59 protein-coding genes and 3 pseudogenes (1 of these 62 running past the window's edge) are annotated in these 55,067 nt (G+C 61.1%); 19 read left to right on the top strand and 43 right to left on the bottom strand.

The window, feature by feature from the left end:
* From BBTA_RS37185 to BBTA_RS37160, 6 genes are all read right to left on the bottom strand, one after another.
* Positions 1–603, bottom strand: the 5' portion of a protein-coding gene (locus BBTA_RS37185; RefSeq protein ID WP_041751854.1) for an isoprenylcysteine carboxylmethyltransferase family protein. Its footprint begins 72 nt before the window's first position; the window shows 603 of its 675 coding nt (coding positions 1–603); the start codon lies at positions 601–603; its stop codon lies off the left edge, out of view.
* On the bottom strand, positions 603–860 hold the full coding sequence (locus tag BBTA_RS37180) for a DUF2933 domain-containing protein (RefSeq protein WP_011930949.1): 258 nt from the start codon (positions 858–860) through the stop codon (positions 603–605). Before BBTA_RS37180 ends, BBTA_RS37185 begins: the two co-directional genes overlap by 1 nt.
* 153 nt (positions 861–1,013) lie before the next feature.
* Positions 1,014–2,906, bottom strand: coding sequence for a DUF4396 domain-containing protein (locus BBTA_RS37175; RefSeq protein WP_011930948.1), 1,893 nt, complete (start codon positions 2,904–2,906; stop codon positions 1,014–1,016).
* A gap of 32 nt (positions 2,907–2,938) precedes the next feature.
* Positions 2,939–3,469 carry a DUF305 domain-containing protein gene (locus tag BBTA_RS37170; RefSeq protein ID WP_256374725.1) on the bottom strand — a complete coding sequence of 177 codons (531 nt, stop codon included), beginning with the start codon at positions 3,467–3,469 and terminating at the stop codon, positions 2,939–2,941.
* On the bottom strand, positions 3,444–4,043 hold the full coding sequence (locus BBTA_RS37165) for a cytochrome c (RefSeq protein ID WP_011930946.1): 600 nt from the start codon (positions 4,041–4,043) through the stop codon (positions 3,444–3,446). Before BBTA_RS37165 ends, BBTA_RS37170 begins: the two co-directional genes overlap by 26 nt.
* A 51-nt stretch (positions 4,044–4,094) precedes the next feature.
* Positions 4,095–4,394: a copper-binding protein gene (locus BBTA_RS37160; protein ID WP_041751806.1), complete on the bottom strand. Its 300-nt coding sequence runs from the start codon at positions 4,392–4,394 to the stop codon at positions 4,095–4,097.
* A 1,236-nt stretch (positions 4,395–5,630) separates the two neighbouring features.
* Between BBTA_RS37160 and BBTA_RS40515 the strand changes: the two genes are divergently transcribed.
* A complete protein-coding gene (locus BBTA_RS40515; RefSeq protein ID WP_041751805.1) occupies positions 5,631–5,885 on the top strand; it encodes a hypothetical protein in 255 nt (84 codons plus the stop codon).
* A gap of 90 nt (positions 5,886–5,975) precedes the next feature.
* Here the strand turns inward: BBTA_RS40515 and BBTA_RS37150 are convergent, their stop codons facing one another.
* The 9 genes from BBTA_RS37150 to BBTA_RS37115 form a co-directional block, all read right to left on the bottom strand.
* On the bottom strand, positions 5,976–6,458 hold the full coding sequence (locus BBTA_RS37150) for a DUF411 domain-containing protein (RefSeq protein WP_011930942.1): 483 nt from the start codon (positions 6,456–6,458) through the stop codon (positions 5,976–5,978).
* 214 nt (positions 6,459–6,672) lie between these two features.
* Complete coding sequence (locus tag BBTA_RS39485) at positions 6,673–6,927, bottom strand: hypothetical protein (protein ID WP_011930941.1); 255 nt, start codon at positions 6,925–6,927, stop codon at positions 6,673–6,675.
* A gap of 113 nt (positions 6,928–7,040) precedes the next feature.
* Complete coding sequence (locus tag BBTA_RS37145; protein ID WP_041751804.1) at positions 7,041–7,682, bottom strand: NrsF family protein; 642 nt, start codon at positions 7,680–7,682, stop codon at positions 7,041–7,043.
* Positions 7,679–8,236 carry a sigma-70 family RNA polymerase sigma factor gene (locus BBTA_RS37140; protein WP_011930939.1) on the bottom strand — a complete coding sequence of 186 codons (558 nt, stop codon included), beginning with the start codon at positions 8,234–8,236 and terminating at the stop codon, positions 7,679–7,681. Before BBTA_RS37140 ends, BBTA_RS37145 begins: the two co-directional genes overlap by 4 nt.
* Positions 8,237–8,304: 68 nt before the next feature.
* Positions 8,305–11,514: an efflux RND transporter permease subunit gene (locus tag BBTA_RS37135; protein ID WP_011930938.1), complete on the bottom strand. Its 3,210-nt coding sequence runs from the start codon at positions 11,512–11,514 to the stop codon at positions 8,305–8,307.
* Complete coding sequence (locus BBTA_RS37130) at positions 11,511–12,944, bottom strand: efflux RND transporter periplasmic adaptor subunit (RefSeq protein ID WP_011930937.1); 1,434 nt, start codon at positions 12,942–12,944, stop codon at positions 11,511–11,513. Before BBTA_RS37130 ends, BBTA_RS37135 begins: the two co-directional genes overlap by 4 nt.
* Before the next feature lie 82 nt (positions 12,945–13,026).
* Positions 13,027–13,419, bottom strand: coding sequence for a FixH family protein (locus BBTA_RS37125; RefSeq protein ID WP_011930936.1), 393 nt, complete (start codon positions 13,417–13,419; stop codon positions 13,027–13,029).
* Between the two features lie 101 nt (positions 13,420–13,520).
* Positions 13,521–13,886 carry a hypothetical protein gene (locus BBTA_RS37120; RefSeq protein ID WP_011930935.1) on the bottom strand — a complete coding sequence of 122 codons (366 nt, stop codon included), beginning with the start codon at positions 13,884–13,886 and terminating at the stop codon, positions 13,521–13,523.
* Between the two features lie 102 nt (positions 13,887–13,988).
* On the bottom strand, positions 13,989–14,264 hold the full coding sequence (locus BBTA_RS37115; RefSeq protein ID WP_041751852.1) for a metal-sensitive transcriptional regulator: 276 nt from the start codon (positions 14,262–14,264) through the stop codon (positions 13,989–13,991).
* Between the two features lie 50 nt (positions 14,265–14,314).
* Between BBTA_RS37115 and BBTA_RS37110 the strand changes: the two genes are divergently transcribed.
* Positions 14,315–16,729, top strand: coding sequence for a heavy metal translocating P-type ATPase (locus BBTA_RS37110; RefSeq protein ID WP_011930933.1), 2,415 nt, complete (start codon positions 14,315–14,317; stop codon positions 16,727–16,729).
* A gap of 134 nt (positions 16,730–16,863) precedes the next feature.
* On the opposite strand, the gene BBTA_RS37105 is transcribed toward BBTA_RS37110, so the two are convergent.
* From BBTA_RS37105 to BBTA_RS37085, 5 genes are all read right to left on the bottom strand, one after another.
* Positions 16,864–17,580 carry an amino acid ABC transporter ATP-binding protein gene (locus tag BBTA_RS37105; RefSeq protein ID WP_049795548.1) on the bottom strand — a complete coding sequence of 239 codons (717 nt, stop codon included), beginning with the start codon at positions 17,578–17,580 and terminating at the stop codon, positions 16,864–16,866.
* A 100-nt stretch (positions 17,581–17,680) separates the two neighbouring features.
* Positions 17,681–18,763: an amino acid ABC transporter permease gene (locus BBTA_RS37100; RefSeq protein ID WP_011930931.1), complete on the bottom strand. Its 1,083-nt coding sequence runs from the start codon at positions 18,761–18,763 to the stop codon at positions 17,681–17,683.
* Positions 18,764–18,767: 4 nt separating this feature from the next.
* Positions 18,768–19,883, bottom strand: coding sequence for an amino acid ABC transporter permease (locus BBTA_RS37095; RefSeq protein ID WP_011930930.1), 1,116 nt, complete (start codon positions 19,881–19,883; stop codon positions 18,768–18,770).
* A gap of 65 nt (positions 19,884–19,948) precedes the next feature.
* On the bottom strand, positions 19,949–20,968 hold the full coding sequence (locus tag BBTA_RS37090) for a transporter substrate-binding domain-containing protein (RefSeq protein WP_011930929.1): 1,020 nt from the start codon (positions 20,966–20,968) through the stop codon (positions 19,949–19,951).
* A gap of 2 nt (positions 20,969–20,970) precedes the next feature.
* Positions 20,971–22,218 carry a PLP-dependent aspartate aminotransferase family protein gene (locus BBTA_RS37085; protein WP_011930928.1) on the bottom strand — a complete coding sequence of 416 codons (1,248 nt, stop codon included), beginning with the start codon at positions 22,216–22,218 and terminating at the stop codon, positions 20,971–20,973.
* A gap of 79 nt (positions 22,219–22,297) precedes the next feature.
* On the opposite strand from BBTA_RS37085, the gene BBTA_RS37080 reads away from it, so the two are divergent.
* The 7 genes and pseudogenes from BBTA_RS37080 to BBTA_RS39475 all read left to right on the top strand — a co-directional run bounded on the left by BBTA_RS37080 (position 22,298) and on the right by BBTA_RS39475 (position 26,080).
* The gene (locus tag BBTA_RS37080) at positions 22,298–23,230 is read left to right on the top strand and encodes a LysR substrate-binding domain-containing protein (RefSeq protein WP_011930927.1); all 933 of its coding nucleotides are present in this window, start codon (positions 22,298–22,300) and stop codon (positions 23,228–23,230) included.
* A gap of 212 nt (positions 23,231–23,442) precedes the next feature.
* Positions 23,443–23,619, top strand: coding sequence for a sigma factor-like helix-turn-helix DNA-binding protein (locus tag BBTA_RS39480; RefSeq protein ID WP_083780814.1), 177 nt, complete (start codon positions 23,443–23,445; stop codon positions 23,617–23,619).
* A pseudogene (locus BBTA_RS41715) lies at positions 23,616–24,042 on the top strand (NrsF family protein); the annotation flags it as partial. The gene BBTA_RS39480 and the pseudogene BBTA_RS41715, both read left to right, overlap by 4 nt.
* Entirely contained in the window at positions 23,988–24,233 is a 246-nt protein-coding gene (locus BBTA_RS41710) for an NrsF family protein (RefSeq protein ID WP_011930925.1), read from the top strand. The pseudogene BBTA_RS41715 and the gene BBTA_RS41710, both read left to right, overlap by 55 nt.
* 111 nt (positions 24,234–24,344) lie before the next feature.
* Entirely contained in the window at positions 24,345–24,614 is a 270-nt protein-coding gene (locus BBTA_RS37065; RefSeq protein WP_041751803.1) for a hypothetical protein, read from the top strand.
* Between the two features lie 347 nt (positions 24,615–24,961).
* Positions 24,962–25,104: pseudogene (locus BBTA_RS41750) on the top strand (GDCCVxC domain-containing (seleno)protein).
* Positions 25,105–25,555: 451 nt separating this feature from the next.
* A complete protein-coding gene (locus BBTA_RS39475; protein WP_011930923.1) occupies positions 25,556–26,080 on the top strand; it encodes a hypothetical protein in 525 nt (174 codons plus the stop codon).
* Positions 26,081–26,403: 323 nt separating this feature from the next.
* On the opposite strand, the gene BBTA_RS37055 is transcribed toward BBTA_RS39475, so the two are convergent.
* Together BBTA_RS37055 and BBTA_RS37050 are read right to left on the bottom strand one after the other, a co-directional pair.
* The gene (locus tag BBTA_RS37055; RefSeq protein WP_041751802.1) at positions 26,404–27,381 is read right to left on the bottom strand and encodes an ABC transporter substrate-binding protein; all 978 of its coding nucleotides are present in this window, start codon (positions 27,379–27,381) and stop codon (positions 26,404–26,406) included.
* Positions 27,382–28,784: 1,403 nt separating this feature from the next.
* Positions 28,785–30,194 (bottom strand): DUF2130 domain-containing protein, encoded by a 1,410-nt coding sequence (locus BBTA_RS37050; RefSeq protein ID WP_011930920.1) that lies wholly within the window; start codon positions 30,192–30,194, stop codon positions 28,785–28,787.
* Between the two features lie 262 nt (positions 30,195–30,456).
* Between BBTA_RS37050 and BBTA_RS37045 the strand changes: the two genes are divergently transcribed.
* Genes BBTA_RS37045 through BBTA_RS37035 form a run of 3 tightly spaced genes read left to right on the top strand, consistent with a single transcriptional unit; the run spans position 30,457 to position 33,230 of the window.
* Positions 30,457–31,194 (top strand): HNH endonuclease, encoded by a 738-nt coding sequence (locus tag BBTA_RS37045; protein ID WP_041751801.1) that lies wholly within the window; start codon positions 30,457–30,459, stop codon positions 31,192–31,194.
* Between the two features lie 18 nt (positions 31,195–31,212).
* A complete protein-coding gene (locus BBTA_RS37040) occupies positions 31,213–32,622 on the top strand; it encodes an SEC-C domain-containing protein (protein ID WP_011930918.1) in 1,410 nt (469 codons plus the stop codon).
* A 5-nt stretch (positions 32,623–32,627) separates the two neighbouring features.
* Positions 32,628–33,230, top strand: coding sequence for a hypothetical protein (locus tag BBTA_RS37035; RefSeq protein ID WP_011930917.1), 603 nt, complete (start codon positions 32,628–32,630; stop codon positions 33,228–33,230).
* Positions 33,231–33,278: 48 nt separating this feature from the next.
* Here the strand turns inward: BBTA_RS37035 and BBTA_RS37030 are convergent, their stop codons facing one another.
* From BBTA_RS37030 to BBTA_RS37010, 5 genes are read right to left on the bottom strand one after another with little or no spacing between them, the layout of a single operon-like run.
* A complete protein-coding gene (locus tag BBTA_RS37030) occupies positions 33,279–34,658 on the bottom strand; it encodes a metallophosphoesterase (protein ID WP_011930916.1) in 1,380 nt (459 codons plus the stop codon).
* Positions 34,658–34,957 (bottom strand): hypothetical protein, encoded by a 300-nt coding sequence (locus tag BBTA_RS37025; RefSeq protein WP_011930915.1) that lies wholly within the window; start codon positions 34,955–34,957, stop codon positions 34,658–34,660. The genes BBTA_RS37030 and BBTA_RS37025 overlap by 1 nt, the downstream gene beginning before the upstream one ends.
* Positions 34,958–34,960: 3 nt before the next feature.
* Entirely contained in the window at positions 34,961–35,956 is a 996-nt protein-coding gene (locus BBTA_RS37020) for a caspase family protein (protein ID WP_011930914.1), read from the bottom strand.
* Between the two features lie 7 nt (positions 35,957–35,963).
* Positions 35,964–36,335 carry a TIR domain-containing protein gene (locus BBTA_RS37015; protein ID WP_011930913.1) on the bottom strand — a complete coding sequence of 124 codons (372 nt, stop codon included), beginning with the start codon at positions 36,333–36,335 and terminating at the stop codon, positions 35,964–35,966.
* 26 nt (positions 36,336–36,361) lie between these two features.
* The gene (locus BBTA_RS37010; protein WP_041751800.1) at positions 36,362–36,844 is read right to left on the bottom strand and encodes a toll/interleukin-1 receptor domain-containing protein; all 483 of its coding nucleotides are present in this window, start codon (positions 36,842–36,844) and stop codon (positions 36,362–36,364) included.
* Positions 36,845–37,083: 239 nt separating this feature from the next.
* Between BBTA_RS37010 and BBTA_RS37005 the strand changes: the two genes are divergently transcribed.
* Positions 37,084–38,241: a Fic family protein gene (locus BBTA_RS37005; protein ID WP_041751846.1), complete on the top strand. Its 1,158-nt coding sequence runs from the start codon at positions 37,084–37,086 to the stop codon at positions 38,239–38,241.
* Positions 38,242–38,293: 52 nt separating this feature from the next.
* Here the strand turns inward: BBTA_RS37005 and BBTA_RS37000 are convergent, their stop codons facing one another.
* Positions 38,294–39,181, bottom strand: coding sequence for an ImmA/IrrE family metallo-endopeptidase (locus BBTA_RS37000; protein ID WP_011930910.1), 888 nt, complete (start codon positions 39,179–39,181; stop codon positions 38,294–38,296).
* A 2-nt stretch (positions 39,182–39,183) separates the two neighbouring features.
* The gene (locus tag BBTA_RS36995; protein WP_011930909.1) at positions 39,184–39,510 is read right to left on the bottom strand and encodes a helix-turn-helix domain-containing protein; all 327 of its coding nucleotides are present in this window, start codon (positions 39,508–39,510) and stop codon (positions 39,184–39,186) included.
* Between the two features lie 151 nt (positions 39,511–39,661).
* Here BBTA_RS36995 and BBTA_RS36990 point away from each other — a divergent pair, with 151 nt between their 5' ends.
* The 3 genes from BBTA_RS36990 to BBTA_RS40505 all read left to right on the top strand — a co-directional run bounded on the left by BBTA_RS36990 (position 39,662) and on the right by BBTA_RS40505 (position 41,032).
* Entirely contained in the window at positions 39,662–39,871 is a 210-nt protein-coding gene (locus BBTA_RS36990) for a hypothetical protein (protein ID WP_011930908.1), read from the top strand.
* An 11-nt stretch (positions 39,872–39,882) separates the two neighbouring features.
* Entirely contained in the window at positions 39,883–40,602 is a 720-nt protein-coding gene (locus BBTA_RS36985) for a toll/interleukin-1 receptor domain-containing protein (RefSeq protein ID WP_011930907.1), read from the top strand.
* 118 nt (positions 40,603–40,720) lie between these two features.
* Positions 40,721–41,032, top strand: a complete 312-nt coding sequence (locus tag BBTA_RS40505; protein ID WP_148221663.1) for a hypothetical protein — start codon at positions 40,721–40,723, stop codon at positions 41,030–41,032.
* Here BBTA_RS40505 and BBTA_RS36980 read toward each other — a convergent pair.
* The 7 genes and pseudogenes from BBTA_RS36980 to istA all read right to left on the bottom strand — a co-directional run.
* Positions 41,027–41,335 (bottom strand): annotated as a pseudogene (locus BBTA_RS36980) (SOS response-associated peptidase family protein); the annotation flags it as partial. The gene BBTA_RS40505 and the pseudogene BBTA_RS36980 overlap by 6 nt on opposite strands.
* A gap of 62 nt (positions 41,336–41,397) precedes the next feature.
* Positions 41,398–42,465: a relaxase/mobilization nuclease domain-containing protein gene (locus BBTA_RS36975; protein ID WP_244424512.1), complete on the bottom strand. Its 1,068-nt coding sequence runs from the start codon at positions 42,463–42,465 to the stop codon at positions 41,398–41,400.
* On the bottom strand, positions 42,462–42,980 hold the full coding sequence (gene mobC / locus BBTA_RS36970; protein ID WP_041751799.1) for a plasmid mobilization relaxosome protein MobC: 519 nt from the start codon (positions 42,978–42,980) through the stop codon (positions 42,462–42,464). The genes BBTA_RS36975 and mobC overlap by 4 nt, the downstream gene beginning before the upstream one ends.
* Positions 42,981–43,407: 427 nt before the next feature.
* Entirely contained in the window at positions 43,408–44,388 is a 981-nt protein-coding gene (locus BBTA_RS36965; RefSeq protein ID WP_041751798.1) for a ParB/RepB/Spo0J family partition protein, read from the bottom strand.
* Positions 44,378–45,139, bottom strand: a complete 762-nt coding sequence (locus BBTA_RS36960; protein ID WP_041751797.1) for a ParA family protein — start codon at positions 45,137–45,139, stop codon at positions 44,378–44,380. The genes BBTA_RS36965 and BBTA_RS36960 overlap by 11 nt, the downstream gene beginning before the upstream one ends.
* Positions 45,140–45,396: 257 nt before the next feature.
* A complete protein-coding gene (istB, locus tag BBTA_RS36955; protein ID WP_011930901.1) occupies positions 45,397–46,257 on the bottom strand; it encodes an IS21-like element helper ATPase IstB in 861 nt (286 codons plus the stop codon).
* Positions 46,257–47,564 carry an IS21 family transposase gene (gene istA / locus BBTA_RS36950; RefSeq protein ID WP_011930970.1) on the bottom strand — a complete coding sequence of 436 codons (1,308 nt, stop codon included), beginning with the start codon at positions 47,562–47,564 and terminating at the stop codon, positions 46,257–46,259. The genes istB and istA overlap by 1 nt, the downstream gene beginning before the upstream one ends.
* 489 nt (positions 47,565–48,053) lie before the next feature.
* Here istA and BBTA_RS36945 point away from each other — a divergent pair, with 489 nt between their 5' ends.
* Both BBTA_RS36945 and BBTA_RS36940 read left to right on the top strand, forming a co-directional pair.
* The gene (locus BBTA_RS36945) at positions 48,054–48,314 is read left to right on the top strand and encodes a WGR domain-containing protein (RefSeq protein ID WP_041751842.1); all 261 of its coding nucleotides are present in this window, start codon (positions 48,054–48,056) and stop codon (positions 48,312–48,314) included.
* A gap of 105 nt (positions 48,315–48,419) precedes the next feature.
* Positions 48,420–48,725, top strand: a complete 306-nt coding sequence (locus BBTA_RS36940) for an HU family DNA-binding protein (RefSeq protein ID WP_041751796.1) — start codon at positions 48,420–48,422, stop codon at positions 48,723–48,725.
* An 18-nt stretch (positions 48,726–48,743) separates the two neighbouring features.
* Here BBTA_RS36940 and BBTA_RS41045 read toward each other — a convergent pair whose 3' ends face one another.
* The 3 genes from BBTA_RS41045 to BBTA_RS40495 all read right to left on the bottom strand — a co-directional run bounded on the left by BBTA_RS41045 (position 48,744) and on the right by BBTA_RS40495 (position 50,161).
* The gene (locus tag BBTA_RS41045) at positions 48,744–48,887 is read right to left on the bottom strand and encodes a hypothetical protein (RefSeq protein ID WP_011930896.1); all 144 of its coding nucleotides are present in this window, start codon (positions 48,885–48,887) and stop codon (positions 48,744–48,746) included.
* Between the two features lie 63 nt (positions 48,888–48,950).
* Entirely contained in the window at positions 48,951–49,262 is a 312-nt protein-coding gene (locus tag BBTA_RS36935; RefSeq protein ID WP_041751795.1) for a DUF736 domain-containing protein, read from the bottom strand.
* Between the two features lie 716 nt (positions 49,263–49,978).
* The gene (locus tag BBTA_RS40495) at positions 49,979–50,161 is read right to left on the bottom strand and encodes a hypothetical protein (protein WP_041751793.1); all 183 of its coding nucleotides are present in this window, start codon (positions 50,159–50,161) and stop codon (positions 49,979–49,981) included.
* A 148-nt stretch (positions 50,162–50,309) separates the two neighbouring features.
* Between BBTA_RS40495 and BBTA_RS36920 the strand changes: the two genes are divergently transcribed.
* Positions 50,310–50,510 carry a hypothetical protein gene (locus tag BBTA_RS36920; RefSeq protein ID WP_011930893.1) on the top strand — a complete coding sequence of 67 codons (201 nt, stop codon included), beginning with the start codon at positions 50,310–50,312 and terminating at the stop codon, positions 50,508–50,510.
* Positions 50,511–50,681: 171 nt separating this feature from the next.
* On the opposite strand, the gene BBTA_RS36915 is transcribed toward BBTA_RS36920, so the two are convergent.
* From BBTA_RS36915 to repA, 4 genes are all read right to left on the bottom strand, one after another.
* Positions 50,682–51,101 carry a hypothetical protein gene (locus BBTA_RS36915; protein ID WP_148221661.1) on the bottom strand — a complete coding sequence of 140 codons (420 nt, stop codon included), beginning with the start codon at positions 51,099–51,101 and terminating at the stop codon, positions 50,682–50,684.
* A 102-nt stretch (positions 51,102–51,203) separates the two neighbouring features.
* Positions 51,204–52,436 carry a plasmid replication protein RepC gene (gene repC / locus BBTA_RS36910; RefSeq protein ID WP_011930891.1) on the bottom strand — a complete coding sequence of 411 codons (1,233 nt, stop codon included), beginning with the start codon at positions 52,434–52,436 and terminating at the stop codon, positions 51,204–51,206.
* A 197-nt stretch (positions 52,437–52,633) separates the two neighbouring features.
* The gene (gene repB, locus BBTA_RS36905; RefSeq protein ID WP_041751792.1) at positions 52,634–53,653 is read right to left on the bottom strand and encodes a plasmid partitioning protein RepB; all 1,020 of its coding nucleotides are present in this window, start codon (positions 53,651–53,653) and stop codon (positions 52,634–52,636) included.
* Positions 53,650–54,864, bottom strand: coding sequence for a plasmid partitioning protein RepA (gene repA / locus BBTA_RS36900; RefSeq protein WP_041751841.1), 1,215 nt, complete (start codon positions 54,862–54,864; stop codon positions 53,650–53,652). The genes repB and repA overlap by 4 nt, the downstream gene beginning before the upstream one ends.
* Positions 54,865–55,067: the final 203 nt, after the last annotated feature.

Raw genomic sequence — 55,067 nt, 5'->3', positions numbered from 1 at the left:
CTCGGTGGCGTACCGGTCGTATGCGGCGCCGAACTGCGCTCTCGCATCCCGCTCCTCGCCGCGCGCCAGCTTCACGTACATGACGGTCAGCACCGGAAACATCGCCAGCGTGAGGATCGTCGGCCACTGCAGCAGGAAGCCGAACATGACGAGGATGAAGCCGACGTACTGCGGGTGCCGGACGTAGCTGTAGGGGCCCGTGGTCGCGAGGCCGCAGGTCTGCTGCGCATCGTACAGCACTCTCCACGCGGCGGAGATCAGCACGAAGCCCGCGCCGATGAAGATGAAGCTCAGAATGTGGAACGGCCCGGCGTGCGGATTGGTCTTCCAGCCGAACATCATCTCGAGCAGGTGGCCGGCATCGTGCGAGAACCAGTCGACGTTCGGGTAGTGCGACTGCAGCCAGCCCGAAAGGAAGTAGATGGTGAGCGGGAAGCCGTACATCTCCACGAACAGCGCCACCAGGAAGGCGCTGAAGGCGCTGAACGAGCGCCAGTCGCGCGAGGTCTGCGGCTTGAAGAAGCTGTAGGCAAACAGGATGAAGACCACCGAATTCACGATGACCAGACCCCAAAGGCCGTAGGCTGGCGCCGTATCGTGCATCACTTGCTCCTTCCGTCCGTCGGCTGGTTTTCGGCGTGATGATGGCCGTGGCCGCCGTGGTGCATGAACAGGTGCATCAGCGGGCAAGCGAGCAGCGGCAGCCAGATCAGAAGCCCAAGCACGTGCGCCCTATGTTCGGTGAACAGCAGCGCGCCGGCGATGATCAGGAATCCGATCAGAACCAAGCCGGCCTTGGATTTAGTGGACATGCCCTGTTGAGGGCGTTCTAGATGCGCGGGATGGTCCTGCACCGACATGGGTTGCTCCTATCGCGTTGACCGGAGCTTAGCGGCGCCGTTGCCATAATTGTTGAGCTAGATCAACGGCGCGCCCTGAATCCTCGGTCGCCGCCAATGACGCAAGCTCCCAATTCCGTCACGCAGGCAGCTGTCGCAGTCGTCGGCCGCGATTCAGGACTGAACATCCAGAACCAGCATCAACCCACCTCCCCCCTTCTGCTCGACGTTGTTGTTGGCGGTATGGTGCGGGATGTGACAATGCACCAACCACTTGCCCGGCTTACGCGCCGTCCAGATCACGTCGTAGCGCTGGCCGGGACCGACGTTGACGGTGTCGGCCTGGTATCGCGCGCTGTCCTGCAGGGTCACGCCGTCGACAGCGACGACTTCGAACGGACCGCCGTGAACGTGCATGGGGTGAACAAAATTGTTGTTCGTTCCTATGAAGCGCAGTTTGACGGTCTGTCCGACCTTCATCGGTATCGTATCGGTCGAGGGATATGCCTTTCCATTGATGGTGAAGTAATTCGGAATTTCGCCTTCCATCAGCATCGCAGGATAGGTCAGCCACTCGCGTTTGAGCCACTCCTGAAGCTGGATGGTGTAGTCGACATCTGCCCGGACTTCCGTCGAAGGATCCTTAGGGGCGATCAGTAAAGCCCCGTACAGACCGAGTGCCTGCTGCCGGTCAGGATGGTCGTGGCTATGATAGAAGTACGTCCCATGCTGGCCCACGGTGTATTCGTAGGTATAGGAACCGCCCGACGGAATCGGCTTCTGCGTGATCTCGGCCGGCCCATCCATCTCGTTCGGAACGATCAGCCCGTGCCAGTGTACCGTCGTGCTCTCCGGCAGCGAGTTGTGGAAGTTGATCCGAACGTGGTCCCCCTCCGTTAGCTCAAGGCGCGGTCCTGGTATCTGCCTGTTGTAGGCATAGGCCTCCACGGCGACGTCGGGCAAGATGTGCCATCGGATCACCGAGGCCTCGATGTCGAAGACCTTGAGGCCGTTCTCGATCCTCGGCTCGAGCGCCCGATCTCCGCGCGCGTCGGCCGGTGCGTCGTAGGATACCTGCCGCGGCGGGACCGCAGCCATATCCTTCATCGCTTCCGCCGGCAGATCGAAGGTCTTGATCATGCCTGGCGGCATGATCGCGCCCTGTACGTCTCGGGCGCTCAGCCGCAGATTGACCGAGAAGCCCGGTAGCACCATTCCCGAAATCAACAAAAAGCCGGTCACTCCGGCGAGTGCGGCGAGCTGCGGCGTCGTCGCCTCCGGCTTCATGCCGTGACCGCCATGCGATCCATGGCCGCTCGCTCCATGGTCGTCGGGGCCCTCTGCACCGTGCTGCGCGCCACGACCGCCATCCTGATGGCCGCTCCCGTGCTTTTGGGGTTTCGGGGGCTCGGTCATGAGGCCATGCTTGATGCCCTTCTTCACCATCCAGACGTTGAACGGGTAAGCCGTCGCGAATCCGACCATCACGCCAAAGGACATCACGCCCCAGAAGACGAGTTCGAACGGATCCATCGCCCGCATGTCGCGGCCCATCATCAGTAGGCTCATCGTGGGGGCCATGCCGGCCATCATGGCGTTCATGCTGATGAACTCCGGCATGAAGCTCATCTTCACGTTCTGCCAGTACGTGCCGCCCATTATCCGCTTCATGAAAAGCGACTGGAAGATAAACAGACCGAACGAGAAGCCGGCCACGTACTCGACGATGAGGTCGATCCACATCGGAAGGCCGAGCGAAGCCGTGACTACGGCGGCAAGGATGATGCCGGTCGCATCCCCCGCGACGCAGTGGATCGTGCTGCCGACCCCCTGCTTCCAAAGAGGCGACGTGAACTTCTCATGTTCGCCTGGGCGAGGCTCCTTGTCCGCCAGCACGTAGAGCAGGAGACCGAAGGGGCCCATGTATAAGGTGACAAGAATGAAGCCACACTTCATCACCGTTGGTTCGGGATTTCCGGCGAACTGGTCGTAGGCGACGTAGGCGGTCGCTGCCGCCGCGAGGACGAACCAGCCGATCAGATAATAATCGTAGGGAAAGGCGATCATCGTGGTCCTCGCGATGGCAGGGAGGGTCGGAGTCACTTGTCGTGCTTGGCGATCCACTCGTTGAGCATCTTCTGCTCCTCCTTCTGCTCCTTGATGCCTTTTTCCGCCATCTTGCGGATCATCGGGTCCTTGGTCTCTTTCAGCACGACCTCGTTCATGTCGATTGCGCCCTGGTGATGGGCGACCATCATCTTCGCCCAGGCTTTGGTAGCGTCCGAATCCTTCATGCCGCTTTGCATGTCGGAGTTCATTTTGTCCATGGCCTGTTTGTAGCCGCCCATCGCGTCTTCCGCCGATGCCGCTGCGGCGAAGGATAGGAGCACGGCGATGGCAGCGACGCTGTTGGTAAATGTCCTGTTCATGAGATCTCCTCGATTCGAGTTGCGTCCAATCGCAACCGTTCGCAACGGGTGTTGTTCCTTGTGCTTCGAACTCGCCCGCATGCGAGTAACTCCCGCATGCTGGCGAGCGTAGTCGTCGCCGCTGCCGACAGCGACCTCGGTATTTCGGGAAAGCGCAGGCGTCCGATATGCTCGGTTACTGGTTCTCCTGGTGGCCGTGATCGTGTTCGTGCCCGCGACCGTGATCCTCGCGCGGATGCTGGTGAGCGGAGTGATCGTGACTTGAAGTCTGGCCGCCGCCCGTCACCTGCACGTAGTTGTCGGCGGTCATGCCCGGCAGCGTTCGGGCAAAGGCCACGATTGACCAGATTCGCTCGTCATCGTGGGTCGGCCCGAACGCCGGCATGCCCGTCATCCGAATGCCGTTCTTGACGATCCAGAACATCTCCGAAGTCGACCAGCCCGGCCCAGTATCTTCGAGACGCGGTGGCCGCGGATTGAGGCCAACCCCGATCTCACTCGGCTCCTTGCCCGGAGCGCCATGGCAGGTCGAGCACATCTCCTCAAAGTCGCGCGCTCCCTTCGGCGCGAGCGTCGCGAGGTCTTGCGGCACCTGGATTCGATCTGCGGCGGCGCGCGTTTGCACCGATTGCCGCATGATTCGGTGCAATATGCTTCGCTCGCCGGGGAGGTTCGGCGCAAGGGCCGCGACGTCGTAGGCACCGCTCCATGCGACGAGCGCGCCGCTGAGCAGGATCAGACAGATAGTCGCCAGAGCGCCCCAGATAATCTTCATTCTTGACTTCTCTCGGCGTTGGAGGCGGAGGAAACGGCCTCCGCCGGGTCGTTATTTCTTTTCGATACGGGTGACGACGTAGCCGGACGTGTCCTGATCGATGTCGAACTTGACGTTGTCGCCAGTCTTCAGCGCTTTCAGCGCTGCCGGATCCTTCACGCGATAGATCATCGTCATGGGATCGGGCATGTCGAGCGCCTTGATCGGCCCGTGCTTGATCGTGACCTTTCCGGCTTCGGTGTCGATCTTCGTCAGTTGTCCTGTTGCGCTCGCGCTCTCGGCGTAGACGGGTGCAGAGTACAGGCTCAGGACGAACGCGACGGTAGTCAGGCTCTTCATCGGGGTCTTCATCAGATACTCCTTTGCTTTGGTTGCGGTTTGCCATCCTAAAGGGCGGGTCACATCTTCATCCCTTTCATCGATCCGCCGCGATTGGACGTAGGATTAGGCAGGCTCTTGTGGACCAGGTCCCGCCAGAGCAATTCGTTGTAGGCCGCCTGAAGGCCGCAGTTGCTGAGCAGCTTGACCCGTATGGCGATTTCGACGTCCAAAGTCCGGCGGAGAAGTCGTTTGACCGTCTCGTCGGCGACGAGTGCATCGCCGGCATCGCGGATCGAAATTGATGATGCTGCTGGCGATGTCCGCCACCGCGCTCATGCCCACGTCCGGCGAGAACGTCGCGCAGGCGGACGCATCCGGGGTCCGCGCCGACCAACGCGTCGCCGGAACGCATCCTCCGAGTACGGCAGCGGCCATACCGATGTCCGTCAGCGCCCGACGACGCCGATGATCAAGTCCTTTCGCGACCGAACGAACGGCGGCGAGATCCGCCCCAAGCTGCGCTAGCATGTCTTTTCCTGAACTGAGGATCGGCCAAACGACGAAGAGCCCTTGACGAGCGCTGCGCCACGTCTTCACGACGGTTCAGGAATTGGGAGGACGGTAGGGAGTGGGAAGCGGATCGTCCGCCAGACGCCGATATGTCTCAGCCGCGCATCGCGAGGCTGGAGCCGATGGTACCGACAGATCGATTATGAACGCCGGCAGAGCGGTCACGCAAACCATGCCGCAGCAGGTCCCGCCAGATTTTTGATGATGTTCCGCCGGGCCGGTCCCGTTTGGTGCGGAGCCGGTAACGAAGTGTTCCCTCGCGTCCGACAGGGAGGATACGGCGACGTCGGCATGATGGTGGGCGTGACCGTCGAGATGCGAGTGCACAGCCCTCTCTTCGTGCACTTGGAAGATGCCAAATCCTTGCTCGTTCTCCGTGAGGCAAGGAGCTGCAAGCGGCCCATCGGAGAAGGCAAAGGCCAGCGAAGGCGTCAACACACAGAACATATAGACGAGCGCGAGCAACCGCCCCGCCTTGATTCGCCCTGCTTTGGTCAACCGTACCAACATTCCAAGCTCATCCAGTCGAGCCGGAGGTTCTCCGAACCTAAACCCGACCCAGGCCAAATGGTTTCAGCCGAGTTACCCGCATATTCCTTGGGTTCGGTTCCCCGAATTGCCGCCCAAATTGAGATGCATCAATGTCCGTCTCCGGTTCTCTGTTTGGATGTATCACCATTCATCAGGAGAACGGACATGATCACCAGAACACTGATTGCCATCGTTGCCGCCGCCGCGCTTGCTGTGCCCGCGATGGCGCAGAGCACGGATACGGAAAAGAACGGTCACCACTATAACGGCGGCCCGAAGACCGAGGTCCCCCATCATATGGGCAAGAAGGAAACGGACAAGGTCGTCTCCTCCAAAGAGACGGTCGGCGCGTCTGGAGGCCATCACTACACTGGCGGCCCTGCCACTTCGTCGCCGCACCACATGGGCGACAAGAAGTAACGATGCGTTCGCCCAGTCGCGCCGGCGCCGAGCCGTCGCGGACGGGCGCGGCACCTTCGGTCCGTGGGCATTGGCACGCCTGCCACGACGTCAGCCGATCGCTCTGTCTCCGACGAACCGCATGAACGGCCTCTGTCCGTCGGCTCCGAACAGCATCACCGAATAGGGCGCTGGCCGGCCGCCTTCCATTCCGGGTGATCCGGTCGGCATGCCGGGGACCGCGACGCCTTTCGCATTCGGACGTTCGGCCAGCAGCCGGCGTATGGCCGCCGCGGGCACGTGCCCTTCGACGACGTAGCCGACGACCTCGGCGGTGTGACATGCTGTCAGGTCCGCCGGGACGCCGAGGCGGGTCCTGACCGATTCCAGATCGGTGGTCTGGTCCACCCGTACAACAAACCCGGCGTCCCGGAGGTGCTGCACCCAAGCCGAGCAGCAACCGCAGTTCGGATCCTTGTGCACCGTTATAGTGAATTCGTCCGCACTTGCGGTGACGGCAGATCTCCGCACGACCACCGCTGCCATGAAGCCTATAAGCAATCGACGTGTGATCGCATATGCGCCATGTCCCATATTCGGCTCCCTTTTTCAGTTCACGCGACCATCGATTCGCCTATGCCCAAGCACGCCATCAACGAGGGCTCGCCTGGCCCTCATACATGAAGGTCATAGGCTTCAGTTCATACATGCAACCGGTGCGCATCTCTTCGATATTAAAGCCGCTTCTGCGAAGGACGTCAGCAATGTCTCGATTGAGATAGCAACCGCCTGAGATGCGCCTCCTACATCAATGGCCCTTCGGGCCACCCTGGTAGCGAACTCCTGAACGGGAGGAAGAAATTGTGGGCGCCAGTGATCCTGCGCGATCATAGGCGAACGCAGCATACGGATCCGCTTGCGAGCCAGCCCTGATCGGAGTGCTCTGCCTGGCCTCATTTGGCCAATAGCTCTTGTCGGTGATAGTTGATCCCGCCTGCGCCGTCGCAGAGATCGCAAGCAGCGGCAGGAAAATGGAAATCGTGAGAAGGTGCTTTGTTGACATGTTCCGGCTCCATGACGTTGGAAGCGCGTGCGTGCGCTTCTAAAGATGAGTTCGGAGCGGAATATCAGCAAGTTACATACTCACGCCGACGTGAAATCCATCCATTGCGCTACTCACCAACGCAACAGCCGCGGTCCCAATGCTGCGCCCGCGAGGGTGCACAGCACAATCGTTCCGCCGTACCAGAGCGCAATGAACGGCAGGGAATCGTCGGTGCAATGGAGCGCATAAGACATCGCGCTCACGCCTCCGGCGACGAGACCGGCGAAAGCGCCCGCACGCACCAGATTCGTTGGCGCCGCTTTGCGCACCGCCCAAATCGAGACGGCAAAGGGCACGATCGCAATGATCGGAATCGAGAGGAGGCATTCGAGCCAATCGTCGCCCACGATCATCCGTCCCCAATGCGCGGGGGGCGCGGACCAAAGGCTGATTGCGGCGAGAACCACAACGGCGAGAAACGGCGCGGCGACGAAGAGGGGTGAAATCATTCGTTCGCCGCCCGGGCGCGCCAGCCGCATCAAGTAGATCATCGCGAGACCGACTACCCCGATCGCGAAAGCCAGCTTGATCGCGAGATAAATCAGGGCGCGGGTAGTCGTCGAGTCGGGCCTGAAGCCCAGGCCGGCAAAAGCAATGCCTAAGGCCGCGACCGTTGCGCCGGCAATTGCCACAGAAAGCGTGCGAACGACCGCATTGCGATCGACCGGCTCAACGTTCGTGCTCAGAAGCGCAACCAGATCATCTGTCTTCATGTTCGCGTGTCCCGGGCAACCAACGCGGCGAGCGCTTTGATCCCGCGGTGAATGTTCACTTTTACACCAGACTCGGAGAGACCGCATCTCCTCGCGGCTTCGGCTACGCTCAATCCATCAAGTTTCACCGCCTCGATCGCGCACTGCATGCCTTTGGGAAGTCGCTCCACCAGCCGCCGGGCGTCATGCGTACTTTCGGCATCGGCACTGTCATCATGTGCCATAACTTCATCGGCCTCGTCGATCGGCACCTCCGCGCGCGACGCGTGATTCCGACGCAGAAAATCGATCAGCTTGTAGCGCGCGATGGCGTGGATCCAAGGCGTGAGCGGTTCCTTCGGATCATAGGTATGCCGCTTGAGGTGGATCGCGAATATGGCTTCCTGGACCAAATCTTCGGCCTCCGCTACCCCCCTGCCGACGGCGCCCAACTTAGCCTTGTAGTAGGCACGCAGCCGACGGCTCAACTGATCGAGCAGCACGCGATGCGATGCAGAGTTACCGTCCAGGCTCGCAAGCATGAGAGCCTTGAGTTCGATTTCGAGGTTCGTCATGCCTCTATCTCGTTAGTTCGGCCGGCCCACGGATTTGGTTACACGTTTATCGAACCGAAAATCTGAGGTCAGAAAGTCTTTGCGCGCTTGGACAAAACGGCGAGCTCGGCAACCTTTTGTGGCGCATCAGGAGCGATCGACGGCACGGGCAGGCCAGAATCGCCCTTGTTCTTCAGCCCAGCCCCCTTCACCAGGCCGAAGATCGCCGGGATGACGATCAACGTCAGGAGCGTCGACGAGATCATGCCACCGATCATCGGCACGGCGATGCGCTGCATGATCTCGGATCCGGTGCCTGTGCTCCACATGATCGGCAGCAGACCCGCCATGATGGCGACCACCGTCATCATCTTCGGACGGACACGTTCCACCGCGCCCACCATGATGGCATCATGGAGATCCAGCCGGGTAAGCGCGCGGCCTTCGACACTGCGCCTGGCCTTCACCTCGGCCAGCGCGTGGTCGAGATAGATCAGCATGATGACGCCGGTCTCGGCGGCGACGCCGGCGAGCGCAATGAATCCGACCGCGACGGCGACCGACAGATTGAAGCCGAGCCACCACATCATCCAGATGCCGCCGACCAGCGCGAACGGCAGCGACAGCATCACGATCAGGGTCTCGGCGATGGCCCTGAAGTTCAGGTACAGCAACAGGAAGATGATGGTGAGCGTCACCGGAACCACGATCTTCAGGCGCGCTGCAGCCCGCTGCAGGTATTCGTACTGGCCGCTCCAGACCACGTAGTAGCCGGCCGGAAACTGGATGCTGTCGTTGACCGCGCGCTGCGCGTCGGCGACGTAGCTGCCTATGTCCCGATCGCGGATGTCGACGTAGATGTAGGTGGCGAGCTGCCCGTTCTCCGTCCGGATCGACGTAGGTCCGCGGGCCGGCTCGACCTTGGCCACCTCGCCGAGCGGCACGGCGCCGCCCGCCGGCATCGGCACCAGGATGTCGCTGGCGATGGCTTTGGGATTGTCTCGGAGGTCGCGCGGATAGCGCATGTTCACTGTGAATCGCTGCCGACCTTCGACCGTCGTCGTGACCGTCTGGCCACCGAGCGCGGCCGCGATGGTGTCCTGGACGTCCTGAATCAGGATGCCGTAGCGGGCGAGCGCCTCGCGGTCGGGGACGATCTCGAGATAGTAGCCGCCGATGCCCCGTTCGGCATAGGCGGAGGAAGTCCCGGGCACCGCCTTGATGACGCGCTCGATCTGCTTGGCGAGCCTGTCGATCTCTACCAGGTCCGTGCCCATCACCTTCACGCCGATCGGCGTGCGGATGCCCGTCGACAGCATGTCGATGCGCGCCTTGATCGGCATGGTCCAGGCGTTCGAGACACCCGGAAACTGCAGCGCCTTGTCCATCTCGGCGATCAGGCTGTCGACCGTCACGCCCGGCCGCCACTGCTCCTTCGGCTTCAGGTTGACCACGGTCTCAAACATCTCGGTCGGAGCCGGATCGGTCGCGGTCGCCGCCCGCCCCGCCTTGCCGTAGACCGAGACGACCTCCGGGAAGGACTTGATGATCCGGTCCTGCGTCTGCATCAGCTCGGCCGCCTTAGTGACCGAGATGCCCGGCAGAGTCGTCGGCATGTAGAGCAGCGTGCCCTCGTTCAGCGACGGCATGAACTCGGTGCCGAGCTGGCGGGCTGGCCAGATCGAGACGGCCAGGACGGCTATGGACGCGAGGATCACCAGCGTCTTTGCCCGCAGCACGCCCCTGATGACGGGCCGGTAGATCCAGATCAGGAAGCGGTTGATGAAATTCCTGCTTTCCGGAACGATCCTGCCGCGGACGAAGATCACCATCAGCGCCGGCACCAGCGTCACCGACAGCAGCGCCGCAGCGGCCATCGAGAACGTCTTGGTGAAGGCGAGCGGGCTGAACAGCCGCCCTTCCTGGGATTCCAGGGTGAAGATCGGCATGAACGACACGGTGATGATCAGCAGACTGAAGAACAGTGCAGGGCCGACTTCGGACGCCGCATCGATCAGCATCTGGACGCGGGACTCGCCGGGCTTGGCCCGCTCGAGGTGTTTGTGGGCGTTCTCGATCATGACGATGGCCGCGTCCACCATGGCCCCGATCGCGATCGCGATCCCGCCGAGGCTCATGATGTTCGACCCCAGCCCGAGCAGCTTCATGGCGCCGAACGCCATCAGCACGCCGACCGGCAGCATCAGGATGGCGACGAGCGCGCTGCGGACGTGCAGCAGGAAGACGACGCAGACGAGAGCCACGACGATGCTCTCTTCTAGAAGCGTGTGCTTGAGGGTCTCGATGGCGGCGTAGATCAGGTTGGAGCGGTCGTAGACCGGGACGATCTCGACGGATTTAGGCAGGCTGCTCGCGATCTCCTTGAACCGCTTCTTGACGTTCTCGATCACGTCGAGCGCGTTGACCCCGAAGCGCTGCAGCACGATGCCGCTGGCTACCTCGCCCTCGCCGTTCAGTTCCGCGATGCCGCGTCGCTCGTCGGGACCAAGTTCAACGGTGGCCACATCGCGCAGCAGCACCGGCGTGCCGTTGCTGGTCTTCAGCACGATGTTGCCGAGATCGTTTATGCTCTTGATGTAGCCCTTGCCGCGGATGACGTACTCGAACTCGGAAAGCTCCACGGTCCGACCGCCGACGTCCGCGTTCGACGCGCGGATAGCCTCACGGACCTTCTGCATACTGATGCCGCGGTCGCGCATCCGCTGCGGATCGAGGACAACGTTGTACTGCTTGACGAAGCCGCCGATGCTGGCGACCTCGGCGACGCCCCCGGCCTTCGCCAGCGCGAACTTCAGATTCCAGTCCTGGATAGTGCGCGTGTCCGCGAGGTTCAGTTCCTTGGACATGACGGCGTACTGGTAGACCCAGCCGACGCCTGTGGCGTCGGGCCCGATGGTGGGAGTCACGCCCGCGGGAAGGCGCGAGGCCGCGCTGTTTAGGAATTCCATCACGCGCGAGCGCGCCCAGTAGATGTCCGTCCCATCCTCGAAGATCACGTAGACGAACGACACCCCGAAGAACGAGAAGCCACGCACGACCTTCGATTTCGGCACCGTCAACATGGCCGTCGTCAGGGGATAGGTGACCTGGTCCTCGATCACCTGCGGCGCCTGGCCGGGGTATTCGGTGTAGACGATGACCTGCGTGTCCGAGAGGTCCGGGATCGCGTCGAGTGGAAGGTGGATCAGGGCGTAGAGCCCGGCGGCCGCCGCAAAGCCGGTGCCGAACAGGACGAGAAGCAAGTTGCGCGCGGACCAGGAGATGATGCGGGCGATCATTTGTGCTCTCCATGGGCGTGGCCGCTCGCAGCGTCCGGTGCCGGGTTCGCCTCGGCGAAGCCCTTCAGCGCGGCCTTGAGGTTGCTTTCCGCGTCGATCAGGAAGTTCGCCGACGTCACGACCGACTCCCCATCTTTGAGGCCGTCGCGGATTTCGACGTAGCCGCCGCCCCTACGTCCGAGCTTCACTTCGCGCGGCTCGAACCTGCCTTCGCCCTTGTCCACCAGAACGGCCTGGCGGGCCCCGGTGTCGAGCACCGAGCTATCCGGCACGGACAGGACCGGCGAGCCGTCCGCGGTGTCGATGTCGGCATCGACATACATATCCGGCAGCAAGGCCGCGTCCGGATTGGAAAGCTCGATCCGGACGCGAGCGGTACGCGTGTCGCGGTTCACCTGCGGATAAATCACGGCGATCTTTCCGGAGAAGGTCCGCCCCGCGAAGCTGCGCGCCCGGATCGTCACAGGTTGGCCCACCACGATGTTGCCGAGGTCGCGCTCGGCGACGTCGACGAGGGCCCACACCACCGAGGTGTCCGCGATGCGGAACAGCACGTCGCCGGGGTTGGCCCGCATGCCTTCGATCGCGTTGCGCTCGAGCACGATGCCGTCGCGCGGCGCCGTCCACTGCACCGTGACCGGAGCGACCTTCGACTTCTCCATCGCGGTGATGACCGGCTCCGGAACGTCGAGGTTCGTCAGGCGCTGACGCGAGCCGCGGCCGTAGGCCTCCACGCCCCCCACCACCTTCGAATTGAGCGTCGCGAGATATTCCGCCGCAGCGGAAGCGATGGCCGAACTGTAGACCTCCATCAAGGGCTGGCCCGCCTTCACCCGGGTGCCCGTGGTGACGTCGGCGATCTTCTGCACGAAGCTTTCAGCCCGCATCGCGATCACCGAGATGCGGCGCTCGTCGAGCTGGATCGTGCCGGGCGCCTTCACCGCCACGCTGATGCTGCGCCGCTCGGCGGGCTCGGATTTCACGCCCGTGCGCTGGATCTTGCCAGGCGAAAGCTTCACCGTGCCGTCGTCGGTCTCGTCGCCTTCGTACACGGGGACGTAGTCCATCCCCATCGGATCCTTCTTAGGCACCGGCGATGTGTCCGGCAGTCCCATCGGATTCCGGTAGTACAGGACCTTTCGGGAGGCGTTCGCCTGTTGCGGCTTCGCCTTCGGCGGCTCGGTCGCCGGCCCGTCCTCGTCGTAGACGGGCACGTAATCGCGGCCTTGCGCATCCTTTTTCGGCACCGCCGACCAGGACGGAGCTCCGCCGGGATCTCGATAGTAGAGCGGCTTCCGGTCTGCGGCGGCCGCCGAAATGGTTAGGTCGGCATGGGCCGGCCAGCGCCCGCCGCTGGCGTACCAGTAGCCGACCAGAGCCAAGGCTCCGCCCAGCGCGAGGGTCGTCGTCAGTAGACGCAGCGTCTTCATGGTGTGTTCCGCGCGCGATCAGGCGCGTCCGTGTGATCGAGAAAAGGAGGACATCGGGCGCCGCCGAGCGGCGCCCGAACGCTCACTTGGTCGCCTTGACCACGACCTTGCCGGTGACCGTCTCCGGCTCGCCCTGTATCTTCGCCGAGAGCGTCACCTGGTAGCGGCCGGCCATCGGCAGGTCCGTCTTGAAGGCGTAGACGCCCGGTTCCTTCGAGGGCAGCGGAGAAACGGGCGATTCCATCTCCGCCATCCCGTCGGGCGCCATGTCGACCCGGGCCTTGAAGATCACGGCGTCCGGCACCGGCTTGCCGGTCTGCTTGTTCGTCAAGCGAACGGCGAGCGTGATGTCGTCGCCCTTCTTCATCTCCGGATTGACGGGCTCGAAGGTGAAGTCGCCGGCGCCCGCAATGGCCGCCTGAGCGACGAGCGAAAGGGTGGCGGCGAGAGCCGCAGTCGTGAATTTGGAAAGCATTGTCCTGTCCTCATGAATTGATCTCGGCCGCGGCGCCCCGGGGCGCGCGCGTGGGTCATCTGCGCGTGCAAGCGTGCGTTGCGCGCAGGGCTATCGCGAGATCAGATTCGAGGAGGTCGGAAGGGTGGACTGCCGCCACGGAAATCGACGACCTGGTCCGAGGGGATGGCGATCTTGCTCGCCGTTAGGACGGAAGCGCCGAACGCGATGGGGCGAACGTCACCAAGGGCGATAGCGCCGCCGATGCAGCAGAAGCCCACTCCGCACTTGTAGCCGTCCTTCGGGGAGGTCTTTCCGTCCATCTCGTCCGGACAGCAGTCCATCGACATGTCGGCGTGGTCCGCCATCTGCATGGCGATCTTCATGTCGTCCGACGACATCGCCCGCCCCGCGGCCGACGCGCCAAGCGGCAGCATCGCCAGCGAGACGGCGATCGCGAATGCCAGGATGGTACGGACGAGCCGCATCGAGATTCACTTACCTTTCCAGCCGCTACGCGGCTTGAGTAACATATCCCGGCTCCGTACGCAGTCCTTGATCCAGGTCAAGCATTCGTGACCGCCGTCGGGTTACCTATCCACCCGACCGACGACTTCCATCAGTTCCGCGATTTTGCGGCGCTGGTCGGCCCTGTCGCCGCTGTTGATCGCGTGTTCCACGCAATGGGCTACATGATCCTTAAGAATCTCTTCTTCGACTCGGCGAAGCGCGGAGCGGACGGCGGAGATTTGGGTGACGATGTCGATGCAGTACCTGTCCTTGTCGACCATCTTCGCGAGCCCGCGAACCTGGCCTTCGATCCGGTTAAGGCGTTTCTGACAGGAAGCCTTGATGTCGCTCCGCATGAACCGTATATACCCCCCTAGGGTATTTCCCGAAAGAGACGGAGCGAACAATGGTTAAGCACGACGCCGCTATTTCCGGAGCGAACCATGGAAGTTGTTGTGCACATTCGCATTCCTCTGACGATACGGCTCCGCGCGACCATGCCCACCATCACCACAATGACGCCCTCGGTACGGTAGTAGACCCTGTTTGCGGAATGAAGGTCGATCCTAGTACCGCTCGCCACAAGATCGACCATGGCGGCAAGACCTTCTATTTCTGCTCGGAGCGCTGCCGGACGAAATTCGAAGCTGATCCTGCGAAGTACGTCCACGGGAAGGTGCAGGAGGCGCCCCCGACGGACGTGCCGAAAGGCACGATCTACACCTGCCCGATGCATCCGCAGATACGCCAGGTCGGGCCAGGCAATTGCCCCATCTGCGGCATGGCGCTCGAACCCGAACTCGCCACCGCGGACACCGGCCCGAATCCCGAGCTGATCGACATGACCCGCCGTTTCTGGGCGGGCCTGGCGCTTTCCGTTCCGGTCGTGGTCCTCGAAATGGGCGGTCACCTCATCGGCGGCCACGGCTGGATCGATCAGTCGCTGTCGAACTGGATCCAGCTCGTTCTCGCCACGCCTGTCGTGTTGTGGGCCGGTTGGCCCTTCTTCGTCCGTGGCTGGCAGTCGGTTCTGACCCGCAATCTCAACATGTTCACGCTGATCGCCATGGGCACCGGCGTCGCCTGGGTCTACAGCGTGGTGGCGACCGTCGTGCCGGGCGCTTTCCCCTCCACCTTCAGGGCGCATGAAGGAGCCGTCGCGGTCTATTTCGAGGCCGCGGCCGTGATCACGGTGCTCGTCCTCCTCGGCCAAGTACTCGAACTGCGGGCACGCGAGGCCACTTCGGGCGCGATCAAAGCCCTTCTCGACCTCGCACCCAAAACGGCACGACGAATCCGCGCCGACGGCTCCGACGAAGAAGTTCAGATCTCGGTGCTGGAGGTCGGCGACCGGCTGCGTGTCCGCCCCGGCGAGAAGGTACCCGTCGACGGCGAAATCAGCGAGGGGCGGTCATCTCTCGACGAGTCCATGGTCACAGGCGAATCCATGCCCGTCAGCAAGGAGGTCGGCGGCAAGGTGATCGCCGGTACGCTGAACCGCTCCGGCGGCTTCGTCATGCGCGCCGAAAAGGTCGGCAGCGACACGATGCTGTCCCAGATCGTGCAGATGGTCGCGCAGGCGCAGCGTTCGCGGGCTCCTATCCAGCGCCTCGCCGACCAGGTCGCTGGCTGGTTCGTTCCCGCGGTCATTGTGGTCGCGATCGCTGCGTTCGGCGCCTGGGCGGTCTATGGTCCGGAGCCGCGGCTCGCCTTCGGCCTCGTCGCCGCGGTCAGCGTGCTCATCATCGCCTGCCCGTGCGCCCTCGGGCTGGCCACCCCGATGTCGATTATGGTCGGCGTGGGGCGCGGCGCCCAGGCCGGCGTCCTGATCAAGAACGCCGAAGCGCTTGAGCGCATGGAGCGGATCGACACCCTGGTCGTGGATAAGACGGGCACCCTCACCGAGGGCAAGCCGAAGGTCGTCGCCGTGATCCCGGCTCAAGGAATCACGGATGCCGAGGTGCTGCGGCTCGCCGCCAGCGTCGAACGCGCCAGCGAGCACCCCCTCGCCGACGCGATCGTGAACGAAGCCAAGGAGCGAGGCATCCAGACGACCGACGTCCAGGACTTCGATTCACCGGTCGGCAAGGGGGCGCTCGGAACGGTCGACGGCAAGAAGGTGCTGCTCGGCAACGCGACGTTTCTGCGCTCCCAAGGAGTGGATACGTCCGCGATGGAGGCCGAGGCGGAGCGCCAGCGCGGCGAAGGTGCCACCGTCATCAACATGGCGATCGATGGCAAGCTTGCCGGCATTCTGGCGATCGCCGACCCCGTTAAGCAATCGACGCCGGAGGCGCTGCGCGCACTCGCCGCCGAGGGCGTGAAGGTCATCATGCTCACCGGCGACAACCGGACCACCGCCCAGGCCGTCGCTCGCCGGCTGGGGATCGCCGACGTGGAAGCCGAGGTTCTGCCCGATCAGAAGAGCGCGGTAGTCGCAAAGCTGCAGAAGCAGGGGCGGATCGTCGCGATGGCCGGCGACGGCGTGAACGACGCGCCCGCCCTGGCTGCCGCCGAGGTCGGAATCGCGATGGGCACTGGGACGGATGTCGCCATGGAAAGTGCCGGCATCACGCTGCTCAAGGGCGATCTCACCGGCATCGTCCGCGCTCGCCGCCTGTCGCGGGCGACCATGAGCAACATCCGGCAGAACCTCTTCTTCGCCTTCGCCTACAACGCGGCCGGAATTCCGATCGCGGCGGGCGTGCTCTATCCGACGTTCGGCCTACTGCTGTCGCCGATCGTCGCGGCGGCGGCGATGGCGCTATCTTCGGTCAGCGTGGTGGGCAACGCGCTGCGGTTGCGGACCGTCGGGGTCTGAAATGCTGCTCGACACTTGGGGGTTGGGGGGCGGAGCCACGCAGGCCGCGCATTTGCGCGCCTTCCCATTTGTGGGAAGCTCAAGCACTTCTGCTCGTTCTCCGCCGGTCGTACGCTCTGCCGGAACCGCCGTCTTCAGTGCAGGATCTGGCTGAGGAAGAGCTTGGTACGCTCATGCTGCGGGTTCTTGAAGAACTCGTTGGGGGTGTTCATCTCGACGATCTGGCCGGCGTCCATGAAGATGACGCGGTCGGCGACCTCGCGGGCGAAGCCCATCTCATGCGTTACGCAGAGCATGGTCATGCCTTCGACTGCGAGCGAGACCATGGTGTCGAGCACCTCCTTGACCATCTCGGGGTCGAGCGCTGAGGTCGGCTCGTCGAACAGCATGATCTTCGGGCTCATGCAGAGCGAACGGGCGATCGCGACGCGCTGCTGCTGGCCGCCCGAGAGCTGGCCGGGGTACTTCAGCGCCTGCTCGGGGATCTTGACGCGTTTGAGATAGTGCATCGCGATCTCCTCGGCGTCCTTCTTGGTCATATTCCTCACCCAGATCGGCGCCAGCGTTAGGTTCTCGAGGATCGTCAGATGCGGGAACAGGTAGAAGTGCTGGAACACCATGCCGACGTCGCGGCGTATCTCGTCGATCTTCTTGAGGTCGCTGGTGAGCTCGGTGCCGTCGACGATGATCTGGCCCTTCTGGTGCTCCTCCAGGCGGTTGATGCAGCGGATCATCGTCGACTTGCCCGAGCCGGACGGACCGCAGATCACGAGCTTCTCGCCACGTTCCACCTTCAGGTTGATGTCGCGAAGCACGTGGAAGTCGCCATACCACTTGTTCACGCCGATCATCTCGATCGCCGTCGCGGTGTTCAGCGAGGTCTGCTTCAGCGCCGCGGGGCGGGTGCCGGTCGGCTTGGTTTCTACCGTTGCCATGGTCATGAGGCTTCTCCTAGCGAGCAACGGGGCTGCGCCGCTCCAGAAAATCGGCGAAGCGGGCGAATGAGAAGGACAGGGCGAAGAAGATCCCGCCGATGAACAGGAAGGTCTCGGCGGCCGGCGACGGCCACGCCGGATCGGCCAGAGCGGCCTTACCCGAGCTGATCAGGTCGAAGAGCCCGACAACGAGCACGAGGCTGGTGTTCTTGATCATCACGATGATCGTGTTCGCCAAGGCCGGGATCACTACTCTGATCGCTTGCGGTAGGATGACGCGGTACTGCGTGCGCCAGAACGGCAGGCCAAGCGCCGCGGCGGCCTCGTACTGGCCCCTCGGGATCGCCTGCAGTCCGCCGCGGATAACTTCGGCGAGATAGGCCGCTGCGAAAATCGTCAGGGCGACGAGGGCGCGCACGAACTTGTCGGGGAGCAGCGCCTCTGGGAGGAAGAGCGGCAGCATGATCGAGGCGACGAACAGGATCGAGAGGAGGGGCAAGCCGCGGACGGACTCGATCGTGACGACGGCTGCGATCCGGACAGCCGGCATCGTCGACCGGCGGGCCAAGGCGAGCAGGATGCCGACGGGGAAAGCGATCCCGATTGCGACCACAGTGAGGATCAGCGTCACCGGCAAGCCGCCCCAGGCCGAGGTCGGGACCTCTTCGAGTCCGAGGCCGCCGCCCATCATCCAGACGATCAGCGCAAGCGCCGAGATCCAGAGGCCGAGCAGACGCGGCGTCCAGCTCGCCGGCCGCACCGACCAGCCGAGCAAGGCCAGGATCAGTAGGCAGACCAGAGCCGGCCGCCAGCGCTCCTCGACCGGGTAGATGCCGAACAGCAGCTGGCCCGATTTGACGTAGATGAAGCTCCAACAGGCTCCGGACGCGGCCCGGCAGGCGGCCGGGTCCGGATTGAAGAGGACGGCGTCGAGCACCAGCCAGCGCAACATCGGCGGCAGGGCGACGGCGAGCATCGCGCCGAATGCGAGCGTCAGGGCGGCATTCAGCGGCGAGCCGAACAGCAGCCTGGCGGCCTGGCGCAGCGAGGCCTGGGACGGCACCGGAGCCTCAGGCAAAGGGAGCGAAATCGTCTTCACGGGATCAACGTTCCACGATCGCGATGCGGCGGTTGTACCAATTGGCCGCGCTTGACAGGGTCAGGTTCAGGGCGAGGTAGACGCCCAGGATGATGAAGACGCCTTCGATCGAATGGCTGGACTTGCTGATGATGGTGTTCATCACCGCGAAGAAATCCGGGTAGCCGACAGCGATCGCCAGCGTCGAATTCTTGACGACGTTGATGTACTGGCTGTTGAGTGGTGGCACGATCACGCGCAGCATCTGCGGGATCACGATTAGCCGCAGGATCTTGGACCTTGACAGGCCGACCGAGCGGCCGGCGTCCCATTGCCCGGACCCGACCGACAGCACGCCGCCTCGCACGATCTCGGCGATGAAGCCGGTCGTATAGATCGTCAGACCGATCAGGATGGTGCTGAGCTCCGGCGTCAGCTCCAGCCCGCCCTGGAAGTTCGAACCCGCGAAGACGGGCCAATCCATCGAGACAGTGGCATCGGCGAACCAAAGGCCGAGCAAAAGAACGGCAACCGTGGCCCAGTTCAGGGCGGGCCGGAAGTTGCGCAGCGAACCTGCGAGCCGAGGAGCGAGGAAGAGCATCCCGGCAACGATGATCAGGACCACGCCTGCTGTTGCTAGGCTGATGTGAACGCTTGGGACCATGAGGCCGCGCATCGAGGCGAAAACGCCGGGAAGCGGACGGAGCGCGTCGGCGACCGGCGGGAGGACCTTCCACCAGAGCGAGTAGAGGAAGATCAGCAGGACGATTGGCGGCGAGTTCCGCGCGATCTCCACCCAGACCCGGCAGGTGCCGGCGGCGAGCGGATTGCTGCTCAGCCGGGTGACGCCGACGACGAGACCGAGGACCGACGAGAAGACGATGACGAGCGCGGAAACAAAAACCGTATTCGCCAGTCCGACGACGATGGCCCAGTAATAGGGATCACGCGACTTGTAGGAGAGGATCGCCTCGGAGATCACGATCCGGGATGGCATCGACAGGAAGTCGAACCCGATCGGAATGCCGCGCGTCTGCAGGTTCGTGAAGGTTGTGGTGACGAGCAGGGCCGCAGCGCCAACGACAGCCGCCACCAAGACGCATTGAATGACGATCGATCTCGTCCTGGCATCGTTGAACATGCCGCTCTCCCCTTTCCGGCTTGGACATCAAACGGGGAGCGTTCGTCACGCTTCCCCGGCAACAGCTAGTCCCAGGGGTAGGGGTAGTTCAGGCCGCCATCCTTCCAGAGAGCGTTCAGGCCGCGATCGATCTTGAGGGGGCTGCTCTTCCCGAGATTGTTGTCCCAGATCTCGGCGTAGTTCCCCATCTGCTTGACGACGTTGTAGACCCATTTGTCGTCGAGCCCGAGCGGCTTGCCGAAGCCCGGTTCCTGCCCCAAAACCCGCTTGATCTCGATCGATCCGGATTTCAGCTTCTCGTCGATGTTCCTGGCGGTAATGCCGTGGAGCTCGGCCCAGAGGAGGGCATTGATCGTCCAGCGCGTGATGTCGAAGAGCTGATCGTCCCCGCGCGCGACCGCGACGCCGTTCGGCTCGGCCGCATGGCCCACCTTGATGATGTCGTAGTCGTCCGGGTTCTTTGCCACCGAGGCCCGCTGGCCGGCGGCGGCCGTGCCATCGGTCACATAGGTGTCGCAGCGGCCGCCGAAGAAGGCATCGCGCGCCTGAATCGTCGAGTCGAAGTAGACCTTCTTCATCGTGATTCCGTATTCTTCCTCGGTCTCCTCGATCGACCTCTCGGTCAAACTGCCGCCGCCCTGCAGGCAGACCGTCTTTCCGGCGAGCTGCTTGGGATCGGTGATCTTGTCGGCCTTTCGCACGAGCAGGCCGTCGGTGTCGTAGAGCGTGATCCAGACGAAGCGCACCACCGTGTCGCGTGAGAGGGTGATGGTTGAGGTCCGCGACAGGACATCGATCTCGCCGGTCTGCAGCGCCGGGAAGCGCTGGCCGGCATTGAGCGGCACGAAGCGGATCTTGTCCTTGTCGCCGAGGATGGCCGCCGCGAAGGTACGGCACATGTCGGAATCGAAGCCCCGATAATAACCGTTCTCGTCGGGGCGGGAGAGACCCGGCACGCCCTGGCTTGCGCCGCAGCTGACATAGCCGCGCTGCTTGATCTTGTTCACGACGCTCTGCGCACCGGCGCTCGCGGTCAGACCGGCGGCGGTGAGCGCCGCGCCGAGGAGCATTGTCAACCTTGTCATGGCTATCTCCGTTCCCCTACTTTGCAGCTCTTTTCGGTTATTCGGCCGCGGTCCGGCCTGCCGTCCTCGACGCCGCCCGCGACTTTGGCAAACGGGAGGAAGGCCTGCTCCAGATCGCCGATCAGGTCATCGAGAGCTTCCAACCCGATCGACAATCGCCAGACGGGGCCGGGTGGCAGCCAGTCGAGGCTGGCCCGACCTTTCCGCGGATCATTGACCGCGATCAGCGAATGGACGCCCCCCCAGCTCGCTCCGAGCTTGAACAGATGCATCCGTCGAAGGATTTCGGCTTGCAAGGACGCGAGTTCTGGTCTGAGCACGACCGAGAAGACGGCAGCCGCGCCCGAAAAGTCCCTCTTCCAGACCGCATGCCCAGGATGGTCCGGCATGGCCGGGTGTAGGATGCGAGCGACTTCCGGGCGCTGCGACAGCCAAGTCATGATTTCCGCTGCGCTCGCGGCCGCGTGACGCATGCGGACCGGCATGGTCATCAGGCCGCGCTCGCACAACGCGCAATCTTCCGGCGAGACACCATAGCCAAGGAACCGCGCCGTATCCTTCAGCCGCCGGAACAGGGCCTGGTCGCGCACGGCGAGCGAGCCCATAAGCAGATCGCCATGACCGCCGGCATGTTTGGACAACGCCTGCATGCTGATGTCGACGCCATGGGTCAGCGGCTTGAACAGGAGGTGCGAAGCCCAGGTGTTATCGGCTGCAACCAACGCGCCAACCTTCTTAGCCACCGCGACGATCGCGGGTACGTCCTGGACCTCGAAGGTCGCGGAACCAGGAGACTCTACCCAGACCAGCCGCGTCCGCTCGTCGAGAAGCCCCGCGATCCCGGCATCAAGGAGAGGGTCATAGGTTTGCGCCGCGATGCCGAGCGGCCCGAGGAAGCGCAGGATCATGTCCCGCGCCGGACCATAGAGCGTCTCCGGCATCAGGACGCGGTCGCCACTCCGGCACACCGCCATCGTCGCCAGCGTCATCGCCGCCATGCCCGACGGCACGACGAGCGCCCTGGCCGCCCCCTCGAGCTGGGCGACATGGTCCTCGAGAAGCCGGCTCGTCGGCGTTCCATAGAGCCCATAGCTGAAGCCGTCATAGACGCGCTCCGCCCGCGTCTCGAAAGCTTGGAGGTCATCGAAAACGATGGTCGAAGCGCGCTCCACCGCCATCGCAACCGCCTGGAACGGCTGCTGCGAACGCGCGGGCGGACGAATGTGCGAGGTGTCATCTGATTTCGTCATGGGTCGACGTTAGCTCGCCCCGGCATTGCCATCCATGACCACAGCGATAGAGTCGATCCATTCTTGATATGGTTGTCCTATGAACCTGCGCGATATCGACGTCTTCCATGCGATTATGACCAGTGGTGGCGCTGGAGCGGCGGCTGCCTTGCTCAGCACCTCGCAGCCGGCTATCAGCCGTTCGCTTGCGAAGCTCGAGGCCGAACTCGGATTCAGCCTGTTCGATCGGATCCGCGGCCGCCTGGTCCCGACTCGCGAAGGCCTGCTCTTCCACGCCGAAGTGAAAGCCAACCTGGTCGGCCTCGATCGCCTCAAGCTGCGGGCCGCCCAAATCAAGGAAGTCGGCGCAGGGACCATCCGTGTGGCCAGCCTCTCGGCCCTCGGGCACGGGCTCGTCCCGCGGGCTATCACGGCATTCTCGCGCAAGCACCCGCAGGTGCGGATTAGCTATCAGGTCCGCACATCAAACGTTGTTCGCGACCTGGTGGCTTCAGGCAGCTTCGACATCGGCTTGGCAGCCGACGAGATCGACACCGACGGCGTCTTGCACAGCGTATTTACCACGCCTCGTGCCGTCTGCGTTATGCCGCAGGGACATCAGCTGGCGAGCCGGGACGTCGTCACGCCTGAGGACCTGAACGAAGTGAGTTTTCTGGCTCTCGCGCCGGAGGACACAGTGCGGCTCGCCATGGACAAAATCTTTGCTGAACACGGAGTCCAGCCCCGCATCCGGGTTGAGACGCCCTATGGCGTGACCATCGCCATCCTGGCTTCACAAGGCCTCGGCATAGGACTTGTCAATCCGTTCATCATCGCCGACAAGATGATCCAAGGCATCGCCGTTCGGCCCTTCGAGCCGGCCGTGCATTTCCGCGCCCTGCTCTTGAAGCCGCCTGGCAGCGCGAATTCCCGCCTCGTGTCAGCGTTCCTTTCCGAGCTTTATACGATCCGAAATGCCTTTGCCGTTCCGGAAGGCAACTCAAGCGAGCCGCCCGTCATGGGCACGTCCTAAGTCTTGTTGTGCATTCCTATTCCTTTCTCACGGCGGACCGGCGATTACTGGCACCGAAGCCATACTTAGCTCGCCATCTGCTCGCGGCGACGCGGGATTGAAGAAGCGTCGATCGCCGCCGGAACGGCACAAACCTGACCCTTAGCTCGCTAAAGCGGGCTTTCACGTCCGACCAGTTCTGCATGAAATCAAACAACTAGGACATCCGACGCTTGATCGGGAAGCTGCCAAAGAACATGCAATGCGCCATCGAGGCCGTCAAATTGGAAGGGCTGAGCATAGCTGAAGCGGCGCAAAGACATCGGCTCTCGGAGCCGACGGTAAAGGTCAGCATTCATCGCGGCCTCAAAGCGCTGGCAGACATGATTGCAAAAGAGGTCAAAGCATGAAGACCGATGAACTGATCGCGGCGCTCAGCAGGAATGTCGAGCCGGTTGATCGCGGATTGATCCGCCGGACAGTCGGCCTCGCCCTTGTCACCGCAGTCGTTTTGGCGCTCGGCTTAATGACGGTCTGGCTCGGCATTCGCGCTGATAGCATGACGCTTCGTGCCGCTGTGTTTCTCGCCACCAAGGTTGCCTTTGCGAGGGCAATCATCGGGATCGCGTCGATCTACTTGCTGCGGCTGGCGCGGCGGCGAGCGTCAGGCGGCTCTACTTTGGGTCGCGGTGCCGTTCGCGACTGTCATTTTGCTCGCAGCCGTCAGACTCGGATTCATGCCGAGTTCGCATTGGAGCGGTATGGTCCTGAGTGACGAATGGCTGGAATGCCTCTTGTCGATACCGGTTATAGCGATCGCGCCGTTTGCCATCCCTATTTGGGCAGTGCGGAAGGCCGCTCCGACCCATCTCGTTCGTACCGGCGCCTTTACCGCAGCGCGTTGGTCTACGCGTTGCACTGCACCAGTGATTCATTGCCGTTCGTTGCCGTTTGGTACGGCGGCACGATTGTGCTCTGCACCCTGGCAGGCGCAGTTTTGCGACCGAGGTTGCTGCGCTGGTGAGCGCAGGTTCTGCTTCACGCCAGCGTGAAGCTGTAACCGCCGGAAGGTTTGGCCCGAACTCTCTATTTAGAGGCGCGCAACGCGCTTCCGACTAACGATGGAGCCGGGACTATGCTGAAGAAAAGTCTTCTCACGATTTCGTTCTTGCTGCCGCTGGCAGCACTGTCGGCGACCGCCCAGGCGGGGTCGACGATCACCGACAAGAGCTATTGGCCGAACGAGGCAAGGCGCAGCGCACAATTCCAATCCCCAGTCTACGCGCAAGACCCCGGGCGTTCTGCAATTATGTACGACCGCGGAGCACGCATTGTGCCGCCCACGATGGGCGCGATCGAGGATCAGTCCGCCTGGCGCTATCAAGGCGGCCCGAAGGGCCACTAGCAGCGAGCTAACGACACCTGCAGCGAGGGACTGGGGAGCAATTTTGCTTCCGCGGTCTCTCCTGATTGCAGCAGCGGACTGAAAGGGAAGCGGCACCCTGATGATTATGAGCCAGCGCGTCGCAACAGCAACGAAGCTCTTCGATAGTTTGCGCGGCAGAGTGAGCAATTGTCTGGATCGATATCGCCCGGCGTCGTATGGCCGACATGATGGGAGATCGCGCACCCGCGAACTCTGCGGCGCCGGACGAGATCGCCAAAACAATCGAAGCTCGGTACCTAGACGACCTGACGCAGTTGGAATCGATCCTCACTCGTCTCGAGTGTGCCCATCAAACGGTCGAAACCATGCCGACGGTCGCATGCCAATTCTTCTACGACTGCAGGGGTCGCCGCAGCGGCTGAAACCGAGGGCCGGCGATTGCTGCGTGTTTTACTCGTTCGGCTCGCTATCCTGTCCGCCGATTCAGGCGGACGGCTGTTTCTCATAGCTGGGGATGTCATTCAGTTGCTCGCGCATCACGCTAGACTAAGCGCGGTGAGCCCTCGCGAACGCGTCCCTCGTCGCGCATTGGCGCGAGCGAGGCAAGCCGCAGTGCACAACACTCAAAGCGGCCCTTTTTACTTGCCATGCGAAACGAGCCGTCGCTCCATCGCGACTGGTTCAAATGGCTTGACTCCCTGCGTGTAGATCTCGCTTCCGCCTCAAATCTCTGCGGACGTTACACTTCCCGTTGCATCGATCTTCATCAGGGGCGCTTAAGATTGCCCACCTTTTGGGCTTGCGCGAGAACTTCTTGCGCAGGCGAGGGGCGCGTTGCCATCCAAAGAAAACGCTTTTTAAATCAGCCCCTTAGCAAGCGGTCCCAACGGCTTCGGCTTATGGCATGCGATTTGCGACACGTGGCGCAGGTTTGATCCGATACTGCCGAGGAAAAGGACATGCGAGCGTGGTTGATTGCTGCCGTTGTATCGACGGCGCTAACTGTGACGCCGGCTTCCGCGACCGTAATTATTAGCGGAGACCCCGGCGGCAAGATGCAGGACTACACGACGCACTTCCGAAAGGTGCGCGACTCGGGCGAGCCCGTCGTCATTGCGGGCACATGCGTCTCGGCTTGCACGATGGTGCTCGGACTCGTCCCCAGCGACCGACTCTGCGCCACACAGAATGCGGTGCTAGGTTTTCATGCCGCATGGACGTTCGATGACTCCGGCAGACGCGTCGTCAGCGCATCCGGGACGCAAGATCTAATGAACACCTATCCAGCTTATGTGCGCGCCTGGATCGCGCGGCGCGGCGGTTTGACCCCAAAAATGATGTACCTGCGAGGTCGTGATCTCGCCGCCATTGTTGCGCCCTGCAGCAGCTCACGCGCGGCATCTGCTTCACGCGCGAAACACTTCGGCGGAGCTCATCAAGCCGCTGATACAAATACGCCTCGCGCCAGCTTTGGCGCTCGCTGAATACCATCTGTCGCGCTGAAACATCGTTCATTCCAACCCGAAATCAAATCGGATCGTCGGGACGGACCTGCACCTGCAGGGATCTCACGTCCGCCCCGTACAAGTTAATCGGCATTGGGTTCGGACGCCGATCGGCGAGCTAAGCTATTGCTCTAACAAGCGATGGAAGGGTCAATGTTGGACGCTTATCTACATCGGGCGCTTAATCTAACCGTGCGTCTCGGTGTCGAATGGCGGATCGTTAAGCGTGCGGTTTACGCTGCTTTCGGCAAATGGGATTTGCGCCAAATCGCTACGCGGTAGCCGCTGCGGAGGTGCGCGACTTATTCGATCATTTCGTCGGCGCGCAACGAGATCGCCTGGGGGATCTCAATGTCGAGTGCTTTGGCAGTTTTGAGATTCACCGACATCAGGATTCGCGTTGGTTGTTCGACGGGCAGATCCGCGGGCTTGAGTCCATCAAGAACCTTCTTCACAAAGTAAGCCGAACGCCGGTAGGTTTCACGTCGAGAAAGGCCATAACCGATCAGACCGCCATCACGGGTGAGGTCGGCATCGACTGAGACGACTGGAATCCGATGCTGTAGAGCCAGGGCCGCGATGCGCGGTCCCAAATCCAAAATGGCGGCATCGGGCACGACCAGCAATGCATTGGGTCGTCGCGCCGCGATCGTGTCAAACGCGGCGTTGAGCTCGTTCGGTGTGCTCACCACGAAATCGTGGACCGCGATGCCAAGAGGCGCCGTCCGCACTCGCACGCTATCCAAATAGGTTACGTTCGACGGATTCGCCGGATTGAAAAAAACCGCAGTGCTGGTCGCGTTGGGAAGGAGCGCATGCAGAAATTCGACTAACTTGGGCGTTACGTCCTGATTCAATGTGGCCATTCCGGTTATGTTGCCGCCGGGCAGTGCAAGGCTTGTCACGAGACCGTTACCGACCGGATCATTTAGACCCGTCATGATTATCGGGATAACGGAGGTGGCGCGCTGTGCCGCGCCAGCCGCTGCGATCGTGGTGACAACGATCACGCGAGCACCTTGAGCAGCCAACTCGTGGGCAAATGCGGGAAAACGCTTGTAGTCCCCTTCCGCCCATCGTGGTTCGAGCACATATTCTTTGCCCTCGATTAATCCATTTTCCCGCAAGCCTTGCTTTAACGCTTGTAAGAGCGGAGCGGTCGTTTCAGCAGTACCGGCGCCCAAGAAGCCGATGCCCGCAGAGCTTTGCTGCGCTCGCACGGCGAACGGCCAAGCGAGCGCAGCGCCGCCGAGAAGTGTGACGAACCTGCGCCGCTTCATTAGCAACCTCCGATCTCGTAATGCGCCAGCTAACTCGGCTCTTGTTAGTAGGAATATGACTTAACAGAGCCATTTTGGATACGTCGCAACCGAGCTTCTGCGGGACTCCCTCGACGGCCTGCCGTGCCCTCAGCTGTTGCTCGCCGTACCGCAGAAACCTCATAATTTCGATCTGCTATTTCACCGGCGCGATCGAAGGCGCTGGGCGCGACCAAGGTCGCTCCCTACCATTCCGGGAAGATCCGAACCGCTATGCCAAGAAGCCCGAGGACCACGGGATGCGTGGCTCACAGAGCCATTGAAGGCTATGCGAACACGCATCCGGGACACTGTCTGACTGAATTTCCTCGCGAGCTTTACTCTTCACAGTGACCGTGATGCCGAACTGTACGAAGTGGTGGCTGAGCTGTTCGATCGCGTCTAGGCCGATCTGCTAGGCCGGTTGCAACGGTGCGATGAATGCTGCATAATACTAAGTTGTTGATATTGTTCGCATAATGAAGATTATGGAATATATTCCTAAAGCCGAAAGCCAGCACTACCTAGTCAGCGCCCAACCGACGCGCTCGCTTGTCTTCGCCGTACAGCGTCGCGCTGGCGCCGCTTTCGTTCCTGCTTTCGCCGAACTGGGGCTACTCCCCGAAATCCTCCTCGCCTTGTGACGCAGTGAGGTCAGTGAACTGACATCGACGGTTGCCAGTGCGTTGCGCAGGGCATCGAATTCGAACACGTCAGTGTCAAAATCATTTAGCCCGGCGAGAAATATGAACTCCTTGCGGCAGTGAGCGATGATGTGGCCCAAAAGCTCGATCCTGTCCTTGACCTCGACGAGCGACTTTGACAGCCCTTCCTTGTATACGACGTTTAACTTCCATTGAGTTTCGCCGTTTGCGTCGACGTAATCGCTGCCATCGGCAACATAGTAGTAAGGGACTGTGGCTACATCACGCTGTGATCAGTGAACCCGCGGTTCTTGCCCCAGTCGACCTGGAGGTTGCCGACATAGAGATGGATCATTGAGCCCATGGCGCCATGACCCCCGCGGTGAACGTTCCCAATATTGTACTCATTTCGCAATCTACGATGCGCAAAGCCAGCTAGTCGAGACGCATAACTCTACGCCAGCGCGCCTGTTGGTCACTGAAGCGTTACGGCGATGTCTGGACGTCGTCCATCACTTCGGCCTCCTCAAACTCGGGCCAGAGCATCAGCAGCGCGAACCCAGCTTGCTGGGGATACCACATTTCTATCTGGTCCGGGACCACCTGGCCCTGACAAGCAGAGTGCCTCGCAGGATCGCAAATATTGTCGGCCGAGCGCCTTCCTTCAGGCAGGAACCTTAAAATCGTGAATGCGATTGCACGATTCACGCGCCGACTTGGGCTCAAGATGAGGAAATCACCTTATTCAGCCGCTTCTGCGGGCGGGTTCTTGAGCTCCGCGAATTTCGCCGCCATCGTGGGGTTACCCCGGGTCAGCTTCTTGATCGTCACGTCCTGCGCCTTGTCGTTCGCAAGGCGCAGGTTTCGGTCAGCGCCGATCAACGCATCCTTCGTCTTCTGCAGATGGTCGATGGACTTATCGATTTCCGTGATCGCGGTGTGAAAGTGCCTGGAAGCGAGATCAGTGTTCTTCAAGAATCCGTTCTTGAACGTCTCCAGCTGGCTTTCGAACTGGGTGATGTCGATATTCTGCGCCTTAACCAGCGCCAGCTCGGTCCGGTACTTCAGGGAATTGAGAGAGGCATTCCGCAGCAGCGTGATCATCGGCAGGAAGAACTGCGGCCGGATGACGTACATCTTGGGATAGCGGTGGAAGACGTCGACGATACCGGTATTGTAGAGTTCGTTGTCGGGTTCGAGCAATGAGACCAGGATCGCGTACTCGCAGCCCTTCTCGGTGCGATCGCGGTCGAGCTCCTTGAGGAAGTCCTCGTTCTTGCTCTTCGTCGCTGTTTTGTCGCTCTCGTTTTTCATCTCGAACATGATCGAGATGAGCTCGATGCCGGATTCGTCCGCGTCGCGAAAGATGTAATCGCCCTTGCTACCGGTCCGCGCGTCGTTGTCTTTCTCAAAATACGCCCGCGGAAACGCCATCGAGCGCACCCGGTTGAACTCGGTCTCGCAATGCTGTTCAAGGGTCTCGCCGACCATCTTGGTCGAGAGGCGGGCCTTCATATCCTTGAGGCGTTCGATCGCGTCGTCCCGATCCTTGATCTGGGTTTCGTACTTGTCCTTCAGCGATTGCTCGGAGAGCTGCTTTTCAAGCTGGACCTGCTTAATCCCGTTTTTCAGCTCATCGCGCTCTTTTTCGATGGCACCGACGGCTTCGGTCACGGCGAGCTTCTTCTCAAGCTCGACGGCTTGAAGCTTAGCCTTGAGTTCTTGGATTTCTTTTTCCTTGGCGGCCGTGATCTTGTGCTGCTCGCTGGCCAAAAGCGCTTCAGCAAGCTCGGAGGCAGCCTTCTTCTCCCGTTCCGCTTGCGCGAGCGAGTTCGCCAGCGTGTCGCGCTCCTTTTCGACAGCACTCAGTGCTTCTGTAACCGCGAGCTTTTGCGAGACCTCACTGGCCTCCAGCTTGGATTTCAGCTCCTGAATTTCGGCATCCTTGGCGGCCGCGGTCTTCTGCAGATCGCCGCTGACCTGGGCTTTGGCCAATTCAACAGCGCCCTGTTTGTCGCGCTCGGCCAACTCCAGCCGCTCGTGCAGTTGCTTTGCGAAATCGGCGTCACGGACCTGCTTCAGGATCTCAGCGTACCCGGATTCATCGACTTTGAAGGCCTTGTCACAGTGGGGACAGATGATCTCGTGCATGGTTCCTGCCCGGAAGGGACGTTTGCTGTTTTCATTGAAAAGAGGGCATGGGGCCCACGGAATCGCCCCCGCACCTGAGAACAAAATTAGAACAGGCCAATCTGGGCGGTCAAGCGATGCGCATCGCTTCCGGGCATTTTCCCCGGTTTTTCCGATAGGGGCCGAGTTTGCGGGCAGGAGTCGAGCACCAGGCGAATCGAAACCCCGCTGACCATTGCAAAGACTAGAATTCGAAGAATCGGCGTCATGGTATACTGCGCTCATGAGCAAGCGGCACGTTGGCAAAATCTGCGTCTACTGTGGCACCGCACCTGCGGCGACCATGGACCACGTGCTGGCGCGCGAATTTTTTCCGATTAGCCGCCGGGACAACCTGCCCAAGGTCCCGGCCTGCGGCACCTGCAACGGCGTCAAGAGCGGCCATGAGCACTATCTCACCGCGGTATTGCCGTTTGCAGGCAATCATCGAGATGCGCTTGGCGTCCTGTCGACGATGGTTGAGCCGCGATTGGCAAAAAACGCGAAGCTGAAGGCCCAACTGGCCTCTGGGCAGCGGCAGGAGCTGATACTTCAAAACGGCATGCTCGTGCCGTCAATGACACTGCCGTTCGACGCGACCCGGGTCGACGAATTGTTCAAGTTCATCACGCAGGGGCTGCTGTTCCACCATTTCGGGGCGATGCTCGATCGGCAGAAGCACGGCGTTTGGGCCGGGTTCCTCAATCGACAAGGCGAGGAGATGCACCGGCAGCTGCTCGCCGGCAACGCCCGCTCCCGCATAACCGGCGATCTCGGTGCCGGCGCGCTTGTGTATGAGGGCGCGCAAGGCGTCGATTTCCCGGAGATGTCAATCTGGGTATTCCGGATCTTCGGCGGCATCCGGACCAGCGGTGATCCGCACGAGCCGGAGGCGGTGCTGAGGGTGATCGGAGGCGTAACCGTGTCGCATCGGGTCCTTCAGCGGCTCGATGCCGGACTAGAATCCCCAGTTGCGACTTAGCTGCAGGCGAGCCGCAGGATGCCGAAACGCCCGATGTGGAAGCCAAAATGGAGCGAGCCATGCCCATGCGCGTCCGGGAAAAAATACAAGCAATGCTGCTGGCAGCGGCTGCAAGGCTTTGACATCGGCAAGGCGTACGACCAGGCGATCAAGGATAATAACCTGGAGCGGGCGCTGAGCGCGACCCGCGCGGACATCACGCAATATACAATCTGGCACAAGACCAATACCGCTCCCGCGTTGGGCCGGGTCAGCGTCGGGCCCGAGCTGTTGCGGATCGACGTGAACGCCCTCGGCGCCTACGTTTCTCGCCTGTCGTGGCTATATTTCCGGCTCGGCCTCACGAAGGATTGGCTGGCGACGCTGGACCGGCTGCGCACCAACATTCAGCATCCTTCGTGGTACAGGAAGATCGTCTACTATCGGGCTATGCATTATCTGTCGCCCGGCAGTGACCGAGAGGAAGCCCGGCGGGAGCTGGCGAAGGCGGGTCCGATCACGAAGGCGGAAACGGACCTTGAGCTGCTGCAACTGTACGTCGACCTGGAGTTCGACGATCAGCCGTTCGCGCCCCGAATGGAGATTATCGACCGCATCCTCGAACTCGACGAAGATCGCGACAATCAGCTCCAATATCGCGGAGCGAAAGCGGTTCAGTACTTGATGATCGGAGACACCAAGACGGCCGAGCAAATCTTGGCCGAGGTCCTCGACATCGTGAAAGACACTGAGGCCGACGACCCCCTTGGAGCATATGAGCGGCACCTCTTCGGACGGCTCCTGCAATTGCAGGGTAACCTGCGACGCGACAAGCAGCTGCTGAAGGACTCCGCAGCGCAGTTTCATGCGCTGCTGCTTGAGGACAACTGGACGCAGGCCGGCAGGGCCGCGCTGCAGCGCGAATTGGGCGACAGCTACCGATACGCTGATGATTGGGAGCAGGCGGAATGCGCTTACCGGGAAGCCCTTCAGCTCGGATCTTCTGACCTCGACAAGGTGCACCTGGCGGAATGCCTCCTTTACCGCAAGCAGATCGAGGCCGCGAGCAAGGAAATCGACGCCGTCAAGCGGGAAACCCTGCTGTGTCATGAATTCGAGGATTTCGTCTTCGCCTATTCGGCCATTGCGATCTGGTCGACCGCGCCGGAGCGGCTGACCAAGGCGAAGACCTTACTCCAGTCACTGGGAACGGCCGAGCCGCTGTTCAATGAGCGGCGACTCAACTTGTTGCTCCGTGTGACGGAGACGCTCGCAAGCGGCAAGGCCTCGACTAAAGCGAAATCCGACAGCACGCCAGACGGCGGGCTCGCGACGGTATCCAACTTCTTCTTGCTGGAGCCGAACATCGCGGGCATCGGCATTAACTTCAACGCGATCATCAATTATCTCGCGCGCAAGAAGGCCAGGAAGAAGCCCGAGACTGAGTAGACGCGATGAAATTCACCCTCGGCGACGAGACCGACAAGGCGCTCTGCATAGCCCTCAAGCACGAATTTCTGCGCTGCGACGAGGCATTCAAGCAGTTTGCCTCGGCCGGCGAAGAGCTGATTGTGCAAGGGCAGGATCGGCGGCGAGCTTACAAGGCCTATGATGCCTACGCGAGATTCGTTCATCACCTTTATGAATTCGCACTTTGCGCCATTGCCCGTGAACGGCATGACGCCAGCACGTTGCAGGCCGTCGATGCCGACAAGTACATCGCGAGCTTTCTGCACAGGTCATTGCGGAAGAGGCGGGACGCGATCTTGGACGGCACGGCCCCCAGTTGGGAAAATCACATCAGCGCATTTCCCGAGAGCATTCCTCCAACCTTGCCTGAAGAGTTTCGTCGCGCCAGGAATATCGCGGTCGCGCATGCGGGGATCAAGCGGCCGAAACTGAACATGTCCGAGTTCTACGATCGCTACCACAAATTCCTGCACATCTTTTACAAAGATGCGCAGAGCTGGTGGGGCCGGGAGACGGACGAATTCCCCCACCTTGAGGAGATCACGGCGTTCTCTCTGATGATCTCGGAGAAGCCAGCGACCAGCTAGCGTCGAGCTGGCTCGCGCTGTCGTACAGCTTTCGGTGCAAGTCTAGAGCTAGCGAAACGCTTCGCTAAACAGCAGATCGCGGCCTTTGGCCGTGGTTTGATAATAGTCGGCTTTGCATAGGTCGGCTTCAATACTCAAAAGCGCGTAGCCATGATTGTAGACTCCGCCTCGTGTTCCCAACCTGGACTCGTCTAGCAGTGCTGGCGCGTCGTTGAGATCTGAGAGCGGCTTATATATCTCGTCAATGACTGATACAGGAACAGCGCTGTGGCCAACGCAGCGACCGCGTTCAAGGCCGGCAAACGGCTTATAGACGCTAAGCGTATGTTCATGCCCCCAGAACCACGCTGCAACCGGCTTGGTTTCTGTCAATTTCTTGAAAGCCTTTAGCAGCAGCGGATTAACCGCAGACCTCTTACCTTGGCTATCGCCACCCCCGATCGACGAAAAAGCAGAAAATAGCTGATGGTGAGAGAGCAGTATGGTTCGGCCGTTAAACTCACGGATGCGGTCGCAGTGCCAAGCCAGTTCGTCTTCTTCGATGTAAGTCAGCGCGCCGGCGACAGTCGCGGGGTTATCGTCATGCAGGCCGGTATCCATCGCCAGAAACTGCCATTTCTCATCTGCCGACCGGAGGCAGAAGAAACTGGCCGGCTGTGTCAGGGGCGCGGGGTTGAGCTTCGTAATGAGGTCGTAAAAGCCGACGCCACCGCAATACATGTCATGGTTGCCCGACAACGAATATACTGGGAGAGCCCTGTCCTTACGCAGAACGGCATTGACCGGGTTCAGAAAATTTGCCTGGCATTCAGCAGGAGTGCCCGAGTAGTAGATATCGCCGAGATGTACGACGACGTCGGTGCGCTCTTCAGCGATGCAACGCAGAACTTCCATTGCGGGCGCTGCACCGGTTCCCCAATCCCCGATTAGACCAACGCGCGCGTTAGCCTTGATCTCAATCGTTTTCGGCCCGACATCGGCTGCCCGAATATAGGGGGTCGCTTTTCGCTTCCCGTCCTTAAAGTAACTGCCGTATGCTTCAAAAGTAGTGAGCCAGGCGGGATCGCAAGTCCCGGCCTTGAATTCATCTTGCAGCTGCTGAACGGCAAGCGTGTCTCCGAGTGCCTGGGCCTTCATATAACGTAGCGCCCATTCGGCACAGACCTTGGCCATGCCTCCCTTGGATAGCTCGCAGGCCGTCGGGTTACCGTCTAGCGTGGGGACAGCATCGCCTACCGACAGGTTATATTCGCGCTCGGCGATATCGACGGCGATGTCCTGCAGCGTGCTGGACATGGATCGCTGCACGCCAAACCGGCTTTTGGCAACGGCCCTATTCTGGCCGTCGACCTTATTGGCAACCTCGGTAACGGCCGATTGATAAAGAGAAAGGAGAGGGTCACGAAAGGTCTTGAACGCATCCGACATTATTTTTCACCCGCCCCTGCAAAGTGTTCCAGCCACCGCTTAAGAAGTGGAAAATACTTACGCACTTGCTCACGATCGCTGTCCTTCTCCTCTTCGGGAAGAGCGTCATACGACGTATCGATCTGCCGGTCCCAGCGAGCTACGAGATCCGCCGGCAGCAGAACCGATCCATCAGATTGCCGCTGGCCCTTTTCGTGCAGGTATTTTTGCCAGTGAGCCCAGCGCTTGTGCTCAATCGCCGCTAGCTCTTCCACGAGGGAGTCGAAGGCTTGATCGTTTGGCGTCTTGGACATCTGCATGCCTCAGATTAGCTTATCCGCGACCAGCCGGCGATAATGCTCGCCCAATACAGTTAGCTCGCACGATTTGCTTTCCATCGCGGCGTGCCACATGTGGGGAGCGCCCACGGGACGAACTAAATTCACTCTGACGTAGTTCTGCAGCATTTTAAAAATGACATTCTTCGCAGGATCTGGTGGAGGAATGCTTGTATCGTCGCGCTGCTCCTGAGACCTTTCCGGCTCGTAAGATGGATCGAGCGGGAATTTGAACCCCGGCTTCGGAAAGTGCTTGGCCAATTGCAGCAACTCTTCGAGCGCAATGGGTGGGGCGGCTTTGCGGAGGGAGACAAATGACTTCACGTTAGTCTTGAATACGGGCCTCTGGCCGCCCCAAGGTCCCAGCGATTGGTCGATGTGCGCATAGACGCTGCCAGGCGTTACGTCGCCGACCAAGTTAGCCGCGGCGCCGTTCAGAGCGTCCACCAGCAGATTGGTGAAGACACCCGGTGCGCCGTTGCCTCCTTCGTAGGAATATTGATCTTCGGTAGAGGCCGTCAGCAACGTCATTCCCTCGCCGATCTCGGCGAGGCTGCCCTTGCCTGGCCTGTTCCCGGCGATTCCTCCGTGGCAGCTGTCGAGAATGATGATCTTGTTCTTGGCCTTTGATTCCTTTGCGAACGTCATGACGTCGCTGAGCGCTAAGCCATCGTCACCGTCACGGCAGTCACTCGCGCAAAGGAAACCGCCGGTCGCATCGACGTAGCCGTGACCAGCAAAGTACAGCAAGACGATTTCGGAATCGTCCGCGAACAGCGCCTCGATAGAGTCCCGAAGAGTCCGCCGGGTCACCAAATCTTGCACGCCGGTAGCGGTCAAAACCTTCGGCGTCTTGAAGTTCGTCGTCTCATCAGCATTGCGACAAAGCATGTTCGCAACGGCTTCCGCATCTTTGACGCAGCCGCTCAGCGACGTGAGATCCTGGTAGTAGTCGATGCCGACGATAAGCGCCTTGCGCATGGAGAGCTCAGAGTGAGTCAATGAAATTGCTGATGTTGGCGTCGCTCCAGGCGTAGGTCGTCACGCCTTGGATCTCGGTACGGTCATTGCTATAGGCCCAGATACCACGGACCTTCTTGCCCTCTTCCTTGGCACAGGCAATTTCCCATTTTTGGCCGGTCGAGTTGGTGGAGTTCTTGCTCACAAGAACGATGACGCCGTCAGATCGGCGAATCCGAGTCCGCACCTTATCTTTCCAGCCGCTGTCGTATGCCTCCTTCACCGACATGTCGATGAACTCGTACGGCGCGCGCGGATGAAGCGACTGGCCCTTCAGCAGGTCGCGCTGCTTTTCATCCTCAATGGCAAAGGCAACAAAAATAACTTTTGGGTTAGCCATGAAATTTCTCCAATGCTCAAGCTTGATTATGGTTGGCCAAGGGAAGCCTTCAGGGACGTGTGGAACGACCGGAAGCCTTGGGCACGGGCCGTGGCTCCCTGCCCCTTCTGAAGCCGGCTCTCGACCAGCAATTCCGCTCGCCTCGATTCAGCGATGTATTTATCCAGGTCGGCCTGGGTCCGCAGGTAGGGCCACTTCACCAAAAATTCCGGCACCGTCGCCCCGCCGGATACGAATGAAGCGAGAAATCGCTCTTTCTCCGTCGCTACCCCGATTTCCCAAGGTACCCACCAGGATGCCTGGGTACGTGCGCTTATGACCGCAAGGAGCTGGGTGCACTGATCCAACTGCCCGCGTATATAATCGGCGAGATCAGGACCGGTTTTGGCGAGCTGGCTGTCGATGACATCCAGATAGACGAAAAGACCATTGCTCTTAAGATACGCTGCAATGGCCGCCGCCTGCTCAGTGTCTTCCTTCTTATGCGAAATAAAGACCTTTACGGGCATTGTTCCCCCCTCCCATTGAAAGAACAATTATAGAACAAAAGCTCACCTCGCAACTACCGCGTGCGGAAATCCCCAGGTTTCTGCAATCGACAGCTGTATTTATGGGAATGCGTTGAGAAATTCTGCTGATCAAACCGGCAATAAAAGCGGCAAAGCATGGGCACCGACTATTCCTTTAACGCTTGATTCTGCTCTAGTATTTACCGGCAAAGAAAGCGGCAAATATGGACGTCTCAGCGATGGAACCCCTCCTGCCCGAGGATCGGCAGGAACTTGAAGATTTAGCGACCGATCTGTTGGCTAAGGCCAATACGTTGGCCGGACGGCTACACCCGGTTTTGCGGGCCTCGGTGGGGGACCTGGTGCGTTCGATGAACTGCTATTACTCGAACCTCATCGAGGGCCACAACACGTTGCCCATCGACATTGATCGGGCACTCAACAACGACCTTGCCAACGAGCCTGAGCGTCGCAATCTGCAATTGGAAGCGCGCGCGCACATCGAAGTGCAACGCATGATCGATCGCGGTGAGGCCCCCTCGCCTGCGCTGTCCGTCGATTTCATCGTCTGGACGCACAAAAACTTTTGCGAGCGCCTGCCGGAAGAGCTGCTCGTCGTCGACCACCCCACCACCACCAAAGAAAAGATTAGAATCGTCCCCGGCGAACTTCGGAAGGACCACGTCAAGGTAGGACTCCACATACCGCCGCCACCGGGAGACCTCCCGGCGTTCTTGCAGCGGTTTGCCGAAGGCTACTCGTCGAAGCACCTTTCGCGACTACGTAAGATTATCGGCGTTGCAGCGTCTCACCATCGCTTAGCCTGGATTCACCCGTTTCTAGACGGCAACGGCCGCGTGACTCGGCTGTTCTCGCACGCGCTCTTACGGGAGTTGGATGTCGGCTCCGAACTTTGGGCCGTTTCGCGAGGACTCGCGCGACGCGTCAACGATTACAAAGCTAACCTGCAAGCGGCAGATGAACCACGGAGAGGTGACCTTGATGGTCGAGGCAACCTAACGATGGCGGGGCTTATCGGTTTCTGCACATTCTTTCTGACGACGTGTGTCGATCAAATCGACTTTATGGCCGCGCTCCTGGAGCCGGAAGAACTGTTGAGACGCATGGAGATCTGGACCGAAGAGGAAACGCGTGCAAAACGCCTTCCAAAGGGTTCTTGGCCCCTGCTGCGTGAAGCGGTGATGGCTGGTGAATACGCGCGAGGCAATGCACCAGCGCTTACGGGATATGAAGAACGCCAAGCGCGAACGGTCCTCAATGTGCTTATTGAGAAGGGTTATCTTGTGTCGCCAACCACGCGATCACCAGTCAAGCTGGGGTTCCCAACGGCCGTTGTCGATCGATGGTTTCCGAGACTGTACCAGCCGGCCGGCTAAGTTCCTGCGAAACCCAAGGTGACCGTCGCAAATCGCAGATGCGCTTGTACGACTAGCGCCAGCGCGCTTGCTGATCCCTGAAACGTTGTGCCGACGTCCTGTCATCGTCCGCCTCTTCGTCCTCCTCGATTTCGAGCCAGAGCATAAGCAGCGCATACCCGTCTTGCTGAGGATAAACCTGCTCGAAGAGTTCTGCCCGCTGCCCCTGCTTGAGGTCGACCCAATGCTCGGGAACGATCGACGATACCTCGCTGGCGACGCGTTGGCGCAGGTCCTTCTTATAAAAGCTGGACGCGCGCGGTACGGGCTTGCCGTAGGCCACTGAAATCCACGGGAATGTTGGTCCCTTGTGAGCACGGCGGACGATGCCATCCTTGATCACGACGATAGCGAGCTTCTCGTGGTGATACCGAGCGTATGCGCGGGCGGCCGCCTCCTTGCTGACATCGAAATGTTTCGCGACCAGAGGGATGTGCGCAAGCGTCGGATCACCCTTCGGGATGAACCTCCGCAACGCGGGCGGCGGGATCAGCAGGAGGCCGGAGAACTCGTTCGCTTCCGCCTCCATGCGCACATAGCGGTCGCCTTGGTCAGTTGACCACTTGGCCATATCGGCCCGCGAGCAAAGGAATTTGCCGGCTTCAACCGGCTTATGAGACACAATCAAGAAGTGCCCCAGCTCATGCCCGATGGTGAATCTGCGGCGCCCGGAAGGCGCCGCACGGTTGACTAGGATGAAGCCGGTCGAGCGGGCGTCGTCGGTCACAAGCCCACCCTCAAAGCCCTCGGTCTCAAGCGGCGCGATCTTCTCGATATCCAGTTGCTTGGCTAGCTCTTCAATCGGCACCGGTATCGGCAGGTCTTTCTCGACGGACAGAATCTTGGTGACGAGGCCCATCGGCGAGCCCGTGTCAGCCAAATCCATCCGCGAGATCTTCATGGCTACCCCTTGGGTTTCCGATTCTTCAGGTGATCCATCATGGCCTGTATGGCCTGACGGTCGGCAGCGCTCAGTTCGTTCAATTCCCGGTACATGGCCACGACTTGCGGATCGGCATCCTCGCCGGCCGGGTTCTCGCCGATCAGCTCGGCGACGCTGACCTCGAAGCATTTCGCCAGCTTGGTCAGAAGCTCGATGGATGGATTGCTGCTTTTGCCCGTCTCCAAATCCCAAATGTGGGCCTTGGATGCACCGACGTCGTCCGCAACATCTTGAAGTGACTTCTTTTTTTTGAGCCGAAGTTCTTTGATTTTTGAAGCCAGCGCCATTCAGTTCCTCGTCGAATCGTAACGGCGCGGTTTGAGGCCGCGCCGGCTATCAGACGATTTTGTACCACGCCAGTTGACGACATGTAAACTGTACAGATATAATTGTACAGAATCGTCGACTCGGTGTCGGTGATAGAAAGGATCAGTCTTGATGACCAAACACTGCAATAACGGCCTGGATGATCGCTGCCGCGACCAGGATGGCGAAATTCGTCAGAAACGGGGTGACACCCTGGTGGGCACCTTGCGCAAGACCTACGGCCCCGACTTCGCCCCCGGCGTCCGTAGCGACATGCGCCTCGACACCTTGCGCGAGCGCATGGGCGGCACGTCGCTGTCCCAGATCGTCAAGAGCAAGTAGGAGGCAGCGACGTGTCCAGATGCACAGCACCAGTAAGGGGCCATCGCACGGCAAGCGCGGCTGCGGAGTGCCCCGCATGTGGTGGTCGCTCTCGCAGCTACGGCGGCGGCTTCAGGTCGTACCCGTCTTACACCTCGTCCTACTCGTCACCCCCCTACTCCTCGTCGGGCAGCAGTGGTGGCGGCCGAAGCAGCGGCGGTGGGTATGGCAGTCGCGTAAGGGCTAGATGGTCGCGACCCGGTTCATCCGTGCTGTACACGCCGACCGAGGTGCGCGAGCTCACCCCAGTCCGCGAGGCCGTTGAGAAGCAAGCGTCCCTTGATCTTCGAGATATGTTTCTTTGCCATGCATGGGACGACCGGCAGGGCCCGGCCAAACAATTGCACGATCTGCTTGAGGCACGAGGCGTCAAGGTATGGTTCAGCGAAAAGGACGTTGGCCTCGGCGTGCCCTTGATGCGCGCTATCGACAAGGGCCTGGCGAACTCGCGGATTGGGATCGTATTGGTGACCCCTGCCTTGCTGCAACGCCTCCCAAACGAGAGCATCGCCGACAAGGAGCTTTCTGTGCTGCTCGCCGGTGCACGTCTCGTTCCCGTTGTCCACCAGACGACGTATGAAGCTCTCCGGAACGTCAGCCCTATGCTTGCCTCGCGAACGGGCCTCGACACCGCAGAAGATTCGATGGCGGAAGTTGCAGCCAAACTCGCCGAGCTAGTTGCCCTCCCGTAGCGCGATTTCCGAGCGGACGTACGTCGGATAAGTAGCGCGGGCGCCGATGCGGGCTGCGACTGCGGCTTACGGTCGGGTACGTCTCAATCGCGCAGAGTCCTGAGCAGGCAGAGCCTCAATGAGCTATTCAAAGCGTGTTTTATTTGGTGACGATCCGGCCGATGATGCCGCACGCAGACATATCGCTGAAACTACCGCTAAATATCTTGAACCCTTCCAGTTCAAGGTCCCCACCCGACGGAGGAATCGGCGCAAGGTTGGTCCCTACTGGGATGGAGCTTGGCCATCGATCGTCGCTGCAGCCGCCAAGAAGTTGAACATTGATTCAGTCCAAATCAACGACCAACGGTGCTTCAAAACCCAGAAGGACGCCGACGCGGTAAAGGCTCTCGCAGAGACGACATTCCAAGCGCAGATCGAACGTTCATAATCCGTTGTCTTCCTTTTCCGCGCCGCGCATCACGATCTTCAAACCCACATCAGGCAACGGCCGCTGCAGGCCCTTCGCTTCAGCCCATGGCGCTCGCATCCAGACATCGTGCTCCTCATCGGTGGTGAGGATCACCGGCATGGCTTTGGGGTGGATCGGCTCGATAACCGCATTCGGCGTCGTTGTTAGAAAGCCGTAGACCAGATGCGGACCGGGCAGCGGCTTGGACTTGGTGCCCCGGTCGCCTCTGTATTCAGTCCAAATGCCGGCGAACGCGAACAGCGGCCGGTCCGCAGCGGAGGCGCTTCGATAGGTGGGAGATCATATCTAGCCCGAGAATATCCGGTTCAAGCCTGGGATGATGCCTATCTCGTCCGCTCTTCGCCTCGTGTTTCGTCGCGCTGGTCGCCCTTCTCCGCGCCGCGGCGGCGGGAATTGGCAAGTTCCGAAAGCTCGTTCTTCAGCGCATGCTGACGGGTTTCGACGGGAGGCATGTCGTTGACGAATTGACGGATCTGTCGCGCGAGCGCGTCATCGCGCGCCGTCCCAGAGCGCTGCAGCTCAGCCGCGAAGTCGAGATACCGCTGCCGGATTGCGTCCTGACGTAATCGGATCCGGGCGTCCCAAGGTCGTTCCGTCGGCTTGCCTCCCCTCACCTCACGGAGAACTTCCTCCCGCGCCAGCCGATCGACCTCCGGCGCAATCTTTCGCTTCCGCAAGGCCAGCACCGCGCCGCGATCGCCCTTTCGAACCCGTCCGCGTGTTCGCCGCGGCGTTGCCTCCGCCGCGATCCCGCGAAGCCGGAGTTCGCCAGCAAACCGCTCCCGCCAGGCCTGAAGATCGGCCTTACGCGGGTTGAGGCGCTTGCCGTCATGGCCCAGTGACCGAACGGTCAAATGGACGTGGGGATGCTTATCGTCGAGGTGCTGGACGAAGACGTAGTCGCGATTGCCCCCGAACGTCTCGATAGCAAATGCCCGAGCTGAATCCTTGACTGCGACGGCGTCGGTGCCAGCCGGCATCGACAGGATGATGTTGACCGAAAGCGATGCATCACGCCGGCGCTTGTCGTCGAGACCGGCATCGTCCTCCCAGCGTTGCTGCAGATCTTTCAATCCGGAACGACCCGCCAACGTCGAACCCTGCTCTGTCTCCGCGTCGAGCTCGCCGTTTCGCGTGATGTAGGCAAGGTGCGACTTGAGATGAGCCACGCTTTTGGTGCGACCGGTGATCTTGACCATCACCTCTGGTGCTCGGCGCACGATGCGTTCGAGCTTTGCACGCATCGCCGGCGTCAGGCGGCCGGGGGCGGCCGGATCGGGGATATCCCACTCGGCCCGTCGCGGGCGCCGATTGGGCGTTTCCCAGACATAGGAGATCGGCGGAAGTTCGGAGGCCAGGCCGGTCGGCCGCGGCGAGTAGCGCCGGCTCATCGCCACCCATCCCAATAATCTGCGTTGCCGTGCAGCGCATTACGCAGTTGCGCGAGCTCTGTTTCGATGACCAATTTGGCCTCTTGAATTGCGGACAGATCGGGCTCAACCGCCCTGCCCTGCAGCACACTGGTATTTGCGGCACGCGCGATTTGGTTGATGTTGCCGCCGATCCGGTTGAGCTCGCGAACGATCGCGCGAAGTGCCTCATGCTCGCCCGGGGAATGCTGCACTGGTGACCCCAATCGCGAACGCACCAGCGCGACGATCCAGCCGGTTCGCGTCATTCCACGCTGATGTGAAACTTCCGCGAGCTGCCGCATCTCGCTCTCGCGAAATCGCACCGTCACCTTCTCCGGCCGTCCGACCGGCAACGCCAAGATGCGCGGCGCCGGCGCAGCTAGGGCATCAGCAATGAGACGCCGCAGCAGCGCGGACTTGCCGCCCTGGGTAGCGGCAAGAACTGAGAACTGCGCCGCGACTTCGTCGGGGACGCGAAGCGAGATCAGAGCCATGCACTCCAATCCCAATCGCGATGTAATACATCGCTGGCGCGAAGCCTATCCTGCACTAGAAAACGTAGATCTCTCCACCCCCGCCATGTTGGTTCAAACCAACGAGCTTGGCATTCAAAGCTCGGCAGTTGCTGCAGCTGAGATCCAAGCCAGCCGACGATCGATGCGGACAAGAATTCCATCGGGAATGACGCAGCTGTCAGCCCCGATGCTTGCTCACCACGAACGCCGTGCGCGCAGATCGGCAACATTGGCACCGAATATGTGGACCGCGGCTTTCCAGCAGCCTGCGGCCTCTCTACAGCGCTGTGGGGGGCGCGTTCGGCCTCCGGCTGCTGCGCTAGCGCGCCATCCTTCGGATGGGAAATCCGCTGCGCCGGCGCACCAACGGCAGCAATTTTTCTGAGGAGGCTGTCCAGGGCCCGCTTCATGCGAAAAGGATCTCTTCGATTGTGATGGTCGATGCAGGAACCTCTTCCGCTTCTTTTGCGCCATCAACCAACAGCACTGCGTGCCGCGAGCCTTGAAACGCGAGTCGATCGACCAGAAGACGGCCAGTGCGACCTTGGTGACGCACTCTGATCGTTAGTGATGTGCTCATTCGCGCGGCCCGATCGCCCGAAGAGCTGGGACGCTCTTCAGCGATCGCCGCTACACGGTCTGTCTCTATGGGTCGCAATGCCGCTTGCGTTCCGACCGGACTTCGCGGTGGTTGATCTCCAGGGGGCCCCTCGCCGTCAGCATGGGAACCGCGGACCTCGGTGCGAATTTTGCGAGCCAGTTGACGGGCGTGGGCGTCGGTGAAGCTCTCCTGTGCTGCGCATAAAGTCTCGATGGCGTTGGGCTGTTCGCGCCAAGCCTGGTAGAGTTCATACACAGCACGGATTGATGAGCCGGCAAGCTTCGATCGGAGGAACTGCGGCATGCTCTGGACCGACGCGTAGCGAGACACCCAATCCCTCGGCTTGCCGAGCTTGCGCGAAATGTCAGCTTGGTTGTCACCCTGCTCCAAACGGTCCGCGATGAATGCCGCGATTTCGGGGGCATTGAGGTCATCGCGCTGGATATTCTCGATCATCTGGACATAACGATCCGCAGAACCGACCGCATGAATGAAAGCCGGGATGTCACGGAGCCCGGCGCGCTTAGCGGCACGATACCGCCTCGCACCCATGACGATCACGTACCGGCCTTCCTCGGTCGCTTGCCTCAGCACGATCGGTTGCAGCACGCCATGCTGACGGACTGATTCCGCAAGCTCCTCGAGCTTCTGTTGGTCGAAACTGCGACGAGGCTGGTCCGGATCTTCGTCAATACGGTCGATGGCGATGCAAGTCGGTTGTCCGATTGTGGCGGCACCATCTTCCGCGGCGTCGATGAGCTGCTTAAAGCTGAGATCAAGCGCCATGTGCCGGCTCGTCCATCTGCGCGACGATTTTGGCGAGAACATCGCGGATTTCCCGACCCGCCTCCTGCGCAGAGCGGCGCTTCAGCTTCCAGACCGGCAGGCGTTCCGCAACGGCCTCAGCATAGCCGTCCCTTGCAACGATCTGGCCCGGGAACACATATTTGCCCGCCTCGCGCAAGAGTTGCTCAAGATGGGTCCTTTGACGGGGCGATTTCGTGTTGAAGTTAGAAGGCAGCAACCCGAGGAACTTCGTATCCTGGCGGCCATAGCGTCTCTGCACGCCAATCACGGTCTGCATCAGACCTTTGACGCCCTTGATCGAATAGTCCTCGAGATAGATAGGGGCCAGCACATGCGAGGCCGCAACCAAGCAGCCGACACTGCGCAGTCCAAGTGATGGCGGCGTGTCGATAACGCAGGCATCGAACTGATCCGACGCGATAGCGAGGTTCTCTTGCAGAGTCGTTATGGCGGCCACATTGCTGCGATCTAGATCAGTCAGCGAGCTATCGGCCGGCGCGAGCGTTAGGGACTCGTCTTCCCGAGGTGCGACCCGTATCCCCGGCTTGAACAGATCCGCGGCTAACGTTGAACCGGCGTAGTGCCTCAACGTATCCGACGCATTGCTCTGCGCATCAACGTCGATCACGAGAACGCGGAGATCCGCTTCCGCCATGAACCAGGCCAAATGCACAGCAAGCGTCGTCTTGCCGACCCCGCCCTTTTGATTGTTGATGACAATGGTCTTCATCTTAAGGTCCCAAATGGGTCTAACGGCACGGGCGGCATTTCCTCGTCCAACATGTCGTGGCGGATGTTGGTTTGAACCAACAGCGGTTGCGAATCCGATCACCGGAACGATCCCGGAATTCATCCGGCGAATCCCCTGCCAGAAGAGTCAGGTCAGCCATAGCCATCGAGGGATTTTCTAGCGAAGCGAGACGGGATGTCAAACGCCATCCGGAACTGCCCCCTTTGCGTCATGAAGAACTGCCCCCACCATCGGGATTATGATCTCGGTTGAAGGTTGTTTCCGCCGGTGACGGGCCGGAGGGAGGCGGAGCCGACCGGAGGGCCGTCACCGGCGGTCGGCGTTTTGATGAGACCGCTCTTGCGCTTGGCTCGGAGCCGGTAGCTGTCGCCGCGGATCGTCAGCACGTGGCTGTGGTGCAAGAGCCGGTCGAGGATCGCGGTGGCGACCACGGGATCGGCGAACACGGTGCCCCATTCGGCAACACTGCGGTTCGAGGTGATCAGCATGGCGCCAGTTTCATAGCGCCGACTGACCAGTTGGAAGAACAGATGCGCCGCGTCAGGTTCCAGCGGCAGGTAGCCGAGCTCGTCGACGATCAGCAGCTTTGGCTTCGACAGCGCGAGCAGTTTCTCATCCAGACGCCGTTCGCCATGCGCCTTGGCAAGGCCTGCGACCAGTGTCGTCGCCGTGGTGAACTGCACCGTGTACCCGGCCAGGATCGCCTCTCGCCCCAGCGCGATCGACAAGTGCGTCTTGCCGACTCCGGGCGGCCCGAGCAACAGCACGTTCTCTCCGTTAGCGATCCAACGTGATGCGGCAAGGTCGCGGATCTGCTTGGGATCAATCGAGGGCTGCGCCTCGAAGTCGAAGCCTGCGAGCTCCTTCACGGCCGGGAAGTGTGCAAGCTTCAGCGCCATATCGATGCGGCGATGATCCTTGCGCGCGATCTCACGTTCGCACAGCAAGATCAGCGTCTCACGCGCCGACAGGTTCGCGCGCGCCGCCTCGTCGAGCAGGCTGTCGAGCTGGTCGCGGATGCCGGAGAGCTGCAATCGCGCCAGCATGGCATCGAGCGGATCGGTCGGTGCTTCGGTTGCCTTCTTTGCGCGCGTCATCAGAAGCTTCCCCCGATCACGGCTTCATATTCGGTAAGCGGACGCAACAACGAATGCGGTGGAGACGATCCCGGCACCGCCGCTGCAGTCTCCGGCCGGCGGACCGCGCCATTGCGCCCGGCAACACCGTCGAGATGAACCGGATCGACGATCCGCAGCCGGCGCCCCTTCGATTGCTCGTGAACCGCGACCTGGTGCACGCCATGGCGGATCCGCACCTCGCCGGCCGCGATCGTTACCGCTACGCGCTCGCCAATAAGGCGCCACGGCACCGAGTAGCTGTTCGTATCAATCTCGACGGCGCAATCATTGCCGACGACGCGGGTCAGTTCACGCAAGGATCCGAACGACGGCAGCCCGCCGAGCGGCTTCAACCGATGTATTTCGTCACGCGCGAAGCGGATGATCGGGGCCTCGCCGGTCGTGCCGTGGATACGAACGTTCGCAACCTCACGCTCCCACCTGTCGAGATGCGCCTCGAATGCTTCCCAACTAGGGAAGGAATGACCGGCGATCGCGTTCTTCTTCACGTAGCCGACGCCGTTCTCCGTCTTGCCCTTCGTGCGCGCCCGATATGGCGCGCACGCGCGAGGACGGAAGCCCCAATGTTTTGCGAAGGCTATCAGCTTGTCGTTGAACTGAACCGACCGGCTCACCGCGTCATGGCGCACGACAAGCGCGCGTGGATTGTCCATCAGCACTTCCTCCGGCACGCCGCTGAAGGTCGTGAACGTGCTCTCGAGCCCGGCGAACCAGTGCTCTTGCTTCTCGGCCCGGAACGCACGCACATGGAGCCGTCGCGAATGCCCCAGCGTCGCCACGAACACGAATGCTTTGATCTTCACCCCGCCGATCTCGACCAGACGCTCGCCAAAATCGATCTGCAGCTGCCGGCCCGGGGGCGTCTCGAACCGCGTCGTCGCCAGCGCCTCGGCCTTCAGCGCCTGGCGATAGGGCTGCACGGCGCGTTGCAGCGTTCGCCGGCTGACCGCCACGCCTTTCTCGGCCAACAGGTCCTGGCGCACCACGTCGGCATTGCCGCGATGCCGAATGAGCCTCTCGCGCAGCCAACCCTCAAGGCCATCAAGCCGTTTCGGCCGCTCAGGCGATTTGAACGGCTTCACGCCGCCCGCCGCCACGTAGTCCTTTACCGTGTGATGGCTGCAGCCCAGCTCGCGCGCAATCCGCTTCAGACCCCACCCGCACGCCCTCAGGCGCAACATCTCCGCCACGTCATCCGGCGTCTTCATCACCTGCCCCCGTGGATCACTCCACGATGAGCCTTCCGTGATTCGTTCCTCGTTCATTCGCTCTCTCCTCGGCTATCCAAGGAGGGGGCAATTCCTCATGACGCCGAGGGGGCAGTTTTCCATGGCGCGCGACACGGGAATCGTGCTCGTTGCTGGGCGCTCTGCGACGAGATCGCGAGAGGATCGTCACGCGAATGCGCGGAGACCGCCTGTGGGCTCCGGGAGCGTCGCCGCGGCGGCGCGAGTAGAGCCGTCCCCGAAGGGGCTCGCCCAAGCAGGCAAGGCTATGAGAACCGTAGGAACCTTTGAATTAGAAGCCGATCTCTTGCGGGCGGCTGTGTGATCAGGACTGCGCAATTGCAAGCTAGGCATTGCGACGCGCGCGTCCCGATGGCGACGTCTCCATTGAGGAGAGAATCAATCCGGCAATAGGACGGGCCGCGGCATTTTCCGGCGCAATGGACCTATCGATAAAATGAATCGATCTGCCCGGTCGATTCATAAAACTCATTGGACGCCGCTTCCCTCGGAAGCGAGAATCTGTCCGTGCCGAAACCCGAACCGGAACCGCTTCATCTGCGCCGCATCGATGCCGCACGCAATATGCGGCGGTTCTACGCGCTGTCCACGCAGCCCACCTTGTTCGGAGAAATGTCGCTGATCCGCAATTGGGGCCGGATCGGCACGAGTGGCAAGATCATGGTGCAGACCTTCGATGGCAGTGCGAAGGCGGTCGAAGCGTTCGAACGGCTGGAGCGTGCCAAGCGAAGGCGCGGTTACGCTGTCGCGGACGGAAACCTGTCATAGTCTGACAGTTTTCGGGGATTGCGGCTCTGCCTGTTATGCCGGCTCTATCTGTTCCACGGCGTTGGTGTCAGACGAGCAAAATCGAAACAAGACGGAGCTCGTCCCATGACAACTGCCAATGAGATCGCCGAAAAGATCGCAGCCGAGAACGACCTGACAAAGGCTCAGGCGAAAACCATCGTCGATAGCGTTTTCAAGGCGATCGCTGATGCTGCCGTGAGCGGAGCCGAGACGAGCCTTCCCGGGTTCGGCAAGTTCAAGGTCAAGGATAGCCCCGCTCGTGAGGGCCGCAATCCGTCGACCGGCGCAACGATTGCGATCGCAGCTTCCAGGAAGCTGACTTTTACGCCCGCCAAAGCCATCAAGGATAGTCTCAACGGAGGAACGATCCCTAACGACGGTGCATCGTAAGATGCAAAACGAGGGGGCTCATGCCCCCTCCTCGGCTGCGAGCGCTTCGTCGCGTTGGCGGATGAGTTCGGCCAGTTCGACCTCGAGCGCCTTGCGCTCCGCTGGCATGAACACGCATTCGCGCAGCTCAGCGCGCAATTCTTCAATGGTGTCGACGGTCATGATCGCATCTCCGGTAGAAGGGAAGCGGGTCCCGCCTTGCGGCGGAGCCCGCTGGCTGGAGCTTCAGTCCCGGTTCGGCCTAGACCAGATCAGCTGGACGCCCTCTGCACCTTCGACTTCGATCAGGGTGGCGTAGATCGGAGCCGGGAAGCTCGGATCGTCCAGCTTGACGGAGAGGTAGTCGCGCTCGGTGTCCTTGGCGGTCTTCTGCCAGGCGGCGCCCAACTCGACGTTGCCAGAGTAGATGCGGAAGTGCGGTCCCTTGTCGGATGGGTTGTCGACGCGGATCAGCTTGGCCTTGACGTTGAGGTTGAGCGTCTTGATAGCGCCAGAGAAGCCATTGCCCGTGGAGGTGAAGGTGCCGATGGTAGCCATTGTCTCATACCCTTGGTTTTCTCGGGCCGCGCCTATCGCGACCTCGATGGCGGTCGTGAGACCGGAGGCGATCGACCTGCACCCACAGGGCCGAAATGAAATGGAGGGCGGCCGGCAGCGACTTTCTTGGACCGCGAGGAATGGTGCGCAGCGCCAGGGGAAGAAAGTCGAGGACGGACGTTGCAGGGACAAGATCGAGAGCCCGCGAAGCGGGATCGCCCTTCGGTCAGACCAGCCTCTATCGAGGACGCAGATGGGTGCGCCCATCGCGAAAACACATGGAATGAAGACAGGCGGCCCGAATCCGTTCGGCCATTCGGATCTCAGGCAACGGGCGTGGCAGCAAAACGCGGCTCACCTTAAGCAGTCCACCTAAGCGCCGCGTCATCACCCGCAATGGAAACCGTCGCTGTCAGCAACGTCGGCGCACCTGTCGAACTCGCCATCGCAGGATCGATAACAAGGCTGGCGACGTACTCGCCATCTGGAAGCAACCCCGCCCTCCGCATCCATGCGACCGACACGCCCTGCGAGGCGTGAAACAGATGCTAGCGTCGCTGGACATGCCGGCCTCCCGAGTCAGGGACGATTCCGCCGGCACGCGCGATGGAACGAAGTTGGGCGTTCGGGTTGCAAGGCCACAGCGTTGGAGAGGGCTGTGAGCACAATCGGCCTCTGCAGCAATCCGGTTGCCGGGCTCGATTTCAACTCGAACACTATTTGGCCGGCGGTCGCAGCGGGCTTTCCGCCCACTTCCGGGCGGCGGGATCGCGCAGCGGATCGTCCTCGCAGACCAGGCAGACGTAGCGCGGCCGGCCGGGCGCGACGTCGTCGAGCACGGCCCTCAACGGCTTACCGCACTTCGGGCACAGCTTCCGGCTGAAGTAGAGCGGAGTCATGGTTTTTGCCTGCCGGGACCAGCTTAGTTCCCCGTGCGCGGCGAGCACAAGTAGATCGACGAAAATTGTCCGCATGCACCAGACCGCTTGACGCGGAGCGCGTCTCACACTGAAATCCGGTTTTCAGTGATGTTGCGGGGATGGCGTCATGGAAGAATTTTTCAGGGGCTTCGCGCAGCGGGCGCGCGATCTGGCGGAGAACGCGGACCCGTTCACCAAGCGGCGGCTACTCGACCTAGCCCAGCGATACGATCTCAAGAGCAGACCGGGAGCCCCGGGCGGTCGGACCCTTCCGCCGCCGCGCGCAACGCCGCCGACGGCGCTGTTTTCCGGCTCCGGCGAAGCTTAAGACTAGTCGGAGCGCGGCCCGGTCGTCGGTATTCTATGTTTTCATCGACCGCGACGAGTGTTCGCCGGACCGTCCTGACCGGTCCGGGTGTCGGCCGCCCGCGGTCGCGGTGCTCGCGTTAGTACAAGCTGGCCCTACAGCACTGAACCCTGCTGACCGTGGCGCGAGGAGTCATCGCCTGCGCCGCGCGATCTCGTCAGCGACCATGCCCTCGGCTCGCACTAGCCGCTCATGTAGGGTCTCGAACATATCGAGGATGTCATCATTGGGTTCATTCTTGCCCTGCTCGATCGCTTCGGCGACGAGCTCATCGAGGGGCGTCTCCTTCAATTGGCCTTTCTCCAGAAGTTCTTCAAACAGACTATCGCTGCTCGGCTGCGGTTGAATGCGACCGTCGGAGTTGCACCAGACCGTGAACGACTGATGTCCAAGAACGGCGCGCTCGACCGCCTCCGCATCCAACGGAATCAGCGTGCCCCAGGCCTCGCCTTCCTCGTCCGCGAACCCAGCCACGTACATCCCTTGCTCCGCGGCGCCTTCATCACGAGGCTGGAAGAACGGCGTGAGGATAATTGGAGGGTGTTTTGCCATGACGATCTCTCCGAACGGTTCTGCGTCGACACGCAGCAGCCGGGCTGTGCGGGTAGTTCGATCACACGAAAAAGGCAAGGTCTGGGAAGGCGCCTCATCGCCTCACGCCCGCTGCTTGTCTCGCCGGCGAGAATTGATCTGCGCCATCAGGATCGGGCCAAGCGAAAATTCGCCGACCTCGGCTTTTCGCGTCAAACCGCGCAGATACCCGCCGGCGGAATTGATCGCCGTCCCACGCTGAAGGATACACGCGACGACGATGGCTGCGGGCACCTCGCCCATAACCTTTTGCGCCTCCTCCCAAGCGCTCGGGCTGATGCCCAGCATCGATCGCACAACGGCCGCGGTAGCGAGGAAATCGCGCCAGTTCGAAACCCCACCCTTCGCATAATCGACGATGTCGGGACACGCGCTCAGGACCATTCCTAACGGATACGCCCCCTCTCCGACTCGCGAGGGTTGAGATTTGGGCTCAGCTCCCGCCGCCCTGCCTTCTCGAAGGACAGGTTCAAGATCAATAGGGTCCTCTGGTTTTGAATTCTGTATGTGGCGCTCAGAATGGGACTCATTGGCGCTCGGATTCTTGGATTTGATGTGTGCTTCCAGAAGATTGAGCACGTCGTCTGCGAGTTGAGACAGCTCATCGGCGATCGGCTCGAGCTGCTGGCGCGTAGCCGTGCGCGGAATCTGATCGACGATCGCGCGGAAGGCGGCGTGCACGACCTGCCAATCGGCAGGCCCCTGCCCTCCCCTCCGCGTCGGGACGGCTTCCTCGATGCCAGTTGCAATCATCTTCGCAATGTCGCGCCGGCACAGCGTGATGCGCTCTCGTACAAGCTTGAGTGCGCGGGCCTCGGCTTCGATATCGGCCGCCAGGCTCTCGAACTCCTCTGACCGCACGACCAGCGGCGACAGATCGAAGCCGAAGGCGAGCTCGATTTCGCCGGCGTTGTCCTTTCGCGCGTACCGCTTGCCATTCGGACTGTCGCGCCGAACGATCAGCCCCGCGTCGACCAGCACAGCAAGGTGACGGCGAAGCGTCGATGCCGGCATGCCGTGCGCCCGCCGAGTGAGTTGATGGTTCGAGGGGAAGACAATTAGATCATCCTCCCCGGTGAGCGCGGTCTCGGGATGGAAGGTTAGGAGCGCGTTCAATACCGATAGCGAACGCTCCGATACCCCAAGGCGCGGCCGTGCCGTGCAGATGGCGTGGAAGATCTTCCACTTGTGCACGATCTTTTCGGGAGGACGTTCCGTTGCGACCATCTGGCTTGCCACGTGGGCAAGCGTCAGCGATCGCCGCCCAAAGGGCGTCGTTGGGGAGTGTGACTGCATGTCTTTGCCTCAGCTGGGCAAAGAAAACCTGCTCGCCGAAACGACGATAAAATCGCGTAGAAACTCTTGACTGCGATTCGCGAAAGTGATTCTCTGTCAGTCGCCAAACTTGAAGAGAAGGCTTCCGGAACTCCGTTTCGGGGGCCTTTTTTCTTTTCCCTTGTCTGCTCCTGGTTCGTGTTTACGGGACGAGGCCGTCAGGCCTCGGTAGTTTCCTGGCCGCCATTCGTCTTGGAAAAGGCGTCGAAGATGGCCGGGAGTTGCTCCACAAGAAATGCCGCGAATGTCGCCGAGACATTCTTGTCGATGGTGAGCTTCAATTCGCGCTCGATCTGACGCACGTGCGCAATCTTGTCCCCGGATGCGGAAAAGACTGGCTTCTCTTCCGGTGCCTTCGATGTCCCCGCGGGAGATGGACGGCTTGCTGCTGAGAATGCTGCGAGAAATCGAGCGTCGGTTTCTCGCTCTGCAAATTTCGGTTCAGCGATCGCCGCTCTGACACGTTTGAGTGCCGCGGCATCCTTGATTAATTCAGCAAATGACTGCCAGCGGCCGCGACCAACTTTCGGAGCCTTCCCGATTGCTTGAACGACTTCGGGTGGAACCGATCGAGCGACGGCAAGGAGTTTCGAAGCCTCAGCCCGATCGATCGACAACGCATCCTGCACGATTGACCGGCTATGCCCGGCATCTTCGATATGCATCGCGAAGCTGGCGCGCTCAATGAAACTTAAATCCTCGCGCGGTGCGTTCTCGAGTCCTTGCGCCACGACAAGGGCTTCATCTGACAGCGATCGCAGGATCGCTTTGACGGAAATACCCAATTCGCGCGTGGCACGGACGCGGCGATGACCATACGCGCTCTGATAGCGCCCTTTTGCTTCAGGATGCTCCCGAACGAGAATGGGCACCTCTTGGCCACGCTGTGCGATCGACTGTTTGAGTGCTTCGAACGAGCTATCATCGTTGTCGCGAAACCGGTCGGACAGGGGTGACGGATCAATAAGCGAAGGGTCGATTTCAAGGATCACAGCCCCAGATGCGATTCTTTCGCGAAGCTCCTCGTTCTCCTTCTCGACTTCGGAAAAAGAATCCTTCAACGAGCGGACCGAGCCCGACGAGACCCGCGGCAAGGCAGCGGGCACGTTGTCAGCTGACAACGTGCTTGATTGCGGGGCCGTGAAAAGGCTCTTGATAGTGTCAGTACGTTTGCTCATCGACCCCACACCTTCTTAAGAAGTTGCGCGATTTCGGCATTGACCGCGTCGACTGATTCCAGCGCGCGGTCGTAGGCGCCCCGCCCTACCGCGCCGCGCTCCAGCTCATAAAGTGATTGCTTGGTGAGGCCAGCATTGGCGATTGCAGTCGATTTCCAAACAGTGGCCTGGAGCACATCCGATCCAAAGAGATTACGAAGGAGGGCCACGATTTGGGCTTCGGGCACGTCGTTGGGATCGTGACGCGTGATGACGTACCGGATGAAATCGTGGTCGAGTCGCCCGCCGGCTTCCTCGATGACGGACATGAGATCCGACGTCATGAGGAGAAATTGGCTCATGGATGCGACATCGACCATCTGCGGATGGATGGTCACGAGCATCGCGGTGGCCGCGTTTAGCGCGCCCATGGTCAGGTAACCAAGTTGGGGTGGGCAGTCGATAACGACGACGTCGTAGTCGTCGGCAACCTGGTCGATGGCGCTGGCGACGCGGCGAAAGAACAGGTCGTGTCCGCGTTCACGCCGCTCGATCATTGCGCGAGGCGTGTGGTGCTCGAACTCCATCAACTCGAGATTGCCGGGAACGAGACCTATCCCGTCAAAGTAGGTCGGCCGGACGATCTCGCGCAGTGGCCGGCGGTGCTCGTCATACCGGATGGCACCGTAGAGAGTTTCATTCGCCCCAATATCAAACTCGGGCTGGTACCCGAACATCGCGGAGAGCGACGCTTGCGGATCGAGGTCAATCGCAAGGACCCGGAAGCCGGCAAGGGCAAGGTACTGGGAAAGATACAATGCCGTCGTCGTCTTGGCGGACCCGCCCTTGAAGTTTGCGACGGTGATAATTTGGAGCTTGTCGCCCGGCTGGCGGCGCGGGAGAAATTCCAACGCTTCTCGGGGCCGCGCCGTGGCTAGATACGCGCGCAACTCATGAATCTGAGCCAGGGTATACGATCGGCGTCCCCCAAGTCCGGTCGCTGGGGTCGGTCCGAGTCCGTCGAGCGAGAGCTGTCGAAGGTAGCCGTCGGAGACGCGGGCAATTCGCGCAACCTCCCCTGAGGTGAACGAGCGGAGAGACTTGCTGGCTGAAGGCGGGAAAAGCGTTGTAGCGAGCGAGCGAAGCTGGCCGGAAAGAATGCCGGCATGGCGAGTGATCCGCGCCGACGCAGTCTCGCTCATGGTAACCGATTGTTCCGCTAGGCTCGGCATTTGCTTTCTCAAAACGGTTTCTGCGCGTCAGACGCCTGATTTCCGTCTTGAGAGATGGCCACGATTCTGTGATTTGAGCAAGAATTAAAGGGTTAACGAGTTGTTAACGCCTAATGGCGCGCTGACTACAAGCAACGGCAATTTTCGGTTCATCGTGCGGCTGTTGTCAGCTGACAACAAAGCCTCCAGCGACCGGGCGGAGC

This window comes from Bradyrhizobium sp. BTAi1 (assembly GCF_000015165.1).
GTDB lineage: Bacteria > Pseudomonadota > Alphaproteobacteria > Rhizobiales > Xanthobacteraceae > Bradyrhizobium > Bradyrhizobium denitrificans.
Note: the sequence above shows the minus strand (reverse complement) of the source record. Positions and strands in the feature narration are given on the sequence as shown.

Coding starts and splice junctions, on each gene's coding strand:
- BBTA_RS37095 (WP_011930930.1), bottom strand. CDS start 19,883: ATGTTCAACGATGCCAGGACGAGATCGATCGTCATTCAATGCGTCTTG.
- BBTA_RS41710 (WP_011930925.1), top strand. CDS start 23,988: ATGGCTGGAATGCCTCTTGTCGATACCGGTTATAGCGATCGCGCCGTT.
- BBTA_RS37035 (WP_011930917.1), top strand. CDS start 32,628: ATGAAATTCACCCTCGGCGACGAGACCGACAAGGCGCTCTGCATAGCC.
- BBTA_RS37085 (WP_011930928.1), bottom strand. CDS start 22,218: ATGACGAAATCAGATGACACCTCGCACATTCGTCCGCCCGCGCGTTCG.
- BBTA_RS37150 (WP_011930942.1), bottom strand. CDS start 6,458: ATGGGACATGGCGCATATGCGATCACACGTCGATTGCTTATAGGCTTC.
- BBTA_RS37020 (WP_011930914.1), bottom strand. CDS start 35,956: ATGCGCAAGGCGCTTATCGTCGGCATCGACTACTACCAGGATCTCACG.
- istA (WP_011930970.1), bottom strand. CDS start 47,564: ATGAACGAGGAACGAATCACGGAAGGCTCATCGTGGAGTGATCCACGG.
- BBTA_RS36935 (WP_041751795.1), bottom strand. CDS start 49,262: ATGGCTACCATCGGCACCTTCACCTCCACGGGCAATGGCTTCTCTGGC.
- BBTA_RS37050 (WP_011930920.1), bottom strand. CDS start 30,194: ATGCACGAGATCATCTGTCCCCACTGTGACAAGGCCTTCAAAGTCGAT.
- BBTA_RS37180 (WP_011930949.1), bottom strand. CDS start 860: ATGTCGGTGCAGGACCATCCCGCGCATCTAGAACGCCCTCAACAGGGC.
- BBTA_RS37090 (WP_011930929.1), bottom strand. CDS start 20,968: ATGACAAGGTTGACAATGCTCCTCGGCGCGGCGCTCACCGCCGCCGGT.
- BBTA_RS37175 (WP_011930948.1), bottom strand. CDS start 2,906: ATGATCGCCTTTCCCTACGATTATTATCTGATCGGCTGGTTCGTCCTC.
- BBTA_RS37005 (WP_041751846.1), top strand. CDS start 37,084: ATGGAACCCCTCCTGCCCGAGGATCGGCAGGAACTTGAAGATTTAGCG.
- BBTA_RS36975 (WP_244424512.1), bottom strand. CDS start 42,465: ATGAGCCGGCGCTACTCGCCGCGGCCGACCGGCCTGGCCTCCGAACTT.
- BBTA_RS37115 (WP_041751852.1), bottom strand. CDS start 14,264: ATGCGGAGCGACATCAAGGCTTCCTGTCAGAAACGCCTTAACCGGATC.
- BBTA_RS36995 (WP_011930909.1), bottom strand. CDS start 39,510: ATGGCGCTGGCTTCAAAAATCAAAGAACTTCGGCTCAAAAAAAAGAAG.
- BBTA_RS37065 (WP_041751803.1), top strand. CDS start 24,345: ATGCTGAAGAAAAGTCTTCTCACGATTTCGTTCTTGCTGCCGCTGGCA.
- BBTA_RS40495 (WP_041751793.1), bottom strand. CDS start 50,161: ATGACTCCGCTCTACTTCAGCCGGAAGCTGTGCCCGAAGTGCGGTAAG.
- BBTA_RS37130 (WP_011930937.1), bottom strand. CDS start 12,944: ATGAAGACGCTGCGTCTACTGACGACGACCCTCGCGCTGGGCGGAGCC.
- BBTA_RS36960 (WP_041751797.1), bottom strand. CDS start 45,139: ATGAAGACCATTGTCATCAACAATCAAAAGGGCGGGGTCGGCAAGACG.
- BBTA_RS36990 (WP_011930908.1), top strand. CDS start 39,662: ATGACCAAACACTGCAATAACGGCCTGGATGATCGCTGCCGCGACCAG.
- repC (WP_011930891.1), bottom strand. CDS start 52,436: ATGCAGTCACACTCCCCAACGACGCCCTTTGGGCGGCGATCGCTGACG.
- istB (WP_011930901.1), bottom strand. CDS start 46,257: ATGACGCGCGCAAAGAAGGCAACCGAAGCACCGACCGATCCGCTCGAT.
- repA (WP_041751841.1), bottom strand. CDS start 54,864: ATGCCGAGCCTAGCGGAACAATCGGTTACCATGAGCGAGACTGCGTCG.
- BBTA_RS39485 (WP_011930941.1), bottom strand. CDS start 6,927: ATGTCAACAAAGCACCTTCTCACGATTTCCATTTTCCTGCCGCTGCTT.
- BBTA_RS37010 (WP_041751800.1), bottom strand. CDS start 36,844: ATGCCCGTAAAGGTCTTTATTTCGCATAAGAAGGAAGACACTGAGCAG.
- BBTA_RS37145 (WP_041751804.1), bottom strand. CDS start 7,682: ATGAAGACAGATGATCTGGTTGCGCTTCTGAGCACGAACGTTGAGCCG.
- mobC (WP_041751799.1), bottom strand. CDS start 42,980: ATGGCTCTGATCTCGCTTCGCGTCCCCGACGAAGTCGCGGCGCAGTTC.
- BBTA_RS37140 (WP_011930939.1), bottom strand. CDS start 8,236: ATGACGAACCTCGAAATCGAACTCAAGGCTCTCATGCTTGCGAGCCTG.
- BBTA_RS37105 (WP_049795548.1), bottom strand. CDS start 17,580: ATGATCGGCGTGAACAAGTGGTATGGCGACTTCCACGTGCTTCGCGAC.
- BBTA_RS37055 (WP_041751802.1), bottom strand. CDS start 27,381: ATGAAGCGGCGCAGGTTCGTCACACTTCTCGGCGGCGCTGCGCTCGCT.
- BBTA_RS39475 (WP_011930923.1), top strand. CDS start 25,556: ATGCGAGCGTGGTTGATTGCTGCCGTTGTATCGACGGCGCTAACTGTG.
- BBTA_RS37030 (WP_011930916.1), bottom strand. CDS start 34,658: ATGTCGGATGCGTTCAAGACCTTTCGTGACCCTCTCCTTTCTCTTTAT.
- BBTA_RS36965 (WP_041751798.1), bottom strand. CDS start 44,388: ATGGCGCTTGATCTCAGCTTTAAGCAGCTCATCGACGCCGCGGAAGAT.
- BBTA_RS37125 (WP_011930936.1), bottom strand. CDS start 13,419: ATGCTTTCCAAATTCACGACTGCGGCTCTCGCCGCCACCCTTTCGCTC.
- BBTA_RS37015 (WP_011930913.1), bottom strand. CDS start 36,335: ATGGCTAACCCAAAAGTTATTTTTGTTGCCTTTGCCATTGAGGATGAA.
- BBTA_RS37080 (WP_011930927.1), top strand. CDS start 22,298: ATGAACCTGCGCGATATCGACGTCTTCCATGCGATTATGACCAGTGGT.
- BBTA_RS40505 (WP_148221663.1), top strand. CDS start 40,721: ATGAGCTATTCAAAGCGTGTTTTATTTGGTGACGATCCGGCCGATGAT.
- BBTA_RS36940 (WP_041751796.1), top strand. CDS start 48,420: ATGACAACTGCCAATGAGATCGCCGAAAAGATCGCAGCCGAGAACGAC.
- BBTA_RS37120 (WP_011930935.1), bottom strand. CDS start 13,886: ATGCGGCTCGTCCGTACCATCCTGGCATTCGCGATCGCCGTCTCGCTG.
- BBTA_RS37160 (WP_041751806.1), bottom strand. CDS start 4,394: ATGAAGACCCCGATGAAGAGCCTGACTACCGTCGCGTTCGTCCTGAGC.
- BBTA_RS37025 (WP_011930915.1), bottom strand. CDS start 34,957: ATGCAGATGTCCAAGACGCCAAACGATCAAGCCTTCGACTCCCTCGTG.
- BBTA_RS36915 (WP_148221661.1), bottom strand. CDS start 51,101: ATGGCAAAACACCCTCCAATTATCCTCACGCCGTTCTTCCAGCCTCGT.
- BBTA_RS37040 (WP_011930918.1), top strand. CDS start 31,213: ATGCCGAAACGCCCGATGTGGAAGCCAAAATGGAGCGAGCCATGCCCA.
- BBTA_RS37045 (WP_041751801.1), top strand. CDS start 30,457: ATGAGCAAGCGGCACGTTGGCAAAATCTGCGTCTACTGTGGCACCGCA.
- BBTA_RS37000 (WP_011930910.1), bottom strand. CDS start 39,181: ATGAAGATCTCGCGGATGGATTTGGCTGACACGGGCTCGCCGATGGGC.
- BBTA_RS41045 (WP_011930896.1), bottom strand. CDS start 48,887: ATGACCGTCGACACCATTGAAGAATTGCGCGCTGAGCTGCGCGAATGC.
- repB (WP_041751792.1), bottom strand. CDS start 53,653: ATGAGCAAACGTACTGACACTATCAAGAGCCTTTTCACGGCCCCGCAA.
- BBTA_RS37165 (WP_011930946.1), bottom strand. CDS start 4,043: ATGAAGATTATCTGGGGCGCTCTGGCGACTATCTGTCTGATCCTGCTC.
- BBTA_RS40515 (WP_041751805.1), top strand. CDS start 5,631: ATGATCACCAGAACACTGATTGCCATCGTTGCCGCCGCCGCGCTTGCT.
- BBTA_RS37110 (WP_011930933.1), top strand. CDS start 14,315: ATGGTTAAGCACGACGCCGCTATTTCCGGAGCGAACCATGGAAGTTGT.
- BBTA_RS37135 (WP_011930938.1), bottom strand. CDS start 11,514: ATGATCGCCCGCATCATCTCCTGGTCCGCGCGCAACTTGCTTCTCGTC.
- BBTA_RS36920 (WP_011930893.1), top strand. CDS start 50,310: ATGGAAGAATTTTTCAGGGGCTTCGCGCAGCGGGCGCGCGATCTGGCG.